The sequence below is a fragment of the Rhizobium sp. X9 genome (assembly GCF_018873185.1).
In the GTDB taxonomy this organism is placed as follows: domain Bacteria; phylum Pseudomonadota; class Alphaproteobacteria; order Rhizobiales; family Rhizobiaceae; genus Agrobacterium; species Agrobacterium oryzihabitans.
Genome location: NZ_CP071311.1, coordinates 962,733 through 1,017,734, shown reverse-complemented (window position 1 = coordinate 1,017,734; position 55,002 = coordinate 962,733). Strand labels below are relative to the sequence as shown.

The window sequence follows — 55,002 nt, the reverse complement described above, 5'->3', positions numbered from 1 at the left end:
TCAAGGGTTTTTTCAACCTCTTCGAGCGTGCGGCCGGTGTGCTTCACGTAGACTTCATTAAGGCGACGTTTCATCTTGATTATGTCACGGGCGTGACGCTCGATGTCCGAAGCCTGGCCCTGGAAACCGCCGGAAGGCTGGTGAACCATGATGCGGGCGTTCGGGGTTGCAAAGCGCATTCCCTTCTCGCCAGCGGCCAGAAGCAGCGAACCCATGGATGCGGCCTGGCCCACGCAGAGCGTGGAAACCGCAGGGCGGATGAACTGCATCGTATCGTAGATCGCCATGCCGGCGGTCACGACGCCACCCGGCGAATTGATGTAGAGCGCGATTTCCTTCTTGGGGTTTTCAGCCTCGAGGAAAAGCAGCTGCGCGCAAACGAGCGAAGCCATCTGGTCTTCCACCGGACCGGTGAGGAAAATGATGCGTTCCTTGAGAAGACGGGAAAATATGTCGTAGGAGCGTTCGCCGCGATTGGTCTGCTCTACGACCATCGGCACCAGAGCCATGGCGGTATCAACTGGATTTTTCATGTCCGTCCTTTGTCAAACTCTGCCCTTCGCGAAAAACCGCTCCGGAATCACTTCTAACCTTCATTCTCCCTACATAGAGTGTCCCTGCCCCGTACTTCAAGACACGAAGCCGCATATCCTTAACGGCTCAACAGCGATTGCAGGCCTTTGCCGCCGGTGCGGGCAGCGACTTCGAACTGCCCGGCGCCCGCAGGACCACTCTCCCTTAACGGCATTATTTTTCACGGGGACGGAGCGCAGACAGAAAAACCGGTGGTCATGCACAGATATAACTTCTTACCGGCAAGAACTCGTTAGGTATTTGCGGCTGATACTGCGGCCGCGAATTTCCGGTTTCCAACAGGGGACAGGAGCCTCCCTGAGGCGAAATGGCAGCTCAACAATTCCAGCGGGCATAACGCACCTCGTGCGAAAGAGCCCGCTTTTACCGCATGATGGCGCAGATAGGATTTTGCAATGCTGGATGCAAAGACGAGCACGCTACTGTGGGCGGCGGAAACGTTCACCCTTGCTGTGCTTTTGGGAACGCTGTGGCTGCACCGCCCTTCCCGCCGGCATAATCTCTACTTCGCCGCCGGCTTCCTCGCCACAGGCTTCGGCACGGTGATGGTGGCGTTTCGCGGGGATATTTCCAGTTTTCTATCCATTCAGGTCGGCAATACGCTGGCGCTGTCCGCCTTCGGTTTCTGGCTTGCGGGCCTGTTATGCCTGGAGCAGCGGAAACTCGGCGGCTGGATTGCAATTCCGGCCCTGCTGTGGATCGCCGGAATGCTCGTGCCGCCCGTGCGCGAAGACATGGTCGCCCGCATCCTGCTCTATCATGCCAGCGCGGCCACGGGCTATTTCATGCTCGCCGGCGTCCTTCTGGCCAGCAGGGCGCGCGCAACGCGCAGCCGGAAAGTACTGGCCACGATCCTGATACTGCAGGCTTTTGCCGGAGCGCTTGTCGCATCCATCGTCATCCCGGCCAATGCCGCGATTCCAAATGCCATACCCATGACGTCGGCGCTCTCCATTTCCGGCATGCTCGGCTTCACGGCCATCATCATGCTCAGCGCCAAGATCATCATGGAGGACACGGAAATTCGTCTTCACCGGCTCGCCATGACCGATCATCTGACCGGCGTTCTCAACCGGCGCGGTCTTCTGGAGGAATTCGACCGCATCAAAAAGCGGTCGCCGGCCTCCGACCGCTATGTGGCGCTGGTGCTGTTCGACATCGACCACTTCAAGAAGATCAATGACAAATATGGCCACCAGTCCGGAGACGCGGTTCTCGTGCATTTCTGCACTATGGCGCAGCGCGTCATCGGCGATCGCGGCCTCTTCGTCAGGATGGGCGGTGAGGAGTTCGCGCTGGTGGCGGAAGTGGAAAGCCCTTCCAGCACCGTGACGCTGGCGGAAGCCATCCGCAGCAATCTGCGCCAGTCGAAAATCACTGCGCGTGGCGAAAGCATCGAGGTTACGACGAGTGTCGGCATATCCGAAGCCACGATCAGGAATGCCGACCTGAGCGTGATGATGACCGAGGCCGACCGCGCGCTCTATGCGGCAAAGAAAGCCGGCCGCAACAGAACCGTCCTCCACGTCAATTCAGCCAATGTCGTCGTGCCCTCTCCCGACCGGGACGAAAACCCGATGGACAACAATGCCGACCGGCAGGTCGCGGCACTGAACCGGATATCGGCCATCGCCAGCCGGTGACAAGGTAACCACACGGTGACAGTCAGAAAACACGATGAAGGGCTTTTTCATGCCCTTCCAAAAGCATCAAGTGCGGAATAAACCATGGGCATGACAGCGACATTTCCCTTTCTCAAAATCGACCCTGCCACACGCCGCGTTTCGCTCAACGCCCGCGATCCGGCCTTCTACAGCGACCCGAATCCGGTCTATGCCGCCCTGCACGCGGAGTGTCCCACCTTCTACTGGGAAGAACAGCGGCAATGGTTCTTCACCGGATACGACCATGTCAGCGCCCTTCTGCGCGACCGCCGGTTCGGACGGCAGATCCTGCATGTGGCGAGCCGCGAGGAAATAGGCCTTCCCCAACCGCAGGACCATGTGAAGCATTTTGATGCCGCCGAGCAGCATTCGCTGCTGGAACTGGAACCGCCGGAACACACCCGCCTGCGCACGCTCATCAACCGCGCTTTCGTGTCGCGGCATGTCGACAAGATGAAGCCGGAAATCGAGGAACTCGCCAACCGCCTGATCGACGCCTTCGAACGGAACGGCGAGACGGAACTCCTCTCTTCCTATGCCGACATCATTCCGGTGACGATGATCGCGCGGATGATCGGCATTCCCGAGGAGATGGGCCTGCAGCTGCTGAAATGGTCACATGCCTATGTCGGCATGTACATGTTCAAGCGCACCCCCGAGGACGAGCTTCTGGCCGACAAGGCGGCCCATGAATTCTCGGACTATGTGCGCAGCGTGATTGCCGAGCGGCGGGCGGAGCCGAAGGACGATCTCCTGAGCCACATGATCCACACGGAACATAAGGGCCAGTATCTCACCGACGACGAGCTCATCTCCACCACCATCGTTCTATTGAATGCCGGGCACGAGGCAACCGTGCACCAGATCGGCAATTCCGTGCGCATCATTCTGGAAAGCGGCATTTCCCCGGATGCCCTGTTCCACGACGAGACGGCCACGGAACGCACGGTGGAGGAGACGCTGCGCATCTGCGCACCCGTCCATATCTTCCAGCGCTGGGTTCTGGAGCCGGTCGAGATCGACGGCGTGGAATTCAAACGCGGCGACAAGGTCAGCCTCATTCTGGCGGCAGCCAATCTCGATCCGGCCAAGTTCTCCGATCCGCTGGCCTTCAGGCCGGACCGGAATGAGGGCGCCAACGTCTCCTTCGGCGCCGGCATCCATTTCTGCATCGGCGCGCCGCTGGCAAGGCTGGAACTGAACCTTGCCCTGCCCCTGCTTTTCAAGCGCCTGCCGGGCCTGAAGATCGCCAAGCCGCCCAGGGTCAAGGATGTCTATCATTTCCACGGCCTGGAGCGGCTCGATCTCAGCTGGTGACAGCAATTTCGGAAATGGCCTCTCCTAGCTGACGAATTTATCAATCATCCGGCCCCTACAGCCGGATGACATAATCCTTACGCGTCGTTTCCACGACCTCCCAGGTGCCCGCAAAGCCCGGCCGCAGGATCAGCCTGTCGCCCGGCCTCAGGTGGCGCGGCTCGCCACCATCCTCGGTCAGGATCGAGTGGCCCTCCAGAATGCTGAAATATTCCCATTCGTCATAAACCACACGCCATTTTCCGGGGGTGGACTGCCAGATGCCGGCATAGATGCCGCCGGGCGCCTCCTCCAGATTCCATGTCGTGAATTTCGGATCGCCGGAAATCAACCTTTCCGGCGCGGGCGCGCCGTCCTCCGCATCAACGGAAACATCTTCGAATGTCAGAAAATTCGTCATGATGACCCCGGCCCTCAAATCTTCGAAAGCGATTGTTCGAGATCGGCGATGATGTCCTTGACGTCCTCGATACCGATCGACAGGCGCACGACATCCGGTCCGGCACCTGCCGCCGTCTGCTGTTCCGGTGTCAGCTGCGCATGTGTCGTGGAAGCCGGATGGATGACCAGCGAGCGTGTATCGCCGATATTGGCGAGATGGGAGAAAAGCTGCAGACCTTCCACCAGCGCCTTGCCGGCGGCATAACCGCCCTTGATGCCGAAGGTGAAGACGGAGCCTGCCCCCTTTGGCGAATAATGCTGCTGGATGGCATAGTTGTCGCTGTCTTCCAGCCCGGCATATTGCACCCAGCCGACCTTCGGATGCGCCTTCAGCCATTTGGCGACGGCCAGCGCATTGTCGGAGTGGCGCTGAACGCGCAGCGGCAGGGTTTCTATGCCGGTGAGGATGAGGAAGGCATTGAACGGCGAGATCGCCGGGCCAAGATCGCGCAAGCCAAGCACGCGGCAGGCGATGGCGAAAGCGAAATTGCCGAAGGTCTGGTGCAGCACGACGCCTGAATATTCCGGACGGGGCTGGGAGAGCGCCGGATATCTGTCCGTCGCCGACCAGTCGAAGGTGCCGCCGTCGACAATGATGCCGCCCATGGAATTGCCATGGCCGCCGAGGAATTTCGTCAGCGAATGCAGCACGATATCCGCACCATGCTCCAGCGGCCGCAGCAGATAGGGGCTGGCCATGGTGTTGTCGACGATGAGCGGAAGGCCATGCCGGTGGGCGACATCGGCGATTGCGGCGATATCCACGAAAGTGCCGCCGGGATTGGCGAGGCTTTCAATGAAGATGGCACGCGTGCGCTCATCGATCTGCCGTTCGAAACTGGCCGGATCGGTCGCATCGGCCCAGCGCACCTGCCAGTCGAAGCCCTTGAAGGCATGGCCGAACTGATTGATGGAGCCGCCATAAAGCTGGCGGGCAGAAATGAAGTTGTCCCCATGTTGCAGCAGCGTGTGGAAGACGAGCAATTGAGCGGCGTGACCGGATGCGACAGCGAGTGCCGCCGTGCCGCCCTCGAGGGCTGCGACACGTTCTTCCAGAACCGCCTGGGTGGGGTTCATGATGCGCGTGTAGATATTGCCAAACTCTTTCAATCCGAACAGCGCGGCAGCGTGATCGGCATCACGGAAGGCATAGGCCGTCGTCTGATAGATAGGCGTCGCGCGCGCGCCGGTGGTCGGATCAGGCTGCGCGCCTGCGTGCACGGCCAGCGTTGAAAAACCGGGATTGCTGCTCGACATAATCTTTCCTCCAATGAAATTTTGGAGGGATCATAATGCCTTGCCGCCAAATGATAAGTCCAATGTGTACCAACTATCGCACAATATTGAGACGCGGATACTCAATTGCGGGGCAACGGTCCATCACCACGTCTATGCCGTAGGCTTCGGCCTTGGACGCGGCATTGTCGTCTCGCACGGAAAGCTGGCCCCAGATCACCTTCGGGCGCTGCGGCAGCAATATCGCCTCCTCGACGATTGCAGACAGATATTCCGGTGCGCGGAAAACATCGACCATATCCACCGGCTCGGGAATATCGGCAAGCCGGGCATGGACCTTCTGCCCCAATATCTCCTTGCCCGCCTGACCGGGATTGACCGGGAAAACGCGGTAACCCTTGGAGAGGAGAAAGCGCATCACGCCATGGCTCGGGCGGTCCGGGTTTGGCGAAGCGCCAAGCAGAGCGATGGTGCTGACATCCGTCAGGATTTTTCTGATGTAATCCGGCTCGTAAGTATCATGCTGCATGTCAACTTATCCCTCTGGCACATCGGGTGATTTCAGGCCCCCAGCCCGCACTTCAGGTTCGAGAGCCACAGGAAGCATCGCGTTTCCCGCATGAGCAATACTGGCGGTGTTCCCTGCGGCGGTCATTCACATCTAGGAAGCACTTTCGCTCTCTTGAACCCCTGCCCGCCCGAAAATCATGACCACGCCGATGTTCCCTGCCTGAAACGGCAGATTTTTTCACGCAAAATGATTTCACAAAAATGCGCCAACCGCAGTTGTATTGAGTATTTCAATCCAGTTTTCAAAATGGCGCGTATCGGAAGGAATGCTTGCGATAACAACATTTGCGTGCATTTAATGCGCACTTCGTGTCCTATTTGTTTTCATTCCGTTCACCGATGAATTAGGCAAATCTAATTTTCAGAAAGTTATTCTGCAAATCTATCGATATCCAAATCTGAAACGTTGCAGTCAACCATTCAGTAAGTTCATGAAATTCCTTTTCAGTTTTGGCATCAATCCCGGCATTCAATTGATACACTCTTGGGCCGGAAACCAATGCGAATTTCAGCCTGAAGAGGCGGCAAAAAAAAGATCATCTTTTGAGTAAAAAACGCTCCGCTATAGAGCGGCGAGCCGTGCATCCGACGCCGGTGCGGCTGTTTCGGGGATGAATTCATGAGCAGGGCCAGACGCCGCGTGGCGCAAAAGCTATCCGCCCTGCCTCGCAACATGCACAAATCCGAAACTTGACGCGTGTCGCAATCCGCAAAATCGCCGCAGCCTGCAAAGAGCAATCCGGCGGCTCCCTGCGCCCACTTTCAGACGATCAGCGTTGCGCATCACCTTCATCGAAAATGGATTCCGGTTTTCAAGCTGATGCTGTAGATTGCCCAGAATAGCCCGCGAGCGAGTCTCTATTGTGACAATTGACATTCTTTTTCTGGTGCTCCTGGGCGCGATACTGCATGCCGGTTGGAATGCACTGGTCAAATCCGGTTCCGACAAATCGCTCGACGCCTCGCTGATTGCCGCGGGGGCTGCAGCCTGCTCTTTGCCGTTCCTGCCTTTTCTGCCGTTTCCCGCGCCAGTGGCCATTCCCTTTCTGATCGCCTCGGCCTTTTTACAGTTTGCCTATTTCCGGCTTGTCGCGGCTGCCTATACGATCGGCGATATCGGCCTCGTTTATCCCGTCATGCGCGGGGTGGCGCCGCTCATCGTTGCGGCGACAAGCAGTCTTTTCCTGAGCGAGGTTCTGAGCCCGCTTGCGCTTGCCGGCATCGCCATCATATCCGGCGGCATATTGACGCTCGCCTTCGAGGCGCGGCGCGGCGGCGGCAAGGCGATCATCCTTGCGCTCATCAATGCCTTCGTGATCGCCTCCTACACCTTCGTCGATGGTGTCGGTGCACGGCTTTCCGGCAATGCGATTTCCTATACGCTGTGGATGTCGCTTCTACCGCCCGTGCTGCTGTTCGGTTTTGCTTTTTACCAGCGTGGAGCAAGTGCCGTCGCGGCGCATGTCCGGCGCAACTGGTGGCGCGGTCTTATCGGCGGTGGCGGCTCCATTCTCTCCTATGGGCTGGCGCTCTACGCCATGACCAAGGCCCCCGTCGCCGTCGTTGCGGCCCTTCGCGAAACCTCCATTCTGTTTGCGCTGGTTATCTCCGTCGTGATCCTGAAAGAACGCGCCAGCATCTGGCGTTATCTTGCCGGCGGCATCATCGCGGCAGGTGTTCTGGTCATGCGGCTGGGATAAAATCGACCATGCAGGTGGGGTAAAATAATACCACACAAATAACCGATTGTTTTTATTGGTTTATTTTTACCGTCGTCCAAGTCCGCGATATTGACGCTTCATCCAGCACACCGTATAAGCGCGCCAGATCGGATTCCAGAAGGAATATGGTCATTTGCGGTCGCCTTCGGGTGACCAAACCAAGCAACAAGAAACGCCCGTATGCTCTTACTTAAAAGAGGATGACGGGTCCACGTTAGAAAGTGAAATCCATGTCTACTTTCGTTCAGAAGCCTGCTGAGGTGGAGAAGAAGTGGGTCATCATCGACGCCGAAGGCCTCGTTGTTGGTCGCCTCGCCACCATCGTTGCAACCCGCCTGCGCGGCAAGCACAAGGCCACCTACACCCCCCACGTCGATGATGGCGACAACGTCATCGTCATCAACGCGGAAAAGATTGCCTTCACCGGCAACAAGTACTCCGACAAGAAGTACTACTGGCACACCGGTCACCCGGGTGGCATCAAGGAGCGTACGGCTCGCCAGATCATCGAAGGCCGCTTCCCGGAGCGCGTCGTTGAAAAGGCCATCGAGCGCATGATCCCGCGCGGCCCGCTCGGCCGTCGCCAGATGAAGAACCTGCGCGTTTACGCCGGCTCGAACCATCCGCACGAAGCACAGCAGCCCACCGTTCTCGACGTGGCCGCGCTTAACAAGAAGAACGTAAGGAGCGCCTGATAATGGCCGATCTTTCCTCTCTGAAAGACCTCGCCCCGGCATCGGAAGCTTCGGCTCCCGTGCACGTCCGCAAGGTTGATACCCTCGGCCGCTCCTACGCGACCGGCAAGCGCAAGAACGCCGTAGCCCGCGTATGGGTGAAGGCCGGTTCTGGCAAGATCATCATCAACGGCCGCGATTTCACCACGTATTTCGCACGTCCGGTTCTGCAGATGATCCTCCAGCAGCCGCTGGTCGCAGCTGCCCGCTCCGGTCAGTTCGACATCATTGCGACGGTTGCAGGCGGCGGTCTTTCCGGCCAGGCCGGTGCAGTTCGTCACGGTGTTTCCAAGGCTCTCACCTACTTCGAACCGGGCCTGCGCTCCGTTCTGAAGAAGGGCGGCTTCCTGACCCGCGACAGCCGCGTTGTCGAGCGTAAGAAGTACGGTAAGGCCAAGGCCCGCCGTTCGTTCCAGTTCTCCAAGCGTTAATCGCTTATCCGAACTGTTCGTTCAGAACTTCGAAAGGCGGGGCTTCGGCTCCGCCTTTTTTCATTGTCTCCTCCCTTGTTTTTTCAGCAAGAAGACAGCAACCTCGGCGCAAATCGCAATGGGGTGATCAATGCCGTCCAAAACCATCGACCATGCCTTTACCGCCGCAGCGCTGACATCGGCTGCCACCGACCCGACCCATGCGGGCGTCCTTTCCTTCATGCGGCGCAAATATACCAAGAACCTCAAGGGCGTATCGACGGCCGTCTGGGGCATTCCTTTCGATGCGGCGACCTCCAACCGGCCGGGTGCGCGCTTCGGGCCACAGGCGATCCGCCGGGCTTCGGCAATTTTCGACAATGATCCGCAATATCCCTTCGCGCGCGATCTCTTCGCCCATATGCCGACCATTGATTACGGCGATTGCCTGCTCGACTACGGCAATCACTGGAAAACGCCCGACACGATCGAAAAGGAAGCGCGCCGGATCATCTCCAAGACGGATTATCTGCTGACGCTCGGCGGCGACCATTTCATCACCTGGCCGCTTCTGAAAGCGCATGTGGCAAAGCATGGCCCAATGGCGCTGGTGCAGTTCGATGCCCATCAGGACACCTGGTTTGACGATGGCAAGCGCATCGACCACGGTTCCTTCGTGGCACGCGCCGTGCGCGACGGCCTGATCGATGCCGACCGCTCGATCCAGATCGGCATCCGCACCCATGCGCCGGAGGATTTCGGCATCCGCATTCTCCACGGTTACGAGGTGGAGGAGATGCGGGCAAGCGACATCGCCTCGCTGATCGTCAAGCATACGGCGGGCATGCCGGCCTATCTCACCTTCGATATCGATTGCCTCGATCCAGCCTTCGCACCGGGAACCGGCACGCCTGTCGCGGGCGGACCGACCAGCGCCAAGATATTGTCCGTTCTTCGCGGGCTCGGTCAGCTCGATATTCGCGGTTCCGATGTGGTGGAAGTCGCGCCCGCTTACGACCATGCGGATATTACCGCCATTGCCGGAGCCACCGTTGCGATGTATATGCTTGGCCTGCGTGCCGAGCGGCTGGCGAAGGCTGGCTGACACAGAAAACGGCACTTACAGAACTGATTCCGATTACCCTCGCAACCCTTTGAAAAGTCAGGACAAGGACATGACAGCGAAGATCTTCATCGATGGCGAACACGGCACAACGGGTCTGCAGATCCGCACGCGCCTTGCTGATCGCCGCGATATCGAGCTGCTGTCCATTCCCGAAGCTGAGCGCCGCAATGCGGCGATGCGCGAGGATATGCTCAACAACGCCGACATTTCGATCCTCTGCCTGCCGGACGATGCCTCACGGGAAGCCGTCTCGATGGTGGCCGGAAACAACAATGTCCGCATCATCGACACCTCGACCGCCTATCGGGTTCACAAGGACTGGGCTTACGGTTTCGCCGAAATGGACAAGGAACAGGGCGAGAAGGTCCGTTCCGCCCGTTTCGTCGCCAATCCGGGCTGCTATCCGACCGGCGCCATCGGCCTCCTGCGTCCGCTGCGCGCTGGCGGCATCCTGCCGGACGGTTATCCCGTCAGCGTCAATGCGGTCTCCGGTTACACCGGCGGCGGCAAGCAGATGATTGCGCAGATGGAAGACCAGAGCCGGGACGACGCGATCAGCGCCAATAATTTCCTCTATGGCCTGACGCTCACCCACAAGCACGTGCCGGAAATGACCATTCACGGCCAGCTCGACCGTGCCCCGCTGTTTGCACCCTCCGTCGGGCGTTTCCCGCAGGGCATGATCGTGCAGGTTCCGCTGTTTGCCGCCGACCTCAAGGAAGGCACGACCATCGAGACCGTTCATGCCGCACTCAGCGAGCACTATGCCGGGCAGGACATCGTCAGCGTCGTTCCGCTTGCGGAGAGCAAGGGTCTTTCCCGCATCGATGCCGAGGAATTGGCCGGTAAGGACACGATGAAACTCTTCGTCTTCGGCACGCCGGGCGGGGAACACATCAACCTCGTGGCGCTGCTCGACAATCTCGGCAAGGGTGCATCCGGTGCGGCCGTCCAGAACATGGAATTGATGCTGTCTGCATGAACCAGCGACTCCCCTCTTTTCCGGCCTCGTGGAATATCGAGGCCGCAAAACAGATTGCCGACACGCCGGCCGGGATGGTTTACGAGGTGACGCTTGGCGATGGTTCCCTCGCGGTTGCCAAGGCGCTGAAAGACAAGGTTCTGACAGACAGCCTGCGCGGCGCGGATTTCATCGAATGGCGGGCGGGTGTCGGCTGCGTGAAGCTGCTCGACCGCTCCGACGACATCATTCTCATGGAACATGCCGGATCGGAGACGCTGCGCGACGTATTGTTCCGCGACGGCAACGACGATGCCACAACGGAAATCGCCGCCGATGTTCTCCTGCACTATCACCAGCCTTCAACACAGCCGCCACCGTCAAGCCTGCTGACGCTGCCGCAATATTTCGAAAGCCTGTTCCGCAAAGCCGAACAGGACCGCACCGACGGTATCGAGAGCCCCTATATGGAGGCCGCTTCGCTTGCCGAGGAGCTTATCGGCCACCAAAGCGACATCAGGCCTCTGCATGGCGATCTGCATCACGAGAACATCATGCGCAGTGCGCGGGGCTGGATCATCATCGACCCGGCGGGCCTGATCGGCGATGCCGCGCTCGACGTCGCCAACATGTTCTCCAATCCGCTTGATCGCTTCGATCTGACACGCAGCGAAGCGCGCATCGCCTCCATGGCGTCGATTTTTGCGAAGGCGCTCAAGCGGGACGAGCGGGTTCTTCTGCAATATGCCTTTGCCTATGGCTGCCTTTCGGCAGCCTGGCATGACGAAGACGGCAATGTGGAAGAGCGCGACAATGAACTGGCCGTTGTCGCAACCACCAAGAGTGTGCTCAGGCAGCTTTAAACGTCGTCAGTCCCTGACCTCGACGGCGACCGGTGCCGGGTATTCCCCGATGAAACCGCGCCAGTGTGCCACCGCAAAACCAAGCACGATCAGCGCCATGCCCTGATGGGCGAGCGCGACATGGATATCCACATGCATCAGCAGCGTGGTGATGCCGAGTGCTGCCTGAATGGAGACGAGCACGAAGAACAGCACGGAGCGGCGGGCATGCGGCGTGCCGGGCAAGGCGCGGGCGATGGACACCATATGCCATAGCGTGGCGGCAAACAGCGTATAGGCGCCGAGACGGTGGACGAACTGCACCGTCTTCGGGTTTTCGAAGAGGTTGATCCACCAGGGTTGCTGCAGGAAGAGGTCACCCGGCACCAGCGATCCATCCATCAGCGGCCAGGTATTGTAGGAAAGGCCGGCATTCAGCCCCGCCACCAGCGCGCCAAGATAAATCTGGAACAGACAGAGAAAGGTCAACAGTGCGGCAAAGCCCCTGCCCGTCCTTTCATCGGCCGCCTCCGGCGAATGATGCGACAGACCGCGCAATATCCACATGCAGCCCGCAAAGATGAGGCAGGCGATGGTCAGGTGCGTGGCGAGGCGATATTGCGAGACATCCGTGCGGTTGACGAGGCCGGAAGACACCATCCACCAGCCGATGAAGCCCTGAAAACCGCCAAGCGCCAGAAGGCCGACCAGCGGCAGGCGCAGGCGCTTTTCGATACGGCCGGTCAGCCAGAAGAAGGCGAGCGGCAAAGCGAAGATGAGGCCGATTGCGCGGGCAAGCAGACGATGCGCCCATTCCCACCAGAAAATCGTCTTGAACTCGTCAAGCGACATGCCCCTGTTGATTTCCTGATATTGGGGAATGCGCTTGTAGAGCTGGAATTCCTCTTCCCATTCGGCAACGGAAAGCGGTGGAATGGCGCCGTGGATCGGCTTCCATTCGGTAATAGACAGGCCGGATTCGGTGAGCCGCGTGGCGCCGCCGACGAGGACCAGACAGAAAAGCGTGAAGAGCACGACGCGCAGCCAGATGCGCAGCAGGCGGCGATCCTTCTCCTGCTTCTGCAGGGCAGCCTCCACCACCAATTCCGCAGAACCATTTGTCATCGTCATGCCGCTCGAACGCATCTTTCGGGTCTCCATCATACAGTCATGTTGATTAGCCCCAACCGGCACCACAAAACAAGGGCTGAGGGTTTGCGGCATCCGGTCGCGGCGGTATAGTCCGGCGCAGATACTCAATGACGGAAGACTTCATGCACCCTCGCCTCAGATCGCTTATCGGCACCATCGTCATCATCTGCCTCGTCGTCGTTTACGCCGTGGCGGCGACGGCCATCGCATCGGCAACGCTGGCGCAATCGCCCTGGTGGGTGCATCTCATCTATTTCGTGCTGAGCGGTCTTTTGTGGATATTGCCCGCCATGCTCGTCATCAAATGGATGGCCGGATCAAAAAAACAGGGGTAGCCGCCCTCTTTCCATGGAACATCCAGAGGTCGCAATTTTATAAACCGATTGTTTGCCGCTCAACGCTATAGTGCGATCGAAACAACCGGAGAGAGTGGATGGCGGCTGTGGGGCCGGTCATAATGAGCGAGGACAAGAAACCTGCGGCCATGCAAGGCGAGCGGCGCGGCGCCGACCGTCTGACCATCGATCTTGTCGACGATGCCTCGGTAATCCGCTCCGACTGGGAGGGGCTGGAGCGTGATCCACTTAATTCCCTGCACCAGGGTTTCGGCTGGTGCTCCATCTGGGCGCAAACGCAGGACAGCCCCCTTCTCATCATTCGCGGCAGGCAGGGTGGAAAGACGGTGTTCCTGCTGCCGCTCGAAATTGTTCAGGAAGGCGGCATCCGCAAGGCGCACTTCCCCGGTGGACGTTTCAACAATATCAATACCGGGCTTTTCGACCCGACCTTCGCCGAAGAGGCCGGGCATAAGACGGCGGCGGCCATTGCCCGCGAGGCTCGAAAACTGCTGCATGGCCGCGCGGATATTCTCGCCCTGCAGAACATACCGCTGATCTGGCGCGGCAGGGCCAACCCGCTCTCGCATCTGGCTTCGGTTGAAAACCAGAACCCCGCCTTTCAGCTTCCCCTGCTCGACAGTTTCGAAAACACCCTGCGGCAGGTCAATGCCAAGAGGCGGCGAAAGAAATTCCGTATTCAGAGCCGACGGGCCGAGGAAATGGGCGGTTATAGCCATGTGATCGCCCGTTCGCCCCAGGAAAAATGCGAATTGCTGCAGGCGTTCTTCCGCCAGAAGGCCGCTCGTTTCGCCTCTCAGGGCATTCCGGATGCCTTTCGCGATCAGACGGTGAAGAATTTTTTCAACGACCTGGCCAATTTTCCGGAAACGGGCACGGACAGCCTTCTGGAACTGCACGCCATTCGTCTGCATGGTGACAACGAAGGCGTGATCGCCGCCATAGCGGGCCTTTCGCGCAAGCAGGATCACATCATCTGCCAGTTCGGCTCGATCGATGAGGCGGTTTCAGACATCAGCCCCGGCGAATTACTGTTCTGGCTGATGATCGAAAAGGCGTGCAGGGAAAAAGCCGCGCTGTTCGATTTCGGGGTCGGCGACCAGCCTTACAAACGCAGCTGGTGTCCGCTTGCAACCGTGCAGCACGACATATTCCTGCCGGTGACACTAAAGGGCCGTGCGGCCGCCTCCGCTTATGTGGCGATTGCGAGAACGAAGACCCTGATCAAATCCAATCCGTCGCTTTATGCGTTCATCCAGCGTTTCCGCGCCGGGCGGCCACGGATGGACACGCCACCCGCCGCCGATTGAGTATCTTCTGCTGCCTGCCTCAGGCGGCGCTGAGGCGGTCGGTCCTGTGCAGGCCAGTCATCGGCAATGCCTGTTCGTAGCCGTGGGTCACCAGTTCGCTCAAAGTCTTTTCCAGCATTTCGCTATCCTTGCCGGGAACGGAAACGATGATTTCCGCCGGCAGATTGCGCAGCATCTTTTCAAGGCTCGATATCTGCACCGCACCGCATTCGACAAGAACGGTATCATAGGCATCGGACAGGGCGCTGAGGATCATTGTCAGACGGTCGATCGCGCGCATGGCTTCGCGTGGCTGCGCATTGCCGCGCGGCACGATATGGGCGTCGGAAAGCCGGTCACCGTGAATGGTTTCACCAAAGGCGGCAGCACCCGCCAGAAGGTCCATGACACCAGGCAAACCGGCATCAGGCGCCATCAGACGCGTCGGACAGGCCGATGCCGTCATGTCGACGAGGACGACCGACCGGCCCGTTTCAGACAAAGCGCGCGCCAGCATGACGGTCGTGGTGGAACCGCTATCACCGGCCGGCGACACGACGGCGGCGACGGGTTTGGCAAGCCGCGTGGCAAGGAAAGCCGCGACGGCATCGATCGAGAAGTCACCTTCGGTATCGGTCTCCTCTTCCACCGTATCTTCTGTCACGGAGGCCAGTTCCTGTGCGGCCAGTTCCCGTGCAGCCAAGGCCGGTGGGGCAGCTACAGCTGCGACCGGTATCGGCCGCTCCTCTTCTACGACGGGCTGGAAAGCCGCGGCGGGCATGGCCCGGACAGCGGGCGGCGCATCCTCGTGATGTGTTGGTGTTGGCAGAGGCTGTTCCGGCACATCCTTAGCCTCATCCTTTGCGGCAGGCGCGCGCGTGGGCGAAGGTGGATCGGACAATGGCGGCACATGGTTTTTGCCGACCGGCTTCAAGGCCCGCCCGGTGAACAGTTCCACCAGCATGACGACGATGCAGGAGAGAAGGAATGCCGCCAGCGTGACGACAATGGTGATGGCGCCGGTCTTCGGGAAATAGGGTTCGCGCGGTTCTACCGCCGCCGAGATCACACGTGCATCGGCGGGCGTGGAATCCACGGAACCGGCACGCGACGTCGCTTCGCGGTAACGGGCAAGATAGGTTTCCAGAAGCTGACGCTGGGCCGAGGCCTCACGTTCCAGATCGTTGAGACCAACCTGCTGTTCGCCGGCGCGCACGCTCTCCGTCTTCAGCACGTTCAATTGCTGAACCAATTGCCGTTCCCGCAGGCGCGACACATTGGCCTCGTTTTCGAGGCTCGCGAGCACCTTGCGTGTCTCTTCCTGAATTTGCGCCTGTATGCCGTCAAGCTGGTTGCGCAGCGCCCTGAGGCGCGGATGGCCTTCCAGCAGCGAGGACGAAAGATCGGAAATCTGGCTGCGGATACCCGTCTCGTTTTCCTTCAATCGCTGGATCGTCGGCGAGCCGACGACATCGGGAAAGGTATCGAGCGGGCGGCCGCTGGAAAGTGCGTTGCGCACGCTCTCCGCCCGCGCCTCCGCATTTGCCCTTTCACCCCGGATACGGCCAAGTTCGGTCGAGATATCGCTGAGCTGCCGGGTGGCGAGCGTTTCGCCCTGCCCGGCGGAAAGAATATCGGATGAGGCGCGATAATCCGCGACCTTTCTGTCCGCAGCCCGTACCTTTTCACGCAGATTGGCGATCTCCGGCTCCAGCCAGCGCGCCGCCTCGGTGCTCGTGTCTAGCTTCGCGCCGCTTTGCAGCGCAATGTAAGCCTTCATCATCTCGTTGGGGATGGTGGCTGCGAGCTTCGGATCCTGCGAGGAAAATTCGACGGTAATGACGCGCGAGCTTTCGACCTGATAGACCTGCAGCTTCTCGCGGAAGGCCGTGAGAATGCGCTCCTCGGGCGGCACCTGCAGCGGGTCCTTCTTGATGCCGATCGCGACCAGCAGCCCTGAGATGAGGGAGGGGCGTGCTTCGGGATCGAACTCCTCCAGCTCATAAAGCTTCATGTCCTTCGCGACCTGCTTGATGAGATCGACGGATTGCAGGATCTGCACCTGGCTGGAAACGGTCAACTCATCGAGCACGGGTTCAGCCGGCGCGTTCGACTGCTGCGAGGCGCCGAAGGAGGCGGTGCGGGATTCGATGAGGACGCGCGCCTCGCCCTTGTAAGCGGGCGACATCATGCTGGCGACAACGAAGGCTGCGCCCCCGGCCAGCAGGGTGATGGCCGCGATCCGGCCCTTGCGTTGCCATATGGCTGCGACGAGGCGCGCAAGATCGATATCCACATCCCTGTCGTCAATGCGATCGCCGTTCATGCGAACTCCGTAACCGAGGCAAGCCTCTAGCGTCCAAAATATAAATGGCCAATTTTCGCGAAGTTTAAGTGTTTCCGGTAACACAACGGTTAATCCCGACGAATCCGACGAAATAAAGCCGATATTACTATCCCTGGGGCCGGGTGTTTACCGCGCATTAACCCTAACAGAACGATAAGAATGATCAAAGATCGACTCGGAGCCAGATGAGATGCCGCTCGCCGGATCACGACATGTCACCGCACTGACGCTTGCCGTTCTGACGGCCCTTTCCGGGTGCGCGGCATATCAACCCGCGCCCAAGGCGTTTCACGAGGTCGCGTTGCAGCCCTATCACGTCGATAGCGGCGACAGGCTGCGCATCAACGTGTTCGAGCAGACGGGGCTGACGAATACCTACACGGTCGATCAGGCCGGTTACGTCGCCTTCCCCCTCGTCGGCCAGGTTCCTGCAAGGGGCAAGACGCTGCCGCAGCTCGAAGCCGCCATCGCCGCCAAATTGCGCCAGGGTTATCTGCGCGATCCTGACGTGACGATCGAAATCGACCGCTATCGTCCCGTCTTCGTGATGGGGGAAGTCGGCCGTCCCGGCCAATATTCCTACGTGCCGGGCATGACGGTGCAAAACGCCATCGCCATCGCCGGCGGCTTCACTCCGCGCGCCAATCAGGCCGATGTCGACATCACACGCAAGATCAACGCCGAGGTATTGACCGGTCGGATCGGGATCACCGCCCCGATGCTGGCGGGCGATACGGTCTATGTGCGTGAACGCTTCTTCTGAAAAACGGAGTGGCACCCATGTCGGATGACGGCCCTCCCCTGCGCATCATTCACTGTTTCCGCTCCCCGGTCGGCGGTGTCTTCCGCCATGTGCGCGATCTGATCGAAGAACATGTCAAACAGGGCCACAAGGTCGGCATCGTCTGCGACAGCTCCACCGGCGGCGCCCATGAGGAACGGCTTTTCGCGCAGATCGCCCCGATGCTGGAGCTGGGTCTCACCCGCATGCCCATCCGGCGGTCCATCAGCCCGGGCGACCTCATGGCGCTCTATAAGTCCTATAACCATATCAAAAGTTTGCGGCCGGACATTCTGCACGGGCACAGCGCCAAGGGTGGCGCATTGGCCCGGCTGATCGGCTCATTGCTGCGGGCGAACAGGTATCGCGTAGCCCGCCTCTATTCGCCGCATGGCGGCAGCCTGCATTATGACCGCAAGAGCCTGAAGGGACAGTTGTTCCTGCGGATCGAGCGGTTTCAGGAGCGTTTTACCGACGCGCTCTGTTTCGTCTGCAATTTCGAGCAGGCGACCTACGAAGCCAAGGTGGGCAAGCCGCGCACCCGCACGGCGATGATCTATAACGGCGTGCAGGAAAGCGAATTCGAAACCGTACCCGCCCGCCAGGGTGCCGCGCGCTTCCTCTATATCGGCATGCTGCGTGATCTCAAGGGGCCGGACGTGTTCATCAAGGCATTCGCCAGGATGGAGCGCAGCATCGGCCAGCCCATGTCCGGCGTGATCGTCGGCGACGGGCCGGACAGGGACAAATATGCGGCGATGATCGAAAAGGCCGGGCTTTCGCAACGCATTTCCATGCATGCCGCCATGCCCGCCAGACAGGCTTTCGCGCTGGCGCCGACAGTGGTGGTTCCTTCGCGCGCCGAGGCCATGCCCTATATCGTGCTGGAAGCGCTCGCAGCGGGCAAAACCGTCATCGCTTCGCATGTCGGCGGCATCGCCGAGGTTCTGGGAGAAGACAGCGAGGCGCTCGTTCCGGCCGGAGATGCCGATGCGCTGGCGCAGATCATGGTCAAGGACGTCGAAAACGACGACTGGGCAAAACGGGTGATGCCGCACCCCGACAGCTTCAAGGCGAAATTTTCAACCCCGGTGATGGCCAGTGACATGATGAAACTCTATCGCGACCTGCTTTCGCTCTAGAAACGTTTTAAAAACACGATTTTTAATTGTATATTCCGCTTTCCTGTAGAAAGTCATCATAAACGTTTCTTAGCATGTTTGGGCTAGTTTCCTGCTCGTAGAGTGCGTGCATCCTTCCGGATGTCACACGAGGACGCTCTACCACTTTGAAGTTGCGCATCGTTCCTGTCGAAGACCGATTCCGGTTTTCGGGCCGATGCGCTAGAGGGTGCGGACCAAAGCAATGACCAAGGCTGACAAGGACAGACTGCAATTCGATCTGGCGTCTTTGCGCAAGCAAATCTCCGAGCGCGAGGCCGGGGAGCCGTCAGCGCCGGAAACTGTCGTTCTCAATCCGCTGGCGCGGCAGATTGCCAACCAGCTGCGCGCCGGCAACCATTCGCCGAACATGGTGATCGGCCAGTTGCGGCTTTTGGAATTTTCGATGCTTGTGGTCATCGCCGCCATCGTCAACGGTATCGCGGCCGATCGGGGTCTCGAAACCTTTCTGGCGGTTTTCGGCGGCGGCGTTTTGGGGGCAGCGCTCTGCGTGTTCCTTCTGCAGGCGGGAGATTGCTACCAGCTTCCAACGCTGCGCACGCCGCTTAAAATGTTCGCCCGCATTCAGGGCGCCGTCTGCCTGTCCTTCGTCGGTGTCGCCTGTTTCCTTCTCGTCCTTTTCCCGGATGCGCTGCATTCGTGGCAGGCCTTCGGCATCTGGTACGCCACGAGCGCGATTGCGATTTTCACCGGACGGCTGATCCTCGGCTTTGCCATTCGCCACTGGGGGCGCAACGGTGTCATGGAGCGCCGCGCCGTCATCGTTGGCGGCGGCGATACGGCGAAAGACCTCATCCGCTCCCTGGAACAGCAATCGGACAATGATATCCGCATCTGCGGCATTTTCGACGACCGAAAAAGCGAGCGTTCCCCCGAAGTCGTTGCAGGTTATCCCAAACTCGGCACCTTCGCGGAGCTGGTCGAATTTGCACGCCTGACGAAGCTTGACATGCTGATCATAGCCCTGCCGCTCAGCGCCGAGGCGCGCATTCTCCAGCTGCTGCGCAAGCTCTGGGTGCTGCCGGTCGATATCCGCATCGCGGCGCACGCCAATAAATTGCGCTTCCGCCCGCGCGCCTATTCGCATGTCGGCAATGTTCCGATGCTCGATGTGTTCGACAAGCCCATACGCGACTGGGATTCGGTGGCAAAACGGGTGTTCGACATCATTTTCAGCCTTATCGGCATTGCCCTGCTCTGGCCGGTGATGCTGGGCGCGGGGATCGCCGTCAAGGCGACGTCCAAGGGCCCCGTCCTCTTCAAGCAGAAACGTCACGGCTTCAACAATGAGACAATCAATGTCTGGAAGTTCCGCTCCATGTATACGGAACTCAGCGATCCGACGGCGAAGAAGGCCGTCACGAAGAACGATCCACGCGTCACGCCTGTCGGCCGGTTCCTGCGCAAATCCTCGATTGACGAGTTGCCGCAGCTTTTCAACGTGCTTTACGGCGACCTTTCTCTGGTCGGACCACGCCCCCACGCGGTCCATGCCCAGACGGGCGATCTGAAATATACCGAAGTAGTGGAGCATTATTTCGCACGCCACAAGGTCAAGCCCGGCGTTACCGGCTGGGCGCAGATCAATGGTTGGCGCGGTGAAATCGACCATGGCGACAAGATCAAGTTCCGCACGGAATACGATCTTTATTACATCGAGAACTGGTCGCTGTTCTTCGATCTCAAGATCCTGTTCCTGACGCCGATACGCCTGCTCAAATCGGAAAACGCCTATTGACCCACACCGGTTACCAGCACGCACCGGACTTCGACGCGCCGCTTGCCGCCATGCGGCTGGTTGGCGCGTTCTTCATTGCTTTCGGCGTGTTTCTTTCCGGTTTCGTGATCTCGGAGCCCGCGCCATACGAGCTGATGATGGTGGGACAGGTGGCGATCTGGTTCCTGCTCGGCCTGCGGCTTTCGCGCACCGTCGTGCTGCTTCTGTGCATGTTGCTCGCTTTCAACGTCGGCGGTTATCTTTCGCTCACCACCATGGCCGATCTGGACGAGGGGCCGCTTTATCTGGCCGTATCAACCTTTCTGGCGCTGACTTCGGTTTTTTATGCGGCGATCATCGAGGACAAGCATCAGCGGCTGCTCCTGATTTTCCGGGCCTGGCTCGCAGCCGCGCTGATTACCTCCCTGCTCGGCATTATCGGATATTTCCACGCCATTCCCGGTTTCGAGGTCTTCACCCTTTACGATCGCGCCAAGGGCGCTTTTCAGGACCCCAACGTCTTCGGTCCCTTTCTGGTGACACCGTCGCTTTACCTGATCTACGGCCTGCTGACCGGCAAGGCGATGCATGCGCCGTGGCGGATCATCGGCCTGCTCATCCTGTCGCTCGGCGTCTTCCTGTCGTTTTCGCGCGCGGCCTGGGGCCTATTCCTGTTTTCGGCGGTCCTTCTGGTTTTCGTCATGCTGCTGAAGGAGCGCACCGCCGCGTTCCGTCTGAAAATCCTCGTGCTGTTTCTTGTCGCCGTCGCCTTGATGGTTGCGGCCGTCATCATCGCGCTGCAGTTCAAGCAGGTGGCGGATCTGTTCTCCAGTCGCGCCTCGGCGGTGCAATCCTATGATGGCGGCCATCTCGGGCGTTTTGCCCGCCATTATCTCGGCTTCCTGATGGCGATGGAGCATCCGCTCGGCATCGGGCCGCTGGTCTTCGACAATATCTTTCCCGCTGCCGAACATAATATCTGGCTGAAAAGCCTGACGACGCATGGCTGGTTCGGTTTCGTGATCTATCTCACGCTGATCTGCTGGACCATCGCCGCCGGCTTCCGGCACCTCTTGCGCCAGCGGCCGTGGCAGCCATTCCTGATCATTGCCTGGGTGACCTTCGTCGGTCATGTGATGATCGGCGCCGTCATCGATACTGACCACTGGCGGCATTTCTTCCTGCTGCTCGGCATATTGTGGGGATGCATGGCGCTCGAAAAACGCGAAAGCCTGCGCCGTCGCAGAAGCAATTCCTAAAATACTTACCGTTACGGAACCCTGCGCTATTTCATGCGTTTAGCCCCCGATTATGTTGTCAAACGGGGAGACATCTTATGACGCAGACCAATAATCTCTATCTCATCATCGGCGCACTTCTGGTGGTCCTTGTCGGCCTTGGAGCCTATGTCTGGCACGAGGAGAGCAAGCCGAAGGGGATTGAGATGAATATCGGGCCGAACGGCGTTTCCGTTCAGGAAAATTAAGACGCAAGCGTCGCGCAAAGTCCGGCCATTAGACCGGGTGCAATCCAAGCCAGAAACGGCGCGGAATGCACCCGGTCTTCTTATGAGAGAGGACGAAAAGGCGGGATCGAGGATCCATGCCGAGCCGGTTCGGTACGAATGATGCGTATCGGGGCCGATCATGGAACAGTTAGAAAAATGGTCTCCTCCATCGACCTTTCCACACGCCTCACCGCCACCAAACTGGCCCTCAAGGCCATCAGGGAGCAGGAAGACAATTCCGCGGCGACCTCTTCTTCCTCGTCGCCAAGGACGGCACTGCTGGCCTCCTACGGGGTCGACACATCATCCTCTTCCACCAATACCAGGCTGACGCAGCTTCTGGCGCAATATGGGCAGGCCTCCGGCGACGATACGAAAACCGACGATACGGACACACAGGTGTCTTCCGGTGACATTACCCAGGCCGATTTCATGAAGAACCTGAAAGAGACCCTGGAAGAACTGTCCAAGGACGCGGACAAGGCTGCGCAGGCCAAGGCGATGCTCGAAGCGCTTAAAGAGGGAACGCTGACCGTCTCCGATCCGGCGGAAGGAGTACAGATCAAAGCCTGGGATGTCGAGACCGACAAAAAAACCACCTCGAAACCGGCAACCGAAATCGCCACCACGGGCTGGAGCGACTTTCTGAAAGATCATCTCAAACGCGACGGCTCGGCCTATGCCAAGAGTTCTGGTGGCGCCTATGTTGATCGCATTTCCGGGGATAGTGCATTTTTTGGCAGCGTCGGCAGCCGTTATTATTATCTGACCTGGCCTCAGGCGAAAAATGGCACGCTGACGCTATAAGCAGCCGCTTCCAGATTACCTCAAGAAATGGCTGCGGCATCGATCATGCCGCAGCGTTTTTCTCTTTCTGCCCGCTCAGGCAGCGGGTGCGGCGGCGGGCTGTTCGGTTCCGCCAGACAGCGCCTTTTGCAGCTGCGCTTCCTGCTCTGGTGAAAGCGACGTCTTGATGACGCGTCCGCGCAGCCCTTCCAGTTCCGCCAGCACCTTTTCCGGCTGCACCTTGCGGATCAGCACGAACAGCGCAGACGAACCGTTGGGAATGGTCTCGCCAAGCGATTTGATGAAATCGTCATCGATGCCGAAATCCGTCAGCGAACCCGCAAGCGCGCCCGTACCCGCGCCAATGGCGCCGCCGATCGCAAATCCCGCCAGCGGATTGAGGAACAGCAGGCCAACAAGGCCGCCCCAGAGGCCGCCGGAAAGGAAGCCGGAGCTCGCGCCAAGCGCCGTCAGATTGACGCTCTGTTTCAGATGCACCTTGCCGTTTTCATCTCGAACCACGACCACGGCGTCTTCCAGATCGACCAGATACTCCTTTTTCAGGCTGGCAAGCTTCAGAAGGACGCGGTCGGCCTCTTCCGTTCCATCAAAACCAACAACGACGAGTTCAGACATATTTATCTCCCTGAGTTTCAGTTCCGCTGGGTTTGAACGCCGAAGACTACGGCAGGTTCCGGTCATGATGGAAAGATGATGTGTCAGGCATTTGACGCGGCACGCAATAATAGGCGGCGCCGTGCAGTCCCCTTCCCCGCCGGCCCACATCCTTTGTTCCTTTTTTTGAGAAAAGGCGATTTTCCGCTTGCGCCCTAACAGGCTTATATATAAACGGCTTTCAGGTTCGGAGCGTAGCGCAGCCCGGTAGCGCACTTGACTGGGGGTCAAGGGGTCGTGGGTTCGAATCCCGCCGCTCCGACCATTAATTCAAAGACTTGAGGCTTCCCCCACCCTCAAGCAGTTTACACGAAAAGAACCGGTTTACAGTTGCTGTTCACCAAGGGTTCTTTTCCGCGCTGGGCGGCGCGCTCCATGTCATGCGGCAAAACGAAACTCTGTCACCGGAGGGAAAGCCCGTGCGCGATGAAACGAAATACCAACGCAGACATGAGTGGCTACGGACGTGGCCGGGAGAGCGAGCCTTGAACGGCGAACTGCTCAACGACTTCGTATGCATTGTCGAGGGGGAGATTGTCGGCCGTATCTCTGATCAAGAGACCGGACCGATGCGCGGCACCTACAAATGGGATGGAGGGCACTCAAGGCGCATCAAGGTCAAGGTGCTTCCACAGGGCGGCTATGCGCCAGACGTGCACGAGGCGGCACGGAAGGTGGAAGAGCACTATGACCGTGTGAGAGAAGCGGCTGGGCTGCCGCCTGTCGTTGGTGTAAGGGTGAAGGCATGAGTGACCAGACGAAAGCCGGAGACGGCATACACGAGAACCACTGGTGCGAGCATCCGAACTGCACGCGCTGGGGCGGTTTTGGCTTCAGCCGGTCGAAGGGTGAGAAATCATCCTGGCATTGCCTTGAGCATTACCCGGAGCGGGGCATGTTTAAATCCGCATCAGCTTCCCGGTGAAGGCTTTTCGCGCTCCATGCGGTCTACCCGCTGGCGAAGGTCAAGGATCACGTCACGGGCGCCGTACACGCTACTCTGGGCCTGCTTAAGCTCATCGATCTGGCGCTGCTGGTCAGAATCAGTATTCGTCTGGCTCGTCCACACCCGCTCAAGCTCGGCGCGAGGCACTTGGGCATCGCGGACTTCTTTGACCGAGTTTTCCATTCTGGCCCGATCCTCAGCGCCTCGAGCGGTGCGCCATTCCATTTCCTTCTGCGTCACCATCTTGTCGACCACAGCGGTGATTGCCAGCTGCGATGTCTCAGCATTCTTCGCCACGATCAGGTCAAGCCGATCCTGCCCCTTGCTGAGGCTGTTGTAGAAGAACGCCCCGCCGGTCGCGAGAACCGTGAAACAGACGCCGGCAGCCGCCCAGATAACCGGCCACTGCGTTTTGCTCGAGTTGCGAAGCTCGTTCGACAGCTGGGAAATGCTGGTGTTGATCGTCTGGAACCCGGTGTTCATGTTCGACCGGAGATCGACTATGTCTTTGCCCTGGTTCTCGACCCGCTCGGATAATCGGGCATATTGGGCCATCGGATCGAAGCCGTTGCTGCTCATCTCTTGGTTTCCTGCCATTATCCCAGCCTGCATGCGAGTAAAAGAAAGCCCCGGCCATAGGTCGAGGGTGATGTGTCAGGCGCCTATGAGCGCACGCCATTTGGTATTGAAATAGTAGCCAAGCCCGACATGCCCGTGCGTGGCATCACCCCGATATGGATGAGTGTTGTCGGTCGAAATCCAATCGGTATAGGTGGTGTCCTTGATCAGCGCCGTGGCATAGTTCGGGCTGACGGGGATGAAGTAGGCCTTCTTCTCGCCAGCCGCGACCCACGAATCAAACTCGGCCTTGATATCAGCCTCTGCAACAATGGTATTGCTGCTGTCATTCGTGACGCCACTGCCGCCGCAGCACCCATGAATTAGAATGACGGCGTTGGGTTGATACTGTCGAGCCTTTTGCCACGCAGCGCGTGCGTTAGCTCTCATCGTAGGCCGATCTAGCCCTTTGTCGTTGTAAGGGCCGCCAAATGCGACGAGATCATAGGTATCGTCAGCGATCCAGTAATCCATCTGGCCAACGATATTCTGTGCGCCTGCTGAAGCTGTGTAGCCCGTACCGCCAAGGGCAGAGTTGCGGAAGTCGTAGCCGTTGAGCTTGCAGAATACCTGGAAATGCCCATCCCATGCCGCGAACCGATCCACACCAGCCGCGTCCTTCGTCCATGTGCCTGCGGTGTATTTGCCCATCAGCAAGCTTTCTTCAAAGCTGGTGCCGACAACGACAGCCTTGGGGCGGCGCGTTGGCTCCACGAGAACCGCACCGGTGTTCATCCGAATGCCGTCAACCGGCTGACCGGAGCCTATCTCTATTTCGATTTCGTGAGTGCCAGGCGATCCCCACGCAAGCTGTATATATCCGTTACTGGTGCCATTTATCGCGAAGCCATCGCGTGCGATAAATTGACCGTCAACGATGAACCGGCACGGCTGATTAGCAGAGGTGTTCGGAGTGCGTATTTCAAATGTCTGTAGACCGGTCGCCTTCATCCGGATGTTGATGTTGTTCATCCTGTCATTACCGTCAGCCGGAACGACGGGAGTGGTGGTCAGGCCTCCAACTGAGGTTTTAAGGTTCCCATCCCCGCGCGGCGAGACGCTGAGATGCGATTCCCATGTCCGCTTAGAGGTCGTGTGCTTGAACAGCTTGCCACTGGTCTTGTAGATCAGCGCGCTTTCGGTGATGCCGATAGCTGCCTGTAACGCCGCATTGGTAGTTGCGTTGAACGTCACCGTCGGCGGCGATGCGAGATCGGGCAACTCCATGGGATTGTTGCCCTTTGCCGCAATAGAGGCCGCGAGCAACGCTGGCATCGTGCTTATGTTGGCAGACGGCGGCACCAGCGGCCAGTTATTCAAGATCGCGCGAGATACCATTGGTCTATCCTATGAAGGGCGGCGGGCGAAGCAGTTGACGTAGACGCCAGCGGGAGCGAAGCCGAACAGCGTCAAGACGAGACCGAGCAGCGCCGTGGCGAGAAGTGGGAGCGTGATGGACTTGGCGACCTGTTGGACAACGATGGTTGCGCTGTTGACGGAGACGCTGCCCTCAAGAACTGTGGCCACATTTATGTAGGAAGAACCGGCCGGGGTCTCGGCTGTCGCGTCAATGACAGGCGCGACATCGAAAGGCGTTGCAAATGTCCATGTTGCCTGCCCGCTTGAGCCGACAATCTGGATACGCTTGGCCTGCACGTTGCTCATGTGGGTGTGGCCCTCAAGCGCATACTTGGTGCCGGTTCCCTTGGAGTTTGCATCTCCGATCATGGGCGGTGCGGCAGTTGCTGGCTGAGGAATGGCAGATGCATCCGCCTTGCTGCTGATCGCGCTCTCCGCTGAGCTGAGACGAGCCGACAGAGCATCAAGCGCTGCTTGGCCCACCGCAGTTGCATACCCGACCGCGCTCATGTCAGAGGCCTCCCAGAACCGAGTTCATGGGTGCAGGCGTTCCGCCGCTGATCGCAACGCGCAGGACAGAGCCTTGGGCAACGCCGATCGCAACCGATCCCGTGGCAGTGAGCGTCACGTCAGCGGTGTTGGCCGCATTGCGGACCGGGTACCAAGTCGCGCCATCAAGCCCGAGATACTGCAGCGTGGCCGTGGCACCGTTCCAGTTGGCCGATTCCGCGCGCCAGATATAATCGCCGCCGGAGATCGGTCCGACCTGCGAGCCTGTCGCAGTGGCCCCGGCAAGCAGCGTGTATTGGCGTTTTTCAGAGAACGAGGAAGCCTGCCCAGTCGCCGGGTCTATTGGCACAATGCCGACAAGATCAGCCGTCCTGCTGAAATTGCCCTGCTTGTAGTTGAAGGTGTCGCCGTTGGGTTCAAGCATGTCAGTGTCCTTTCTTGATTACCAGCAGCCCTGTTTGGCGCCGTGTGCGTTGTGTGCTGCGACCTGATTGGCGAAGGGCCTATCGTCCACTGTGATTTTGACCGCTGTTTCGAGCGTTGGCTGAAGCTTCTGCCAGCCTGCGCATGCATTCCCGCTTGTCGTCTGGTTGCAGCCCGAAACGCCCACACAAAGCAGAAGCATCGGCAGCGTTGATTTCCGCATTGGTCTTCTCCCGTGATTGAAAGATTTCGACGGTCTTGGCTAACGCCTCTGTAGCCGCCTGTGAGCGACCTTCGCGCTTGCCGAGCCGGTAGGAGCCAGAGGCCAGCAGAACAGCGCAGAGAAGGCCAGCAGCGGCGATTTTCAGCCAGTTGGGGATGAGAGCCCAGATCATGCCTGTTCCACCGTCTGCTTGCTCTTCCACCAGCCATAGACGCCCCAGATTGTGAGACCGAGACCAATGGCGCCGGAGACGGCCAGCATCCCGTTCGCAATGGTGTTCGCCAGATCCGAGTTGATGCCGGTGACATAGGTTGCGAGTTCTGCAATCTGGTCGCGTGCGGCAGTCACCAGCGCCAGCGGGCCGAAGTTGCGCGCTGCGTTCTTCACTTCCGGCACCTGCGCGATGCCGAGATTGCCAGGCTTCTCATCCGCGGACACCTGAAACTCTTTCAGCTTGCGCATGGTCTGCGGACCGGCAACGCCGTCGATCGTCAGAGAGTTTTCATCCTGAAAGCTGCGAAGTGCCCGATCCGTGGCAGGACCGAAGTCCCCATCCGCCGAAACGGAATGGCCGGCACGCGTGAGAAGCACCTGAATTTCGCGGACGCCAGCACCCTTGGAGCCGAGACGAAGCATCCCCGTCGCACCAGATGCGGCCGGTTCTTTTCTCGCATAGCGCTCATAGGCGGCGGCCATCTTCGTGTCGTAGGCGTTCTTCTTGTATGCGGGGCCGTTATAGCCTCGAGCAAACCCCGCCCAGTCCTTACGGCTCAAAGCGCCAAGGAGATTGTTCGTCTTGATGAACCTAACCATCAAATCAACCTGGCCCTCTACGCCGCTGCGGGCCGCTTCGAACAGATCGATGACCGTTGGATAGCCGAGTGCTTTCCAGTGGCTCCCCATGACCTGCCCAACGCCGAAGGACGCGCTTTCAAGTGCTGCCTGCTTGTCGATCATCATTGCCCGTCCAAGAAGCTGCCAGCGGTCTTTCTGTGATGCCGGGTTCTTCACTCCACCGACGTGCGGGGAAGCGAGACCTTGGCGACGGGCCTCCTCACGACGCGATGCCGTCACCAGCCGGTCGAAGTAATGTCCCTCGAACCGAATGATCGGCATTTCCTTGCCATCGATATCCGCAAAGACAACGCCGTTGCTCTCGACCTCGACAACAGCCTTCAGCGCCGCCGGGTCAATACCGTGCATGCTCGCGACTCGCTCGATCGAGCGCGCGACATCAGCCTTCAACATGAGGCTTCTCCTGATTGTGGTTGTGGGTGCCGGGTTACGGCATAAAAAAAGGCCCGCCGAAGCGAGCCTTTCGTGAGGTCGAAATAGTATAAATGGAGTGGTTATTGTCCGTATAACTGTTTTGGAATGTAAGCCTCCAATTCAGGAGAGCCCGCAATGTTTGCCTTGATTTCAGCAATCCGCTCTGCCGTTGCATGCGCTAACGTGAAATCAAAAATATGTTGAATTTCCTGATGCTTGTTTAATGACCAAAGCGTCTTTAGGAGGGGAACAAGACTATCAGCCCGATCGGGAGTTCTATCGTAATAGTCCCTTGCATACGGCTCAGCCTCAATTGGATTTCCCGTATTGAGATGAAAAAACGCCATCACCTGTGAGAAGATTCGCTGGCCTCTAAAGAACACGTTTGCTCTCTGCATCAAGGCGGATATCCCTGATGCGTCATTGTATCGTGTATATAGTGACAGCCCACACAACCAACTATGCAGCTGGCCTGGGGAAAGATCCAAAAGCCGAAGCAGACACAGCGAGGCATTTAACTTCGTCCCGATTGCAGCATGCGCCTGCGTTAAAGCCAACCAGCACCAGGTGTCATGATGGTACTTATCGACAAATAGGACTTCATTTTCTAATAAAGCATTCCAATTTCCAGTCGCCCTGTACTCATGCAGCTTTCGATATATTTCGTAATCTTCACCCCAATCGAAGCCCAGAATTTCAAGGATATCTTTCGAAACTGGATGAAAGGTCGCGGAGTTAATACCTTCACCTTGCCGAAGAGTTTCTTCAACGCACGATATCACGCGCCTATCAACGCCCGGCATCTGTTCTGCGAAGGCCCTGAGCATCATTCCCATAATCTCACCATTGGGATGAAGCGCGGTGTGGAACAGGGGGCGACTTACTGTGACGGTACGTATGAACTCTGCAAAGTCTATTGAACTGCCCCCCATTTCGACCGGACAGTCGGCATAAGCAGAAAGGCTCAAGCACAGGCTTGAGGATAGGCTTATGTCTAACGAGTATCGACACGTTGAACTGCTGACGGGTGATGTTCGCCGCAGGCGATGGACAACCGAGCAAAAGCTGACGATCATTGAGCAGAGTTTCGAACCAGGCGAGACGGTATCTTCGACCGCTCGCCGTCACGGCGTTGCCCCCAATCTGCTTTATCGGTGGCGTAGGCTCTTGAGCGAGGGAGGTGCTGCAGCCGTGGATTCTGACGAGCCGGTAGTCGGCAATTCGGAAGTGAAGAAACTGGAAGATCGCGTCCGCGAGTTGGAGCGCATGCTCGGCCGCAAGACGATGGAGGTCGAAATCCTCCGCGAAGCCCTTTCCAAAGCGGACTCAAAAAAACGGATATCGCGGCCGATCTTGTTGCCGAAGGACGGTTCCCGATGAAGACCGTCGCAGACACGCTGGGCGTCTCCCGTTCCAACGTCATCGAGCGGCTGAAAGGTAGATCGAAGCCGCGTGGAGCATACCATAAGGTCGGGGATGCAGAGCTTCTGCCCGCCATCCGCAGGCTGGTGGATCAAAGGCCAACCTATGGCTATCGGCGGATCGCCGCGCTCCTCAATCGCGAAAGGCGAGCCGCCGATAAGCCTGTCGTCAACGCCAAACGGGTCCATCGCATCATGGGCAACCACGCCATGCTGCTGGAGAAGCATACGGCCGTTCGCAAGGGCCGCCTCCACGACGGCAAGGTCATGGTCATGCGCTCCAACCTGCGCTGGTGCTCCGATGGTCTGGAGTTCACCTGCTGGGATGGGGAGGTCGTTCGCCTCGCTTTCATCATTGACGCCTTCGACCGCGAGATCATCGCCTGGACAGCGGTCGCCAATGCCGGAATATCCGGCTCGGATGTCCGCGACATGATGCTGGAGGCGGTCGAGAAACGCTTCCATGCAACCCGAGCCCCGCATGCTATCGAGCATCTCTCGGACAACGGTTCGGCTTATACAGCACGGGACACGAGGCTGTTTGCCCAGGCGCTCAATCTGACGCCCTGCTTCACGCCGGTGGCCAGCCCGCAGTCGAACGGAATGTCCGAGGCATTCGTCAAAACCCTGAAGCGGGATTACATCCGCATCTCTGCACTACCGGACGCCGAAACGGCGCTCCGGCTCATCGACGGATGGATCGAAGACTACAACGAAATCCATCCACATTCAGCGCTCAAGATGGCTTCCCCTCGGCAGTTCATCAGGGCAAAATCAATCTAGCCGACCTGTCCGGTGAAACGGGGAGCACTCCATCTATCGAGCTCCCCGCTCTCGTTTGACACGCCTTTATGATGCCGATGTCCATGTCAAACACACGTTTCGGCGTGGCCTTTGGACCGAACTTATCAGCTATCTCGGACGGCGAAACTGCATAGAACTGCAAATGCGGATAGCGAATTATTTGATCAACCAGACCTGAGTAACTCATTTCGGTCTGGTCAGAGAGTGGCGTCGATTGCGTTGCCTGGATAATCCACTGTCCCTTTTTGCGGGCCTCTTCAATAAGAAGATGAGCTTCACTTTCATCAACGTATTGGCACCCCACCCCCAGATGGCTAGGAAGGAACCCCAGATCCTGACCGATCGCATAACTCTCCGCTAAGTTTGAAGCGGATAAAATTGCGGAGAGATGTTGCCCTTGGCAGTTTCCGTCGAAGATGACGAGCGGGATACTCTTTTTCAAGAAATTTGCTTTCGAACCATATCAATCAAATCGCCCACATTGCTGCATGTAAGTGCTTGCTGGGGATCGATATTCAAACCGTATCTATCTTCAAGCTCGAACATCAATTGCACATGGCCAAACGAATCCCACCCAGGGACGTCAGCCGCCGTCGTGTCCCTAGTCAACTCTCCATCAAACATTGGGAAAGCTTCTTTAATCGCAGCTCTAAATTTATCATCGATCATCAATTTTCCCCACGAGTTGGTCCGACATGCTGATTTTTATCGTTCTATCTAAATAAGCTTTTTGATTAGCCGACCGAGATATTTTGCCGCTAGTTGTTTTAACTAAGGAATTTTCTTCCACTATAATGGTATCAGATGGGACGATCCCAAAGCTGGCGTGAATGCTGTCGTTTATTCCTGCCTTCAATAGTTTGGACGACACATCGCCAGTTGTTTCAACCGCCAATACCAACTGCTGTGTCCCGCTCGTATCTTCGACACCGAAAGCGGTAACCCTGCCTGGCTTCACCCCCTTGACCATTGACGCAAGCTGTTCGACGTCATGAGCGTAGATGTTCTTGCCACGCACAATGACAAGATCGTCAATACGTCCAGTCACATAGAACCTGCCATCGTAACGGAACCCTAAGTCTCCCGTATGGTACCAACCATTTTTGAATTTTTCTTTGGTGGTCTCTTCGTTTTTGAAATACCCGTTACAGAGTGATGGGCCGCGTATTATTATCTCATCGACTATTCCGTCAGCCGCATGGTCACCAATTCGAATTTCAGCACCGGCTATAGGTGTACCTACCTCAACAATAATCTTTGAGCGGATGTCCTCGCCGTCCGTTAGAGCGATGCGGTTTTCCGTTTCCAGCGCATTGGCGTCAACCGACAGAGCGGTAAGCGGTGCGGCAAGCGATGTCTGCGTCATTCCAAATACATACTCGGCGGCGGCATAGCAGACTTGAACAGCGTTGGGTGGCAAGCCGTGTGGTTCAAAACGCGCTTTGAAAGCCTCCATGTCGTTTTGCTTGCACGGCTCAGAGCAATTGATCGCCGCACGGACATTACTCAAAGATGAGTCTGTTAATTCGACGCGAGACCTTTTTGCCAAATAGTTGAAAGCAAAATTTGGAAGCCAGCAATACGATTGTGGGCACCTCGCCAACAGCGAGATCATAATCCCTGGGTTTGAAAGCCATGCAAAAGTGTCAATAATCCTCACCGATGCACCGGCCCACATTGGCAATAGGGTCGCCGCAATCAGGCCCATATCGTGATAGATTGGAAGCCACGACACGACATTCGCTGTATCGTCAAAGCCGATCGTCGCCCCATAAGACTCAAGTTGAGAAAGGAGTTGGCGATAGGTGACGGTAACGCCTTTTTTTAGACCCGTAGTACCCGAAGAATGCTGAAGAAACGCAATTTGATCAAGGTTGGCATCCACTTGCGGCCGATCTTCTCTGGCTGGCCACTTTTCGATGGTATCTGTCGATATCAATTGACCCGCGCAGAGCGCACTCACATGCCCAGCGCACGATGGTTCGCTGATGACTAGTTTTGGGTTGATCCTTTCAACAATCTTCTGATGGGCGGACGCCCAACTTGCCAAATCTTGTTTTACCGTCGGCGGTGGCATAAAAGAGGGAATGGCGCCAAGCCATTGGGCTCCAAAAAAAGCCAACAGCATGCCTTCGCTATGTTGAGCAAATATTAATACTACGTCGCCTTCTTGCACCCCGAGTTCCGAGAAGTTTTGCGCCGTGTCAGATATCCTTTTGCGCATATGAGAAAACGACAAGCTTTTCTCTTGCCCCGTCATCCCGTGAAGCTCAAAGCATATGCCATGTGGATTTGCCACAGCCTTCGCAGAAAGTTGCGCAAAGAAAGAATTGCTCATATGGGACCCCGGCTGATATCCCAAACCGTATAAAAGCCGCCGAACGGTTTAGTCAATCGGAGTTATTGAGAGAGATGGATACAAGTTCGAAAAAGTTGATCGTAGAGGCGCCGATGCTAAACATGGAACTTGAACGAGCCAGACGAGAAGTTCGCCCGACAACGTTCGGAGGTCAGCGTTGGTTTGTTGTGTCTGCGGAAAAAGGAAATGGCACAAAAATTTCCTATTTTGGCATTGAATGTTACGACGACCTCTTAGACGACTGGGCTTAGATGGGAACGGGATAACTTATTGATTTACGGGCCGATAAGTCCGTGTGTCAGCAAGTCGTCCTTCATGGCTTTTATTGTCTGAGAAAGGTCCCGAACTTTATCCATAAGCGCTTGAATTGTTGCTTGGGTGTATGCAGGCTCAGCAGTTGCAGAGTAGGTTGCGTTCGCGGTTCTCTTAGGGGTTCCAGTGTCTGCCGCCCAACCTGTACGCCGCGAAGTTACAACCTGCGTACCTTGAATGCTAATCGTGCCGAATTGATCGGTTGCCCCGCCGTCTGTTACTAACCAGTGGTCAACAGAGTTGTTGTTATAGCGTATTGCTCCCGCGTCATATCGTATAGTTCTGTCTAGCCCGGTAGACAGAGAGAATTTTTGTCCGTTAGCCATCCTAAACGCAGCACCGCCAGGAGCGATTAACGCTTTGGAACTATCAAACACAACATCGAAACCAGTTGAGGCCCCGACAGTAACCCCCTCATACCCGACTTTCCATCTGTTTGTTGCTATCGCGTCCGCAATTTGGTTAGTCGCGCGGAACGCCGCGCCACCTTGTGCAGAAGCACCGGAATAGGCACCGCTTACTTGTGGACGCGAGATAACAGCATCAAACCCCACTCGGTTGTTGTTTGCGTCAGTGCCGTTAGCCGCAATCACTTGCTCAATACCGAGAAGCGCAGAAGTCGGATTTGCTGTCCCGGTAAAATCTATCGCTTCGTTAGCAATTGACCAAGTTGACCCCGTTGACTGTTTTCTCCCCACAAATCTGCCTGCACAATTCTGTGAAGGGCCGGGGGAAAAATTGTCCAGAATAAACAGCCCAGCGTCTTCGTAAGATTGTGTTGACGTGGCAGAAACGGTGTTTCTAGCGAGAATAGCTGCGTTCTCGAAACCGTTAGTGCCCCCTGTGTAATCGGCGCGTCTGTCAACTCGCAAGGCGTGAACGTCTTCACCTGTCGTTTTGCCCTCGCCTTGGAACAAGAAAAACCCACTCGACTGCAAATCAAGCGTAGGATGCGAAAAGAAATTTTTAGTTTTAAGGCCCTTCAACTGCGAAACATCAGAAGACAGATCAACGGCCTGTAGTGCGGTGTCTGCTTTGCCCCCTTGCGTAGCAGTTGCAAAATCCGTCGCGTCAGCAGTTGAAGCCGTGCCTAGTTCAAGTACGTCGCGTTGCGCCGCTGCGCCAGCAGCGCCCACTAAATCGCGCCCCGCTTCGCTTATCCCCGTAACAGCCGCCGCGTCTGTTCCGGTAAAGTAAATGAATTGGTTAGCGCCAGGGGTGGTCGCTTCCATAGCCGCAGTCGTCGGCCCGATAATGACATCCTGAATATTGCTGACGAGATCCTGAAACGATATGCGCGAATACATATCGATCGACTGGTCCCATCCCCAGAAGTATGTCGTTTCCGGCGTGGAGACAGACGGAATCTGCACCAAAGCGCCGAAGTCTGGTTTGACCACCATATCCGTGCCGTCTCGATCGGCATCGAGGCCATTTGCGCCGATAATACGGGCCGGGAAGCGCGGCAGGACGCGCAAGCGTAGGGAGGTGCGATTGCTCATTGGCGGACGACTCCGTCGATAATGCCGATGGTGGCGACAAGTTCTTGATCTGTGACGTCATCAAGCTTGATGGTAATGCCAATCTCATATGTGCCGGCGCAGATGCACGAGAGGTCATTCGGCGTGAAATGCCATTGGATGATCCCCTCTGCGATGACGGAGACCTTCCCGTCACCTGTCTTCGCGGTCAGAACAGGAGAGCAACCGTTCTTGCGAATCGCAATGCTGATGACGGCATCCTCTAGGTTCGCCACAGGTTCGTCGGTATCATCGTTGATGATCTCGACAGTTCCAAACCAGTCGGCACGGTTAGATATTGGCTCTAGTATTCCAGTGTACATGCTAGAGCCTCATATAAATTGTGGTGGCGATCGATGGCTGCACGTTGTTGTGCGGTTCTCCCCCGCCAGCGCCACGAATTACAATATTTGAACCGCTAAACGCAGTAACTTGCGTGTTTGTGAATTGGTCGATAGCGAATATACTAGAAAACCCGCCACGATCCCCCCATCCAGGGCGATATATAGGTTGGGGGTAGTTTTGCACATGTTGGTGCCCGTAGTCGTCAACGCCGTGTGCGTGCGAAGGCATTTGAGCAACAGTTAGTGTGTGAACTTGATTACCCCCAGCCCAACCGACATAAGTTGCGCCCGTCATTACCCCTGCGGCGGCGTTACCCATATTATCGTAGCCCACAACTGTGCGCCCTCGCCAGTCAGGCAAAACCATAGTCTTATTCGCGCTGAAGTCGGCGGCAGCAGACGCCCCGCGCCCGCCAGCAATAGGCGCTGTAGGCCAAATATTCCAAAGGTAGCTATACAGCGGCTGTGTATCGCTGTTTGCCCTTTCCTCCGCACCGGATGTAGCTGATCCGATAGTGCGACCATTCAAGCGCACAAAACCGACGCGCGTCTCGTTACCAAAACGGAGCATCATGTCACCGGTAGACATCACGGAGTCAGGGTCAACCGGTGTTGGCGGAGCACCACCACCACTACCGCTAGGACCAATAATGGGGACTGCGGGCGTATCGAACAGAACCACGCCGCCTTTCGTCGTCACGCGCACACGATAAAACTGGTCAGCCTCATCAAAGAAAACGGCCGGGAACACGCCATTGCCATCCGTCACCAAGGGGTTCGGATGCGGCGTTGAGAGATCGTTGTCGCGATAGGTCGTGATAGGCGTAGTGGTGCCCCCGCTGTAGAAATACGCTCTGGCGCCGATATGCGGTGCGCCCTTCGCATTGTTGATCTGCGAATACGACCCAGTCCAAAAACCCGCCATAGGGTGATCTCCATAAAAAAAGGCCCCCGAAGGAGCCTTGATGGTGGTGTTTGATGGTGGCCGGCTTCTCAGTCGGCTTTTTCTATCTGACCTAGGGCTTTAGCCTTGAGTATTGCAAGTTCCTCAAAGCTTTCATCGCCTGTCACAGAATATGGCGAGAGATCAGCGATAAGAAACGCAACGCCTTTGTTCCGGTCTGGGTCAATCACAGGCTCCCCGGAGTGCAATTTTAGCCACTCCTTACCTTCCTTTAGAGACGCCTTCCAAAAGCTTTTCGACTTGCGTTTGCCAGTGGACATCATGTCTGGCACGCCAGTGTAGATGCCAAAAAGATCAATTCCGCCTTGAGACTTCATGCCCTTTGTCTTCTTGCGACCCACCTCCGTAGCTAGACGCATCAGTGCAAAATCCACAAGCCTTTCATTCAGGACCTTGATCGCCGCTTTCTCTTTTACCTTTAATTCCTTGATAGCCTCGCCATGATCAACATCATTCGATGATTTAGCCATGCTTATCATGACACCCGATAGGCTTTGCTTCAGGTCACTTAATGTTGTTTTCTTCTGCATGTTTGCGCCACTCCTTGGCAAAGCGGTTGAACCAATCTACGGCATTCTCGAAGTGTTCAATCATTCTTGGCAGTTCATACTCGTTGATGAGGTGGAGCAACTGCTTCGGATCATCATGATTCTGCCCAAGGTAACACACGGAAATGTAAGCATGATATGCTTGCTTTCGAAGATTACTTTCTTCTTTTCTCGCGTTTCTATTTTCCCGATCAGCCTCTTTTTGGGACTTGCTTTTAGGCGGCTGCATCGTGCCATCGTCGGCTTTAACCTGACCGCCCAACAGTCTTCCAATGTCGGCGGCGGTATCGCGATCCGGCCTTTTCTTATGTTTTTCAAGGTAGTCAGTGTAGGCGTTGCCAGGGTTCTGTAGCTTGTAGTGCGCCACTTCTTGCAGCAGTGCTTTTTCGGCGTCTTCGCGGGCGTCACGGTCAGCCTTTTCTCCCGCTAGGGAAACAATCTGTTCTGGCTTGGTAAGGTTAGCAATATCAGCGGCTTTCGTTATAGCCACATCGCCTTTGTCAACGGCCTCAATAAGTGTCGGATCGCCGTCCTTGACGATCTTCTCCGTTCGACGACGTTGCTTCTCTGAAGTGAAGCCCGCCGCTTTTGCTGCAAAGTCTCTCGTTTTTTCCCCATCATTAACTTGTGGGCGTTCGCCCACAAGTTCCTTCTTCCTCTCCGAGAAACTGATGATGTCGTTTCTGCTCCCCTGCCGTCTACCAACCTCACGTTCAACCGCTTCCGCTATCGCCAAACGTTCAGATGGTGTGAAGGCTTTCTGTTGCTGTGCTATCTGGGTGATCTCTTTCGCCTGATCGAGATTATCGCCATAGCTCCCACCGTTGATGAGCGTGGAGATGCCAGCGGCTGCTTTCTGCGCGCCGGACAGCGCGTAGGGGCCAACTATGGGAGCGCCTTCCACCGTGCTCGTGAGGAATGCACCCAACTCGCCATTGCGGCCCTGCAAGTCTTCCTGCTCAAGAAGCTTCTGGCCTTCCTCGAAAGAAAGGTGCTGCCCTGTTTTCGCGACAGCCACCGGCTCGCCTTTAAAACGAGGTGCGGCCGGTGCATCACCTTGAACTGGAATGCCGTTAAAACGTGCCATTTACGGTTTCCTGTAAGTTTGACCGTCATCGGGATCTATGTACAAGTCGCCAGACTTAAGCGCGTCAAAGTCCGCCTTGGTTTGCGGTCTTGCGGTGCCACCACCCTGACTATTCTGAAGCATCGAGCGTGACCGCTCATCAAGTAGAGGCTGCTTGTCAATTTCAGAGATGCGACGGTCAGCTTCTTCCGGCGAAATCTCACCACGAAGGGCCTGAGAAGCGATCGCTCCGCGGTCTGCGTTGAGCTGGGCTTTTCGTTCGAACACGTTGAGAATAAGCTGGTTCGCGGCCGGGTCACTTCGCAGTCGTGGCAGTGCCGACATCAAAACATCAAGGTCTTTATCCGACATCGCTCCCGAGCCAGGGACACGCAGTGTCGGCGCGATCTGGTTAATCTGGGAAATAAACGCATCCCCGGCGGTGCTGAAACCTGGGAACGCCTCAGCGAGGCGACCAGAGACAGGACCTTGAGGAGCTTGGGTAAGAAGCTCTCTCAGTACCGGCATCGATTGGGCTATGCTGGCTGCATTAGTCCCAGCGTCAGCAAGGTTGCCGAAACGTTCAACATTACGGGCTGCAGCCTTCTTCGAGAACTCTCCCTGATCTTGATTGTTGACCGTGACGGAGGTTCCTGGCGTCTTCACTTTTTCCCAGTCGGCGTAGCTTCCCTTGAACCCATCTTGCTGAGCGAGCTTGAATTCCTGATAACTGGCCGGCGTCTTGGGCTGCCCCTGATAGACGACCTCTCCAGTGCTTCGGCGAACAAGATTATCACCCACGACGATAGCATCTTCGTTAGGCTTGGCGAAGTTGCCCAGCCGTTCAACGGCGCCAGTCTGCTGGTTTGCTCGAGCAAGTGTTCCATCGGGCAGATTGACGAACTGCCACGGTTCGCTTGCTTTCTGGCCTTCGACATTAGCCGCCCAGAGCTTCAGGCCCATATCGCGAAGATTACGGTCGCGAAGCATGTACTGGATCAGGCCGGGCTCGACGCTACCACGCTGTACAGGAGTGATGCCTTGCGCGATCAACCCTGTGCTACCAGAAGCGTCAGCGACCTGCATTGGCGCGCGAGACTGCGGCGCCGTAGGGGACGCCATCGTATATGGCGCTGATGCAGCTTCTTGCGTCGGGATCGATGTTTCCTGTCGTGGTTCGACCTTCACATAAGGATCGACATAAGCAGATTCCGTTCCGCTCGTATCACCCTGTTCAAGCGGCGCAACCGCTTCGATCGCAGCAGCGCCTGCATTGGCAGGCGCGTTGCCAAACTCATTGGCATAGTAGCTCTTCGCCATTGCCAAACGACGCGCGGATTCACCGCCGGGGCGATCATAACCCGCGAATTTCCATGCCCCGTTCATAAGTTGCTGAGCTTCCTCTACGCTTTTGGCGTTGTTCAGCGACTGAATGAGCTGCGGATTTTCCTGGAGGAAGAACTTTGCCTGTCCTTCGGGGGAAAGATCACCAGTCGCGGCAAGTGCTTGATAACGAGGGCCGCGCCACGACAGGATGCCTCCAGCCGTTCCGGGTTGACCGCTTTCGCTCGGGTCACTCCATGTGCGATTCGCATTTTTACCAGACCACCCACTTTCCGCTCGGCCTGTCGATGCCACTGCAGCCAACCCGTAGGGGTTCGTAAGGCCGCCTGAACGAACAGTATCGATGAAGGGTCGGTATGTGTCGCCCTGCGCCACTCCACGCTCCACCGGGCCTACAGCAGCAGTCTGCGGCGCACTTGGTGAGACAGGATGTGATTAGGCATGGAATAAGGACCCCGCACATGGGGTGATCGGCGTCCAAACGGGACCCCCATCTGCAATGGGGTTACAACAGCCTCCGGTTTCATCGGAGGCTTTTTGTTCGGATGCTTATTGTGGAAACAATTCTGAAGATACGGCGGCTAGCCCATGTTCAGGGCAAGTCGATCAAGGCGATCTGCCGGGAGTTGGGCATATCGCGGAAAGTGGTGCGGAAGGTTTTGCGCACCGATGAGACGGAGTTCAAATACGAACGGACCCGTCAACCTCAGCCGAAGCTCGGCCCCTGGCGCGGTCAGCTCGATGGAATGCTCCTCGCCAATGAGGCCAAATCTTCTCGCGAACGGCTGACACTGATCCGGATATTCGAGGACTTGCGCGACCTCGGCTACGAGGGCGGTTACGACACAGTCCGGCGTTACGCCCGAACATGGGCGAAGGAGCGCGGGTCCGTGACGGCGCAAGCCTATGTGCCGCTCTATTACGCGCCGGGCGAGGCCTACCAGTTCGACTGGAGCCACGAGATTGTCGTGCTGAACGGCGTGACGACGACGGTGAAGGTTGCGCATATCCGGCTCTGCCACAGCCGGATGATGTATGTGAGAGCCTATCCGCGCGAGACGCAAGAGATGGTCTTCGACGCCCATGACAGGGCGTTCGCTTTCTTCGGCGGGGCCTGCACGCGCGGCATCTATGATAATATGAAGACCGCGGTGGAGACGGTCTTCGTCGGCAAGGAACGGCAATACAATCGCCGCTTCCTACAGATGTGCAGCCATTACCTGATCGAACCGGTGGCCTGCACGCCGGCGTCGGGGTGGGAGAAAGGCCAGGTCGAGAACCAGGTCAATCTGGTGCGCGAACGCTTCTTCACGCCGCGACTGCGCTTCAAATCCTACGATGAACTGAATGGCTGGTTGCTGGACAAGTGCATCAGTTACGCCCGCGCTCATAAGCACGTCGATCAGACGGAGCGCACGATCTGGGAGGTGTTCGATGCGGAGCGGCCGCACCTGGTCGGCTATCCCGGCAAATTCGACGGCTTCCACGCTGTGCAGGCCTCGATCGGCAAGACCTGCCTCGTGCGTTTCGACAACAACAAATACTCGGTACTGTCTACGGCAGTCGGCCGCCCTGCCGAGATACATGCCTATGCAGATCGCATCGTCATCCGGCAGGATGGCGTGGAAATCGGCCAACACGATCGCTGCTTCGGCCGTGGCGAGACGATCTATAATCCCTGGCATTACGTGCCGGTCCTGACCCGCAAACCGGGAGCACTGCGCAACGGTGCGCCGTTCCACGACTGGGTTTTGCCCGCCGCCATGGAGAAGGTGCGCCGCCGGCTGAAGGCAATGCATGACGGCGACCGGCAGATGGTGTCGATCCTCGAATGCGTGGGCCTGGACGGGCTCCCCGCCGTCGAAGCGGCCTGCCAGGAGGCGATCGATCAGGGCGTGTTCTCGGCCGCCGTCATCATCAACATTCTGGCCCGCAAGCGTGATCCGCAGCCGGCCGCCATCCTTTCCATCCCCGATGCGCTTCGCCTGACCCATGAGCCTCTGGCCGACTGCGCCCGTTACGACAGCCTGAGGAGGGCAAGCTGATATGGAACGATCCCAAATCCTCGACATGATGGGCACGCTGAAGCTGTTCGGCATGCGTAGCGCCTATGACGAGATCATGGCCTCCGGCATCAAGCGACAGCACGAACCGCCGCGCATCGTCGGTGACCTGCTTCAGTCGGAGATCGCCGAGAAGCAAGCGCGCTCCATCAAATACCAAATCACCGTCGCCAAACTGCCGCTGGCCAAGGACATCGACGACTTCGACTTCACCGACACGCCGGTCAACGAAGGCCTGGTGCGCCAACTCGCAACCGGGGCCTTCCTCGCCGAGCAGCACAATATCGTTCTGGTCGGCGGAACCGGCACGGGAAAGTCTCACCTGTCCATCGCCCTTGCTCGTGCTCTGATCCGCAATGGCGCACGCGGCCGCTTCTTCAACGTCGTCGACCTCGTCAATCGGCTCGAGACGGAGGCACGTAGCGGCAAACAGGGACGGCTGGCCGACTTCATCACCAGGCTCGACTTCGTCATCATGGACGAACTGGGCTATCTCCCATTTGCCCAGGCGGGCGGCCAGCTCCTCTTCCACCTCATCAGCAGGCTCTACGAGCGGACGTCCATCATCGTCACGACGAACCTGGCCTTCGGCGAGTGGCCGGCCGTATTCGGCGACGCCAAGATGACCGCCGCTCTGCTCGACAGGCTCACCCACCATTGCGAGATCGTGGAAACCGGGAACGAATCCTGGCGCTTTAAAAACCGCTCTCAAAGCTCACATGAGGATTTCGTCGTCAAGATCAATCATCGTTTCATAGCGTGCCCCTTCGATTTCGTATCGAACCCATGGTCTGAGCCACCTTGCTTGACGCGGCACGTTTCCTTCACCGGTTCAAACTCACATACGGTCGCCGTTTTGTCCGGCAGCACCATTATCCCGCTTGCGTAGCGGCAAGGCTCAGGAGAACGGGACCAATCTAAAGCGCGGCATTTGAAGCCCGACTTCGAGGCGGTTCGCTCACCTGGATCCGCCAGGAGTGATCAGTCCTGGAAGATTGTGTGTTCGGCAATTTTTTGGTTGTCAGGCGGTCTTCATGACAGCCCCCTCGATGAGAACACCCGCAGTGACAAATTTCCACAGTGCGATAAGGAGTTTGCGCGCCAAGGCAACTATCGCGGCTTTCTTTAAGCGTCCACCATTCGACTGAACCCGATCCACAAACCAACGGCTGAGCGCTGATGCTGGCTGATTGCGTAGCCACAGCCACGATAGTTGGATCATCGTAGTGCGCAGCCGAGGGTTCCCTGCCTTTGAGACACCCTGCTCGTGGTCGATGGTCCCGCTCATCCATGGGGTTGGTGTCAAACCGGCATAGGCGGCAATCTGCCGCCTATTATCAAAATGCCGGGACAGGGCTTCGGTCCAAAGAACGGCGGCAAATTCAGCGCCAACACCCTTCAAGGACAGCAGCATCGCTGCGGGCGAGGTTGCCTCAACCGCTGGCTGGTCCTCCATCGATAGAAGAGAATTACGCTCGCTCTCCACTGCAGCGATCTGCTCTAGCAGCAACTCGAGACGGTCGAGTTCCCGATTGATTTGAGCCTTCAAGTGTTTCGGTAACTCACGCCCATCTCCAGTCTGAAGCTCCTCCAGCCGCTGACGGCGATCTTTACGGAGCGGCTGATAGCCGCTGACGCCTTGAGTAAAGAGTAGCCCCTTCACGCGATTGACATGCCTGACCCGCTCAGCAATCAAAACTTTGCGTTCCCGGCAAATCCGACGCCGATCTTCGTCACTCGGATCTGGCGCTCTGACCATCGCACATACGCGTGGCTCGCCGCGCTTGAACGCGAGCAATGTGCGCGTCAGAGCCTCTCCATCGATCTTGTCGGTCTTAGCACGCCGACGTCGACGGGAAGTCGCGATCGAAGCTGCGTCGACGACGTAACTCTCGATGCCGTGAGCCTCCAGCACGCGGTGTATCCAGAAGCCGTCCAATCCTGCCTCCTGGATCGTTACGATGGGAAATAATTTCCCTGTTCTCAATCGCGCCTTCTGCTGTAGCTGCTCAAATCGTTCCAGCAACTCGGCTACATTGCCACCGGCCACTACATGCTTCGACATCTTCTCGCCGCTGCCTGGCGACAACGAAGTGATCAACCAGGTCGATCGGCTCAGTTCCAATGACACAAAAATTGCGCCAAGATCGATGCGGACAGCGGTCGGTTGAATGGATGCAGGTTCCATAAACTGCTCCTCCTGAGCGAGTGTTTAGATGCAACCTCACTCTGCCAGAGCGGCGGCCGCTGTTCACTCCTCATGGGATCTAAAGCCGAAAAGACAAACAACCCGCGCCCGCAGGCCCTTGCGCTAAATGGAGAGCCCCGGGCCTACGCGCGCTGACCCGATGCAACTAGAGGCAGGGGTCCCTTTTGGGAGCCGATAAGGGGTCCCGTTACGACGCCGATTGACATTCTGACAAAAGGCTACCCAAGCCGAGACGACCAATCCCGACGCCTAGAACTGCCTTGGAATGGCTTTATCCGAAAAACGATCACGCACCCACATTTCGGCCCCGATCCTGTCGAGGTCTTTGCCGTTGATGTGTCGCACCGAGCGGCGCTTGGAAGGAGCGAGGGATGACGGCACCTGCACTCGTCAAATCCGCGGACCTGAAGCGCATGGCGGATATTGCCTTGGAGAAGGGCGTCCGAGTTGAAGTAGAGGTCGATGGCAAAATAATCCGAGTTGCCCCCGATATTCCCACTATTCACAGCAGCGAAGGGGTTGAACCATCGCTGCCAACTGGAAGCAATGCTCTCTCCGAATGGAGAAAGCTCAATGAAAGTCGATTTGGTGGGCGTTCACTGCGTCAAGAAAAAGCTCGCTAAGGGCGGGGTCGCCACATACTACTATGCGTGGCGTGGCGGCCCGCGCATGACTTCAGAGTTCAATTCTGTTGAGTTCGTCGCTGAATATGTGCGACTGACGCGTGAGCGGCCTGACGCGCCTTTCCAAGGCTGCATGGCGCAAATCATCCGGGACTATCTTAAATCACCAGCATACACAGGCCTGAAAGCAAGCACCCGCGAGGGATATGACTTCGCCATCAAGGCTATCGAAACATCGTTCTTTGCGATGACGGCAAAAGAGATAAGCGCGACCGGCTCTCGGACCCTGTTCATGCAGTGGAGAGACGAGATTGCTCAAAAACATCCCCGCAAAGCCGACCTCTACATGAGCGTGCTGAAACGCATCCTGTGGTTTGGCCTTGATCGTGAGATGATCGAACGTCACCCGCTTGAGCGCGTCGAGAAGGTCAGCGACAGCAGCCGCCGCGATGTGATCTGGACGGATGAGGATATCCAGACCTTCCGGTACGGGAAAAAAGACAAAGATGGGAAGTGGGAGATTAAGCCGGCGGCCGAGCCTTTGGTGCGTGCGCTTATGCTGGCGATCTGGACGGGGCAAAGACAGGGGGATTTGCTCAAGCTCACATGGAAGGCATACGACGGCCATTCCATCTACCTGCGCCAGTCGAAGACCGGAGCGCATGTCAGGATGAAAGTCTCTGAGGAGCTAAAGAGCTATCTCGACGGAGTGCCACGGGGCAACTCGGTCACGATCTTGACCAATGGTCAGGGCCAGCCTTGGGCGACTGGCTTCAAATCGTCTTGGCGCAAGGCCGTAGAGAAAGCGAAGATCGAAGGAAAGACCTTCCACGACCTGCGGGGAACGTTCGTCACCCTCGCCTATCGCAATGGAGCATCGATCAAGGAAATTGCCGAGGTGTCCGGCCACTCAGAAAAGGACGCCGAGGGAATCATTCGCAAGCACTATCTGGTGTCGAGCGCGGCAGTTGAGAGCATCGAGAATCGCCAAAAACGGTTTACAGGCGAAACCGGATGACCTTGTTTTCCACAGGGCGGTAAATGGGTGGTCTGTAAACTGAAATCGCTAGACACCCTGCAAAATAAGGGCTACAGCGTTTTCCTACGCGACTGGGGGTCAAGGGGTCGTGGGTTCGAATCCCGCCGCTCCGACCAGTAAAAACAGATAGATAGCCAGTTCCCCCAGAGCTGGCTATATTTGTTTTAGCGACCTTACAGCCAGCGCTATGCGCGAATTTAAAAAACCCGGTTCGGGTGTGCGTTTATTCAAAGCCTGAGAACGAGGTGTGCCGAGATGCCCAAAAAAACGAAAATTGAACACTCGGAATTCTCAGGCGAGTTTGAAGACGACGGTATCACGGTCCTTGTTGATATCCACCGGCCGGCTGGCACACAGCAAGACTGGACGCTCGAGGTTATCAGCGAGCACGACGATGTCACCACCTGGGATGAGCCCTTCGCGACCGACAAAGACGCCTGGGAAGAATTTTTAGCCACCTGTGAGAAAGACGGGATTCGCAGCTTCCTGGACGGTGAAGATCCGTCAGTTCATTGACGCTTGCCTCTTCGGCGCTGCGCCGCAGGGGTCTCGGGTCCGAATCCATCCCTCGACCACTCTCCCTCTCCATTTGCGATCGAGAGCCCTCGCCGGGTAAATTCCTGAAACCTTAATTTCCAAGCCGCTCGCCGTCGGAAGACGGGGAACATTGCCTTGTTGACTCTTCGCTAAAATTAGAACATTTAGTGAACAAAAGAGAGGTCATCCAATATGTCCAACGCTGAAAAGTCCACTCCCATACAGCCTGATGACATAGCGGGATATGTCATCCAGTGTCATGACGGCGATGCGAAGGCGGCTGTCGAGGCCCTTCTCGGCGAAATCGAGCATTTGCAGGAACAGCTTTCCCTTGCTGTCGCCATCATGGGAAAGGGATATACGCGCGGGTGGACGCCGGATATAGGCCGGGATTGAGCAGATCGCGGTTGTTGCTTCAAGGGGCAGGCAGGCGGGCGACAATTGTCGATGTAGTAAAGCCGCATGATCTGAACACATGGTCCAGACTGCGCGAATCCACGCGGCGATATCGGCATGTTCACGCCCATGCCGATCGCTGGCGCAGTCGAGACAGCCACAAATGGCTGTCAGACAGTCAATCGCGATACTGCGGGAAATTTGTCCGAACGGCCTTCAAAACTAATTGGATGCAACCGTGAAGTCGTCGGTGATCGGCATGTCTTCCGCATTCTCCCAGGTCCGGTCCATGGCATAGGTTGCCGACAGATAGGGGATGCCGACGTGACCGTAGCGGATGGAGAGCTGGCTTTCAGCCTCCTTTTCGCTAAGAAGCGCGACGCGGCTGAGATAGAGCGCGGTTGCGAGGCCCGTCCTGTCAGCACCGGCCTTGCAATGGATGAGGATGGGTTTGGGTGCGTCGCGCATGATTGCGACCAGCTGGTTCACCTGGTTCATGTCGAGCTCCTGGCTTGCCGACATGCCAAAATCGATGTGATTCAGCCCAAGCTCGCGCGATGTCTTGATCTCGTCCTGATACCAGGCTTGCGATTCATTGGTACCGCGCAGGTTGATGACCGTCCTGATGCCATTTTCCTTGGTATAGCGCACAAGCTCTTCAACGCTCGGCTGGTTGGAGCGATAAAGCTGCCCGGCCAACACCTCGTGAAAGTTACCGAGAAGCTGGATGGCGTAGAGATAACCGCCTGTGGCAAGCACAGCAATACCCATGCCCCCAAACGAGCACTTCCAGAATCTTCGCATAATAGAACGGTTCCCTAATTCGACGAGAGAACCGATACAGGCGGATTCTGACAGTAAGCTGAAAGTTATGCGACAGTATTGTAAGAGTAGAAGATTATCGCCCGATCACCGCACGAAAACGTAAACCGCATAGATCCCGATGAGGGCGGCGGCCGCCGCGGCGGTGATGACGCCCAGACGTTTCTCGATGAAATGGCGCACCGATTCACCGTATCTCTGCAGCAGCCCGGCGAGGATGAAAAAGCGCGCACCGCGCGTGACGACAGCTGAGAGAACGAACAGGCCGAGGCTGATATTGGCCGCGCCGGAAAGAATGGTGACGACCTTGATCGGCGGCAGGTGCGCAAGCCCCGATGTCACCAGCAGGAGGACAATGGTCTCATAGTCGACCGAGTTCTTGAGATGCTCGAAACTGTCCAGCTTGCCGTAAAATTCCAGAATGGGCCGCGCGATGCTTTCGAAAGCATAATGACCGAGGAACCAGCCGGCGATGCCGCCAAGTACGGAGGCGACCGTGGCAACGAAGGCATAAAACATCGCCTTCTTCGGTTTCGCCAGCACCATGGGCAGGAAGAGTACGTCCGCCGGAACGACGAAGACGGAGCTTTCCACGAAAGCGACGATTGCCAGCCACCATACGGCGGTCTTGCGAGCGGCAAGCGCCATCGTCCAGGCATAGATGTTTTTCAGCATTTCATATCCCCTGGAAGATCATCGTAGACGGAAGGCAAGGCGGGAGCCAAGGCCTCTCAGGCGGCGGTTTCTCGGCGGGGAACAGAAGACATCCGGCCCGCCGCCACATCACGATTTAGAGACAACGCAGGACAATGGCAAATGTTGGGACAAAAGTCGGTAGATTTATTTTTGCGCTGCGGAAAACGGGAAAGACAAACAATTCCAGACCACAGCGGCACAAGGTTGCTGCGATGCGAAATTTCATCCTCTGGTAGATAAATCCCTGTTTTTACGATAGAATAAGGCGTGGGACAGAGGAGGAAGTTATCATGGACTATGTAGGCTTCATTACGTCGATCAACCCGGTCATACTCGTCATCCTGCTGGTGGTTCTTCTTGCCGGCGCTTACAGCAGCTGGGTTTCGCACTAATAAAAGGCGAACGACACGAGAGACGGCGGCGATGCTGATTTTCTATCGGTGATAGGCATCGAGCCTGATGAATGTTATCAAACCCGGAGTTAAAACAACTTCCGGGAAGCGGCATGTCGAACGAATTCGCATTCACTGATACGTCTGAAAAACTCAGCACCACGCTCGAGAAACTGATAGGAAAACTGCAAGGTCAGACGATCACATTGCGCGAGTTGATGGAAGCGATTGGCGAACAGGGCCTCTTGCTCATCTGTGCGATCGCGTCCCTGCCCTTCCTCATTCCGGTGTCCATTCCCGGCGTCAGCACCGTGTTCGGTGCGGCGATCATTCTCGTGAGCCTCGCGATCACACTCAATCGCCTGCCATGGTTGCCGGCAAAGATTCTCGACCGGCAGATGGAGACGGCAAAACTCGTGCCCGCGCTTCGCAAGGGCGTCTCGATCGTCTCGAGGCTCGATCGCTTCATCCGCCCGCGCATTCCCGTACTGACCACAGGCATCGTCGCCAACAGGATAAACGGCCTGGCCCTGATGACCGCCGGCGTCCTGCTGATGATGCCGCTCGGCTTCATTCCCTTTTCCAACACCCTGCCGGGCGTCGCCATCCTGCTTCTGTCGGCCGGCATGATCCAGAGGGATGGCGTCACGGTGCTTGGCGGTTACCTGTTCCTTGGCCTGACGGCGATCTACTTCGCAGCGCTTGCCTATGCCGCCTTCTGGGCCGGACAGGGCATCAGCAGCTCCATCGGCGGCTGAGGTCTACTGCCGGTCTCTGTTGCGGGCCTCACGGCGGTTCTGTCGCGATGCCCACCACACCGCCAGCCGTCGCCGCCTGCGGCGCACGGCCGGCAGATCGTGGGAGAGCACGATCAAACCAAGCGGAATCATCCAGAAACCGAGGATGGGCAAAAATCCAAGCGTTCCGCCCACCACCAGCGCCGAACCCGTAGCGATCCTGCCGACGCGCGAACGCGGCATGGCAAGGCTCCATTTTCCGAGATTGAGGCGACCCGTTCTGTGGTCCATACCGAATTTCATTCCATCCTGCCCTTTTGCATCTGTCCTGTGGATAATTTTTTCACCGGCGATAAGCCCGGAAAATCGGGGCTCCGGGGATATAAAACAAGAGCAATGCGTTTTTTTTGAAAAAACCGCTTGGCAAATCGGAAAAGCATTTGTATTACCCCGCTCACACCGCGCCAAGCAGCGCACGTTCCCTGGTAGCTCAGCGGTAGAGCATTCGACTGTTAATCGACAGGTCGCCGGTTCGAATCCGGCCCGGGGAGCCATTTCTCTCAAAAACATGTTTTGAAGAGCGAAGTGCAGCTGCATTCGCCCGATCCGGATCGTGGCATTTTATCCTTGCCCTATCAGCGGGCTATATGGATCTCAGGTCTTCTTGACCGTTCGCTTCGTTGCCTTCGTGGCGTTGGTAAGCGCCGGCGGATCACTTGCCGGAAAACTTTCTTCCAGGCTTTCGGTCAGATCATCGTCCACCTTCTCGTGGCTAGCAGCTTTCTGCTCCTTCTGAAGCGATTTTACCGCCGGCGATTTTGGCTTTTTTGCCGGAGCCTTATCCCCTGGTGCTTTCTTCGCCGTGGCCTTTGCAGCGGCAGCTGGTTTCTTCGCACCGTTCTTGCCATTGGCTTTTACGGTTTCGGCACTCGCGGAGATTTCCCGCTCCGCCTCTATCCAGTGTCGTTCGTGGTGCCCTTCCGGCCGTCCTTCCCTCTCCCATATTGCGCGCGCTTTTTCGCGGATTGCGGCTTCGCGATCATGGTTCATAACGGGCCTCCCTTTTTCGTTGCGCCGGTTTTGATTGTGCCGAGAGAAAAACAGAAAAGGCAAGAAATTGTTCCGCGACGCTCCATCGCGAACAAGTGTTTCCTCTAAAAAGGGAACCGTCCCTGCGGCTGATCGTTTGCCCGACAGGAAACCCTCAGGAGGACCATCATGGACGCGCCAAAACACAAAGAGAACAAGCCACTCGACATACGTGACGAGGACGTGCCGCATTTCGAAACCGACAGTGAGCTCAAATCCAAGGACGGCGAGATTTATCCGGATGAATCCATCAACCTGCGTGCACGCCGGCAGGCGGCGCGGCAACATGAGGACGCCTTCATCGTCGCCACGGACCTTGAGGATGACGACCAGCGCGACGCAGCGCCCGGCGTCAGGGAGCAGCCATAGGCGCCTTAAAACAGATAGGGCGGGCCATGGCCCGCCTTTATAACAATATAACAATGCACTATTGTCTGTTTGCTCTTCAGCGGCGAACGGAGACGATGGCCTTGCGATTGAAATTGGAAACCTGCACCCGGCCCGACTGATTGCCGCCGAGGATTTGCGCGGTCTTGCCGCTCATTCCCTTCAGGATGCCGGCATGATAGCCGCGCCCATTGCGGATGACGACGACGTCGCCGGGTTTTGCCTGGCTCACCGGAACGGCGTAACCGAAAGAGGTCCAGGATTTCGCAAATCCATAGGACTTCGGCGATTGCCTCCCGGCCTTGCTGGCAACGGCATGCAGGAAAAGACCGCACCACGGGGTGCTGCGGGGATTGGCCCCGAGAATATTCTTCAGGCTCTTGTTGTTTTTGGATTCATGCAGTCCGGTGTATTTTTCAGCCTGGTTCAGCATGCCAGCCGAAGCTGGTGCCACGACTGTAAAAGCCAAGGCAGCGGATAGAATTAACGCGGATACTCTCAAACGTCTTGCCCTTATGTTAGAGGGCGTCCGTGTATTGTGACAATTTAGCGACAATTTGACGAGATAAGGGCAGAAATCAGACGGCTATTCATGCGTGCTGATCTGTCATTGCTTCAAAACAGGCTGCCCTGCGCATCGTCAGCGTTGCTGCGGCCGGCATTTTCGAGATCCAGCATGCGCAATTTGGTGTTGGTTCCGCCCGGGGCGGAAAAGCCGCCAAGCCTGCCGCCAGCGGCCAGAACGCGGTGGCAGGGAATGATGAGCGGCACCGGATTTTTCGCCATCGCCTGTCCGACATCACGGGCCTTTTCCATGCCAAGGCCAAGCGTTTTCACAATGCCGCCATAAGTCGTCGTGCGGCCCCAGCCGATCTGCCGCGCAACGGCGTAAACATCGAGAAAGAAACGATCCTGCCCGGCGAGATCGAGTTCGACGGTGGCAAAATCGATTGCTTCGCCGCTGAAATAGCGGGTGATCATCGCGATCACCTCACGCGTCCGTGTCTCGGGAACAGCGATCGTGGAGGATGGGAGGCGTTTCAGCAGCAGCTTTTCGGTCTCGCCAGCGTCAGCGCCGGGCAATTGCAGACGGGCAATGCCACGCCCTGCCCATGCGAGGCCGCAATGGCCGAGTGCCGTTGGAAAAACAATATAACCGTAGTGGTTGCTCATTGCCGTCTTGATCCGTCATTTCGCCTGCACGATGCCATATCCTGCGTTCGAAACAACCCGTTTCCTGCCCCTGAATGACGAAGGCCACCCGGTTCTGGCGGGTGGCCTCTCTGGTTTCGGTCCTGAAAATGCGGATCAGGATGCGATCTTATTCTGTTCCTCCGCCTTGTCCTCCATCAGGCACTGCGCCTGGCGGCTTGCGGCAACGAAGGCGGTGCGGGCGATTTCTCCTGCCACATCGCCCATCAGAGACGAACGGCACAGGCGCAGCGCCTGTTCATGCGCCTTGTCGCCACGTTCCGGCCATTCGTGCTGTAAAAAATCGAAGGCTTCGTAAACGCCGTTGAAAATCCGGGGAGCACCGTTTTCAAGGGAGATGGTAACGGGCTTTTCCCACTTAACGTCATTCAGCAACATTGATTGCACTTCCATGCTCTATTAACCCGCGACAAACGCCGGCTCCTCCAGTTGGTTCCCTTCACCTGCGGTTTCAAGGTCGAAAAAATAACCCTCGAGAAACCATGTGCCCCATCTTCCCATTCTAGCCGATTTGCGGAACAAAGCGTTTCAACACTCGTTCAAGCGGAAGTGAACCGGGTCTTTTCATGCCGACAGAAGCCTCTCCCGTCATCGTCTGGTTCCGCAAGGACCTGCGCCTTTCGGACAATCTCGCCCTGCTTGCGGCGCTCGAACACGGCGGCCCCGTGATCCCGCTCTATATAAGGGAGAAATCCTCCGGGCCGCTGGGCGGTGCGCAGGAATGGTGGCTTCACCATTCGCTGGCCGCCCTAACCTCCGCGCTGGAAAAAACCGGTAGCCGTCTGCTGCTCGCAAGCGGCGACGCCGAAGAGACGTTACGCCATGTGATAACCGAAACCGGCGCCGACACAGTCTTCTGGAACCGCCGCTACGATCCGGCGGGCATGGCGACGGACAAGGCACTGAAACAGACGCTGAGAGACGACGGCCTGACGGTTCAAAGCTTTGCCGGCCATCTGCTGCATGAACCATCCCGGGTACAGACAAAATCCGGCGGGCCCTACCGGGTCTATACCCCCTTCTGGCGGGCGCTGGAGGGCGGTGAGGAGCCACATGCGCCGGCGGATGCGCCGAAGAGCCTGAAAGCACCGGACACATGGCCTCAATCAGAGAAACTCGACGATTGGAAATTCCTGCCATCCAAACCGGACTGGGCCAAGGATTTCAGCGAAATATGGACACCGGGCGAAAATAACGCCCGGGAGAAACTCGACGATTTCATTGATGGCGCCTTGAAGGGCTATGAAGAAGGCCGTGATTTTCCGGCAAAGGATGCCACTTCGCTGCTTGCACCACATTTGGCTCTCGGCGAAATATCGCCCGCCGCCGTCTGGCACGCGACGAAAGGCCTCTCACGCCATATCGCCTCCAACGATATCAGCCGTTTCCGCAAGGAACTCGTCTGGCGGGAATTCTGCTATCACCTGCTGTTTCACTTTCCCGAACTGGACGAAAAAAACTGGAACGACAGTTTCGACGCCTTCGGCTGGCGGGATGATGAAGAAGCCTTCAAGGCCTGGACGCGCGGCATGACGGGATACCCCATCGTCGATGCCGGCATGCGGCAATTGTGGAAACACGGCACCATGCACAACCGGGTGCGCATGATCGTGGCCTCCTTCCTCATCAAACATCTGCTGATCGACTGGCGGAAGGGCGAGAAATGGTTCCGCGACACACTTGTGGATGCCGATCCGGCTTCCAACGCCGCCAACTGGCAATGGGTGGCGGGTTCGGGCGCGGACGCCTCGCCGTTTTTCCGCATCTTCAACCCCATCCTGCAGGGCGAAAAATTCGATGGCGATGGCGATTATGTGCGCCGCTTCGTGCCCGAACTCGAAAAGCTCGAGCGGAAATTCATCCACAAGCCATTCGAAGCACCGAAGGAAGTGTTGAAAAAGGCGGGCATCGAGCTTGGCAAGACCTATCCGTTGCCGATTGTCGACCACGGAAAAGCGCGGGAAAGAGCGCTTGCGGCCTATGCCGACGTCAGGAAGAACGCATAAAATTGGGTATCGGCAAAATTTTGCGTGGCTAAGCCAAAGCCGGGAAGATAATTTCTTGCCTTGAGGCGGTTGTAACGGGACATAACGGCACCTAATTTCCGCTCAGACAAGAAGGCTCAATCATGACCATTCATCCCTCTGCGCTCAGTGCTATCGGCAACACGCCGCTCATCCGTCTGAAAGCCGCCTCGGAAGCGACGGGGTGTGAAATCCTCGGCAAGGCGGAATTCCTCAATCCCGGTCAATCGGTGAAGGATCGCGCGGCGCTCTATATCATCCGCGACGCCGAGCGGCGCGGTCAGTTGCGACCGGGCGGCACCATTGTGGAGGGTACTGCGGGCAATACCGGCATTGGTCTTTCGCTGGTCGCCAATGCGCTGGGCTACAAGACGGTCATCGTCATTCCCGAGACGCAGAGCCAGGAAAAGAAGGACGCGCTGAAGCTTCTCGGCGCCAAGCTGGTCGAGGTTCCGGCCGCTCCCTATTCCAATCCGAACAATTACGTGAAGGTTTCCGGCCGGCTGGCAAAACAGCTTGCCGCGACCGATGAAAACGGTGCGATCTGGGCCAACCAGTTCGACAATATCGCCAACCGGCAGGCCCATATCGAAACGACGGCGCCTGAGATCTGGGACCAGACGGATGGCAAGGTCGATGGCTTCATATGCTCGGTCGGTTCCGGCGGGACGCTTGCGGGCGTGGCCGATGGCCTTCGCGATTTCAACCCCGACATCAAGATCGGCCTTGCCGATCCCGAGGGTGCGGCTCTCTATGAATTTTACAAGCACGGCGTGCTGAAATCGGAAGGATCGTCCATCACCGAGGGCATCGGACAGGGGCGCATCACCGCCAATCTGGAAGGTTTTACGCCAGACTTCTCCTATCGCATTTCGGATGCGGAAGCGCTGCCGGTGCTGTTCGACCTGGTGACGAAAGAGGGCCTTTGCCTTGGCGGCTCCTCCGGCATCAACATTGCCGGCGCAATCCGTCTTGCCCGCGAGCTTGGTCCGGGGCATACAATCGTGACGATACTGTGCGACTACGGCAATCGTTATCAGTCGAAGCTGTTCAACCCGGATTTCCTGCGCTCCAAGGGGCTTCCCATTCCGCAGTGGCTGGCGACGAAAAGCGAGATTGCGGTTCCGTACGAAACCGTTTGAGGACATGCCGAAATGCCTGTGAATGCCCTGTTCCGTGACGATTTTTATCTTTCCACCGCAGAAGCGATCGTCACGGCGGTGCATGAGGATGGCGGCATAGAGCTAGACCAGACCTGCTTTTACGCCACCTCCGGCGGCCAGCCGGGCGATAGCGGTTTTCTCGAGCGGGCCGATGGTTCGCGCATCGACCTTGGCAT

59 protein-coding genes, 2 tRNA genes and 1 pseudogene (2 of these 62 running past the window's edge) are annotated in these 55,002 nt (G+C 57.4%); 31 read left to right on the top strand and 31 right to left on the bottom strand.

Features of this window, described 5'->3' with window-relative positions; translation table 11 throughout:
- On the bottom strand, nucleotides 1-533 hold the 5' portion of the coding sequence (gene clpP, locus JZY08_RS04975; RefSeq protein WP_003496491.1) for an ATP-dependent Clp endopeptidase proteolytic subunit ClpP. 100 nt of this gene lie to the left of the window's left edge; the window shows 533 of its 633 coding nt (coding positions 1-533); it begins with the start codon at nucleotides 531-533; its stop codon lies off the left edge, out of view.
- A gap of 456 nt (nucleotides 534-989) precedes the next feature.
- Between clpP and JZY08_RS04970 the strand changes: the two genes are divergently transcribed.
- Both JZY08_RS04970 and JZY08_RS04965 read left to right on the top strand, forming a co-directional pair.
- Nucleotides 990-2,237, top strand: a complete 1,248-nt coding sequence (locus JZY08_RS04970; protein ID WP_216331201.1) for a diguanylate cyclase — start codon at nucleotides 990-992, stop codon at nucleotides 2,235-2,237.
- A gap of 84 nt (nucleotides 2,238-2,321) precedes the next feature.
- Nucleotides 2,322-3,575, top strand: coding sequence for a cytochrome P450 (locus tag JZY08_RS04965; RefSeq protein WP_216331199.1), 1,254 nt, complete (start codon nucleotides 2,322-2,324; stop codon nucleotides 3,573-3,575).
- A gap of 55 nt (nucleotides 3,576-3,630) precedes the next feature.
- Here the strand turns inward: JZY08_RS04965 and JZY08_RS04960 are convergent, their stop codons facing one another.
- The 3 genes from JZY08_RS04960 to JZY08_RS04950 all read right to left on the bottom strand — a co-directional run bounded on the left by JZY08_RS04960 (nucleotide 3,631) and on the right by JZY08_RS04950 (nucleotide 5,781).
- On the bottom strand, nucleotides 3,631-3,975 hold the full coding sequence (locus tag JZY08_RS04960) for a cupin domain-containing protein (RefSeq protein WP_216331197.1): 345 nt from the start codon (nucleotides 3,973-3,975) through the stop codon (nucleotides 3,631-3,633).
- A 14-nt stretch (nucleotides 3,976-3,989) separates the two neighbouring features.
- On the bottom strand, nucleotides 3,990-5,273 hold the full coding sequence (locus JZY08_RS04955; RefSeq protein WP_216331195.1) for an O-acetylhomoserine aminocarboxypropyltransferase: 1,284 nt from the start codon (nucleotides 5,271-5,273) through the stop codon (nucleotides 3,990-3,992).
- 73 nt (nucleotides 5,274-5,346) lie between these two features.
- A complete protein-coding gene (locus JZY08_RS04950; protein ID WP_137037466.1) occupies nucleotides 5,347-5,781 on the bottom strand; it encodes a CoA-binding protein in 435 nt (144 codons plus the stop codon).
- A 904-nt stretch (nucleotides 5,782-6,685) separates the two neighbouring features.
- On the opposite strand from JZY08_RS04950, the gene JZY08_RS04945 reads away from it, so the two are divergent.
- The 6 genes from JZY08_RS04945 (at nucleotide 6,686) to JZY08_RS04920 (ending at nucleotide 11,637) form a co-directional block, all read left to right on the top strand.
- Nucleotides 6,686-7,522 carry an EamA family transporter gene (locus JZY08_RS04945; RefSeq protein ID WP_216331194.1) on the top strand — a complete coding sequence of 279 codons (837 nt, stop codon included), beginning with the start codon at nucleotides 6,686-6,688 and terminating at the stop codon, nucleotides 7,520-7,522.
- A gap of 251 nt (nucleotides 7,523-7,773) precedes the next feature.
- The gene (rplM, locus tag JZY08_RS04940; RefSeq protein ID WP_035242586.1) at nucleotides 7,774-8,238 is read left to right on the top strand and encodes a 50S ribosomal protein L13; all 465 of its coding nucleotides are present in this window, start codon (nucleotides 7,774-7,776) and stop codon (nucleotides 8,236-8,238) included.
- Between the two features lie 2 nt (nucleotides 8,239-8,240).
- On the top strand, nucleotides 8,241-8,708 hold the full coding sequence (gene rpsI / locus JZY08_RS04935; RefSeq protein WP_003496509.1) for a 30S ribosomal protein S9: 468 nt from the start codon (nucleotides 8,241-8,243) through the stop codon (nucleotides 8,706-8,708).
- A gap of 130 nt (nucleotides 8,709-8,838) precedes the next feature.
- Nucleotides 8,839-9,792 carry an agmatinase gene (gene speB / locus JZY08_RS04930; RefSeq protein ID WP_216331192.1) on the top strand — a complete coding sequence of 318 codons (954 nt, stop codon included), beginning with the start codon at nucleotides 8,839-8,841 and terminating at the stop codon, nucleotides 9,790-9,792.
- Between the two features lie 70 nt (nucleotides 9,793-9,862).
- Nucleotides 9,863-10,795, top strand: coding sequence for an N-acetyl-gamma-glutamyl-phosphate reductase (gene argC, locus JZY08_RS04925; protein ID WP_035242589.1), 933 nt, complete (start codon nucleotides 9,863-9,865; stop codon nucleotides 10,793-10,795).
- Complete coding sequence (locus JZY08_RS04920; RefSeq protein WP_216331190.1) at nucleotides 10,792-11,637, top strand: aminoglycoside phosphotransferase family protein; 846 nt, start codon at nucleotides 10,792-10,794, stop codon at nucleotides 11,635-11,637. The genes argC and JZY08_RS04920 overlap by 4 nt, the downstream gene beginning before the upstream one ends.
- A gap of 6 nt (nucleotides 11,638-11,643) precedes the next feature.
- On the opposite strand, the gene JZY08_RS04915 is transcribed toward JZY08_RS04920, so the two are convergent.
- Nucleotides 11,644-12,747 carry a COX15/CtaA family protein gene (locus JZY08_RS04915; RefSeq protein ID WP_035242817.1) on the bottom strand — a complete coding sequence of 368 codons (1,104 nt, stop codon included), beginning with the start codon at nucleotides 12,745-12,747 and terminating at the stop codon, nucleotides 11,644-11,646.
- Between the two features lie 143 nt (nucleotides 12,748-12,890).
- Here JZY08_RS04915 and JZY08_RS04910 point away from each other — a divergent pair, with 143 nt between their 5' ends.
- Complete coding sequence (locus JZY08_RS04910; RefSeq protein WP_216331507.1) at nucleotides 12,891-13,103, top strand: DUF2842 domain-containing protein; 213 nt, start codon at nucleotides 12,891-12,893, stop codon at nucleotides 13,101-13,103.
- A 98-nt stretch (nucleotides 13,104-13,201) separates the two neighbouring features.
- Nucleotides 13,202-14,434: a polysaccharide biosynthesis GNAT family N-acetyltransferase UppA gene (gene uppA / locus JZY08_RS04905; protein ID WP_216331188.1), complete on the top strand. Its 1,233-nt coding sequence runs from the start codon at nucleotides 13,202-13,204 to the stop codon at nucleotides 14,432-14,434.
- Between the two features lie 19 nt (nucleotides 14,435-14,453).
- Here the strand turns inward: uppA and uppB are convergent, their stop codons facing one another.
- Nucleotides 14,454-16,739: a polysaccharide biosynthesis protein UppB gene (uppB, locus tag JZY08_RS04900; protein WP_216331186.1), complete on the bottom strand. Its 2,286-nt coding sequence runs from the start codon at nucleotides 16,737-16,739 to the stop codon at nucleotides 14,454-14,456.
- A gap of 211 nt (nucleotides 16,740-16,950) precedes the next feature.
- On the opposite strand from uppB, the gene uppC reads away from it, so the two are divergent.
- The 6 genes from uppC (at nucleotide 16,951) to JZY08_RS04870 (ending at nucleotide 22,753) form a co-directional block, all read left to right on the top strand.
- Nucleotides 16,951-17,523 (top strand): polysaccharide export protein UppC, encoded by a 573-nt coding sequence (gene uppC / locus JZY08_RS04895; RefSeq protein ID WP_082184130.1) that lies wholly within the window; start codon nucleotides 16,951-16,953, stop codon nucleotides 17,521-17,523.
- 17 nt (nucleotides 17,524-17,540) lie between these two features.
- Nucleotides 17,541-18,683 (top strand): polysaccharide biosynthesis type 4 glycosyltransferase UppD, encoded by a 1,143-nt coding sequence (uppD, locus tag JZY08_RS04890; RefSeq protein ID WP_216331184.1) that lies wholly within the window; start codon nucleotides 17,541-17,543, stop codon nucleotides 18,681-18,683.
- 223 nt (nucleotides 18,684-18,906) lie between these two features.
- Nucleotides 18,907-20,460 carry a polysaccharide biosynthesis glycosyltransferase UppE gene (gene uppE / locus JZY08_RS04885; protein WP_003496528.1) on the top strand — a complete coding sequence of 518 codons (1,554 nt, stop codon included), beginning with the start codon at nucleotides 18,907-18,909 and terminating at the stop codon, nucleotides 20,458-20,460.
- The gene (gene uppF / locus JZY08_RS04880; protein ID WP_216331182.1) at nucleotides 20,457-21,698 is read left to right on the top strand and encodes a polysaccharide biosynthesis O-antigen ligase family protein UppF; all 1,242 of its coding nucleotides are present in this window, start codon (nucleotides 20,457-20,459) and stop codon (nucleotides 21,696-21,698) included. The genes uppE and uppF overlap by 4 nt, the downstream gene beginning before the upstream one ends.
- 77 nt (nucleotides 21,699-21,775) lie before the next feature.
- Nucleotides 21,776-21,925, top strand: coding sequence for a hypothetical protein (locus JZY08_RS04875; RefSeq protein WP_003496532.1), 150 nt, complete (start codon nucleotides 21,776-21,778; stop codon nucleotides 21,923-21,925).
- A gap of 177 nt (nucleotides 21,926-22,102) precedes the next feature.
- Nucleotides 22,103-22,753, top strand: coding sequence for a hypothetical protein (locus JZY08_RS04870; RefSeq protein ID WP_003496534.1), 651 nt, complete (start codon nucleotides 22,103-22,105; stop codon nucleotides 22,751-22,753).
- 75 nt (nucleotides 22,754-22,828) lie between these two features.
- Here the strand turns inward: JZY08_RS04870 and JZY08_RS04865 are convergent, their stop codons facing one another.
- Entirely contained in the window at nucleotides 22,829-23,368 is a 540-nt protein-coding gene (locus tag JZY08_RS04865) for a DUF1269 domain-containing protein (protein ID WP_216331180.1), read from the bottom strand.
- A 227-nt stretch (nucleotides 23,369-23,595) separates the two neighbouring features.
- Between JZY08_RS04865 and JZY08_RS04860 the strand changes: the two genes are divergently transcribed.
- A tRNA-Pro gene (locus tag JZY08_RS04860) sits at nucleotides 23,596-23,672 on the top strand.
- Between the two features lie 220 nt (nucleotides 23,673-23,892).
- Nucleotides 23,893-24,156, top strand: coding sequence for a hypothetical protein (locus tag JZY08_RS04855; RefSeq protein ID WP_112496923.1), 264 nt, complete (start codon nucleotides 23,893-23,895; stop codon nucleotides 24,154-24,156).
- A 161-nt stretch (nucleotides 24,157-24,317) separates the two neighbouring features.
- On the opposite strand, the gene JZY08_RS04850 is transcribed toward JZY08_RS04855, so the two are convergent.
- The 7 genes from JZY08_RS04850 to JZY08_RS04820 all read right to left on the bottom strand — a co-directional run bounded on the left by JZY08_RS04850 (nucleotide 24,318) and on the right by JZY08_RS04820 (nucleotide 29,723).
- Nucleotides 24,318-24,932 (bottom strand): hypothetical protein, encoded by a 615-nt coding sequence (locus tag JZY08_RS04850; RefSeq protein WP_112521922.1) that lies wholly within the window; start codon nucleotides 24,930-24,932, stop codon nucleotides 24,318-24,320.
- 75 nt (nucleotides 24,933-25,007) lie between these two features.
- Nucleotides 25,008-26,309, bottom strand: a complete 1,302-nt coding sequence (locus JZY08_RS04845) for an SGNH/GDSL hydrolase family protein (protein WP_216331178.1) — start codon at nucleotides 26,307-26,309, stop codon at nucleotides 25,008-25,010.
- 9 nt (nucleotides 26,310-26,318) lie between these two features.
- Nucleotides 26,319-26,840 carry a hypothetical protein gene (locus tag JZY08_RS04840; protein ID WP_216331176.1) on the bottom strand — a complete coding sequence of 174 codons (522 nt, stop codon included), beginning with the start codon at nucleotides 26,838-26,840 and terminating at the stop codon, nucleotides 26,319-26,321.
- Nucleotide 26,841: 1 nt separating this feature from the next.
- Entirely contained in the window at nucleotides 26,842-27,264 is a 423-nt protein-coding gene (locus tag JZY08_RS04835) for a DUF5110 domain-containing protein (RefSeq protein ID WP_216331175.1), read from the bottom strand.
- Nucleotides 27,265-27,343: 79 nt separating this feature from the next.
- Nucleotides 27,344-27,658 (bottom strand): hypothetical protein, encoded by a 315-nt coding sequence (locus JZY08_RS04830; RefSeq protein WP_216331573.1) that lies wholly within the window; start codon nucleotides 27,656-27,658, stop codon nucleotides 27,344-27,346.
- Nucleotides 27,655-28,734, bottom strand: coding sequence for an N-acetylmuramidase domain-containing protein (locus JZY08_RS04825; protein ID WP_216331173.1), 1,080 nt, complete (start codon nucleotides 28,732-28,734; stop codon nucleotides 27,655-27,657). The genes JZY08_RS04830 and JZY08_RS04825 overlap by 4 nt, the downstream gene beginning before the upstream one ends.
- Before the next feature lie 101 nt (nucleotides 28,735-28,835).
- Nucleotides 28,836-29,723, bottom strand: a complete 888-nt coding sequence (locus tag JZY08_RS04820; RefSeq protein ID WP_216331171.1) for a hypothetical protein — start codon at nucleotides 29,721-29,723, stop codon at nucleotides 28,836-28,838.
- Between the two features lie 22 nt (nucleotides 29,724-29,745).
- Here JZY08_RS04820 and JZY08_RS04815 point away from each other — a divergent pair.
- Nucleotides 29,746-30,959, top strand: a protein-coding gene (locus JZY08_RS04815; RefSeq protein ID WP_149149104.1) for an IS3 family transposase whose coding sequence is annotated in 2 segments (ribosomal slippage) — nucleotides 29,746-30,082 and nucleotides 30,082-30,959 — 1,215 coding nt in all. Because the reading frame shifts where the segments join, the coding sequence is not laid out codon by codon here.
- Here JZY08_RS04815 and JZY08_RS04810 read toward each other — a convergent pair.
- The 9 genes from JZY08_RS04810 to JZY08_RS04770 form a co-directional block, all read right to left on the bottom strand.
- A complete protein-coding gene (locus JZY08_RS04810; protein ID WP_216331170.1) occupies nucleotides 30,940-31,422 on the bottom strand; it encodes a hypothetical protein in 483 nt (160 codons plus the stop codon). The genes JZY08_RS04815 and JZY08_RS04810 overlap by 20 nt on opposite strands.
- On the bottom strand, nucleotides 31,419-31,649 hold the full coding sequence (locus JZY08_RS04805; RefSeq protein ID WP_209159417.1) for an acyl carrier protein: 231 nt from the start codon (nucleotides 31,647-31,649) through the stop codon (nucleotides 31,419-31,421). Before JZY08_RS04805 ends, JZY08_RS04810 begins: the two co-directional genes overlap by 4 nt.
- Nucleotides 31,639-33,318 (bottom strand): AMP-binding protein, encoded by a 1,680-nt coding sequence (locus JZY08_RS04800; RefSeq protein WP_216331168.1) that lies wholly within the window; start codon nucleotides 33,316-33,318, stop codon nucleotides 31,639-31,641. The genes JZY08_RS04805 and JZY08_RS04800 overlap by 11 nt, the downstream gene beginning before the upstream one ends.
- 296 nt (nucleotides 33,319-33,614) lie before the next feature.
- On the bottom strand, nucleotides 33,615-35,153 hold the full coding sequence (locus JZY08_RS04795; protein ID WP_209159419.1) for a hypothetical protein: 1,539 nt from the start codon (nucleotides 35,151-35,153) through the stop codon (nucleotides 33,615-33,617).
- On the bottom strand, nucleotides 35,150-35,494 hold the full coding sequence (locus tag JZY08_RS04790; protein ID WP_216331166.1) for a hypothetical protein: 345 nt from the start codon (nucleotides 35,492-35,494) through the stop codon (nucleotides 35,150-35,152). Before JZY08_RS04790 ends, JZY08_RS04795 begins: the two co-directional genes overlap by 4 nt.
- A 1-nt stretch (nucleotide 35,495) precedes the next feature.
- Entirely contained in the window at nucleotides 35,496-36,440 is a 945-nt protein-coding gene (locus JZY08_RS04785; protein WP_216331164.1) for a hypothetical protein, read from the bottom strand.
- Between the two features lie 68 nt (nucleotides 36,441-36,508).
- Nucleotides 36,509-37,009 (bottom strand): hypothetical protein, encoded by a 501-nt coding sequence (locus JZY08_RS04780; RefSeq protein ID WP_216331163.1) that lies wholly within the window; start codon nucleotides 37,007-37,009, stop codon nucleotides 36,509-36,511.
- Entirely contained in the window at nucleotides 36,984-38,114 is a 1,131-nt protein-coding gene (locus tag JZY08_RS04775) for a hypothetical protein (RefSeq protein ID WP_216331162.1), read from the bottom strand. The genes JZY08_RS04780 and JZY08_RS04775 overlap by 26 nt, the downstream gene beginning before the upstream one ends.
- Nucleotides 38,115-39,812 carry a hypothetical protein gene (locus JZY08_RS04770; RefSeq protein WP_216331161.1) on the bottom strand — a complete coding sequence of 566 codons (1,698 nt, stop codon included), beginning with the start codon at nucleotides 39,810-39,812 and terminating at the stop codon, nucleotides 38,115-38,117.
- Nucleotides 39,813-39,982: 170 nt separating this feature from the next.
- Here JZY08_RS04770 and istA point away from each other — a divergent pair.
- Together istA and istB are read left to right on the top strand one after the other, a co-directional pair.
- A pseudogene (gene istA, locus JZY08_RS04765) lies at nucleotides 39,983-41,542 on the top strand (IS21 family transposase).
- Nucleotides 41,484-42,389, top strand: a complete 906-nt coding sequence (gene istB, locus JZY08_RS04760; RefSeq protein ID WP_246669768.1) for an IS21-like element helper ATPase IstB — start codon at nucleotides 41,484-41,486, stop codon at nucleotides 42,387-42,389. Before istA ends, istB begins: the two are co-directional and overlap by 59 nt.
- A 132-nt stretch (nucleotides 42,390-42,521) precedes the next feature.
- Here the strand turns inward: istB and JZY08_RS04755 are convergent, their stop codons facing one another.
- A complete protein-coding gene (locus JZY08_RS04755; RefSeq protein WP_072495381.1) occupies nucleotides 42,522-43,688 on the bottom strand; it encodes an IS110 family transposase in 1,167 nt (388 codons plus the stop codon).
- A gap of 392 nt (nucleotides 43,689-44,080) precedes the next feature.
- Between JZY08_RS04755 and JZY08_RS04750 the strand changes: the two genes are divergently transcribed.
- From JZY08_RS04750 to JZY08_RS04735, 4 genes are all read left to right on the top strand, one after another.
- The gene (locus tag JZY08_RS04750) at nucleotides 44,081-44,332 is read left to right on the top strand and encodes a hypothetical protein (protein ID WP_162248997.1); all 252 of its coding nucleotides are present in this window, start codon (nucleotides 44,081-44,083) and stop codon (nucleotides 44,330-44,332) included.
- Entirely contained in the window at nucleotides 44,283-45,350 is a 1,068-nt protein-coding gene (locus JZY08_RS04745; RefSeq protein ID WP_216331160.1) for a tyrosine-type recombinase/integrase, read from the top strand. Before JZY08_RS04750 ends, JZY08_RS04745 begins: the two co-directional genes overlap by 50 nt.
- A gap of 276 nt (nucleotides 45,351-45,626) precedes the next feature.
- Nucleotides 45,627-45,887, top strand: a complete 261-nt coding sequence (locus JZY08_RS04740; RefSeq protein ID WP_003496538.1) for a hypothetical protein — start codon at nucleotides 45,627-45,629, stop codon at nucleotides 45,885-45,887.
- Between the two features lie 213 nt (nucleotides 45,888-46,100).
- Nucleotides 46,101-46,304 (top strand): hypothetical protein, encoded by a 204-nt coding sequence (locus tag JZY08_RS04735; RefSeq protein ID WP_216331159.1) that lies wholly within the window; start codon nucleotides 46,101-46,103, stop codon nucleotides 46,302-46,304.
- A 222-nt stretch (nucleotides 46,305-46,526) separates the two neighbouring features.
- Here JZY08_RS04735 and JZY08_RS04730 read toward each other — a convergent pair whose 3' ends face one another.
- Complete coding sequence (locus tag JZY08_RS04730) at nucleotides 46,527-47,075, bottom strand: dual specificity protein phosphatase family protein (RefSeq protein ID WP_003496541.1); 549 nt, start codon at nucleotides 47,073-47,075, stop codon at nucleotides 46,527-46,529.
- A 138-nt stretch (nucleotides 47,076-47,213) separates the two neighbouring features.
- Complete coding sequence (locus tag JZY08_RS04725) at nucleotides 47,214-47,801, bottom strand: YqaA family protein (protein WP_216331158.1); 588 nt, start codon at nucleotides 47,799-47,801, stop codon at nucleotides 47,214-47,216.
- A 526-nt stretch (nucleotides 47,802-48,327) separates the two neighbouring features.
- On the opposite strand from JZY08_RS04725, the gene JZY08_RS04720 reads away from it, so the two are divergent.
- Nucleotides 48,328-48,972, top strand: coding sequence for an exopolysaccharide biosynthesis protein (locus JZY08_RS04720; RefSeq protein ID WP_003496545.1), 645 nt, complete (start codon nucleotides 48,328-48,330; stop codon nucleotides 48,970-48,972).
- Nucleotides 48,973-48,975: 3 nt separating this feature from the next.
- Here JZY08_RS04720 and JZY08_RS04715 read toward each other — a convergent pair whose 3' ends face one another.
- A complete protein-coding gene (locus JZY08_RS04715; protein ID WP_003496547.1) occupies nucleotides 48,976-49,254 on the bottom strand; it encodes a hypothetical protein in 279 nt (92 codons plus the stop codon).
- Between the two features lie 176 nt (nucleotides 49,255-49,430).
- Here JZY08_RS04715 and JZY08_RS04710 point away from each other — a divergent pair.
- Nucleotides 49,431-49,505: transfer RNA gene (locus JZY08_RS04710), tRNA-Asn, on the top strand.
- A gap of 100 nt (nucleotides 49,506-49,605) precedes the next feature.
- Here JZY08_RS04710 and JZY08_RS04705 read toward each other — a convergent pair.
- The gene (locus tag JZY08_RS04705; RefSeq protein WP_003496600.1) at nucleotides 49,606-50,001 is read right to left on the bottom strand and encodes a DUF2934 domain-containing protein; all 396 of its coding nucleotides are present in this window, start codon (nucleotides 49,999-50,001) and stop codon (nucleotides 49,606-49,608) included.
- Nucleotides 50,002-50,169: 168 nt separating this feature from the next.
- On the opposite strand from JZY08_RS04705, the gene JZY08_RS04700 reads away from it, so the two are divergent.
- Entirely contained in the window at nucleotides 50,170-50,409 is a 240-nt protein-coding gene (locus tag JZY08_RS04700; protein ID WP_003496601.1) for a hypothetical protein, read from the top strand.
- Between the two features lie 76 nt (nucleotides 50,410-50,485).
- On the opposite strand, the gene JZY08_RS04695 is transcribed toward JZY08_RS04700, so the two are convergent.
- The 3 genes from JZY08_RS04695 to JZY08_RS04685 all read right to left on the bottom strand — a co-directional run bounded on the left by JZY08_RS04695 (nucleotide 50,486) and on the right by JZY08_RS04685 (nucleotide 52,017).
- The gene (locus JZY08_RS04695; protein WP_035242620.1) at nucleotides 50,486-50,929 is read right to left on the bottom strand and encodes a TIGR02594 family protein; all 444 of its coding nucleotides are present in this window, start codon (nucleotides 50,927-50,929) and stop codon (nucleotides 50,486-50,488) included.
- Between the two features lie 113 nt (nucleotides 50,930-51,042).
- Complete coding sequence (locus tag JZY08_RS04690; protein ID WP_080834142.1) at nucleotides 51,043-51,600, bottom strand: methylated-DNA--[protein]-cysteine S-methyltransferase; 558 nt, start codon at nucleotides 51,598-51,600, stop codon at nucleotides 51,043-51,045.
- 135 nt (nucleotides 51,601-51,735) lie between these two features.
- Complete coding sequence (locus tag JZY08_RS04685; protein ID WP_035217754.1) at nucleotides 51,736-52,017, bottom strand: DUF982 domain-containing protein; 282 nt, start codon at nucleotides 52,015-52,017, stop codon at nucleotides 51,736-51,738.
- Between the two features lie 188 nt (nucleotides 52,018-52,205).
- Between JZY08_RS04685 and JZY08_RS04680 the strand changes: the two genes are divergently transcribed.
- The 3 genes from JZY08_RS04680 to JZY08_RS04670 form a co-directional block, all read left to right on the top strand.
- A complete protein-coding gene (locus JZY08_RS04680) occupies nucleotides 52,206-53,645 on the top strand; it encodes a deoxyribodipyrimidine photo-lyase (RefSeq protein WP_035217755.1) in 1,440 nt (479 codons plus the stop codon).
- A 122-nt stretch (nucleotides 53,646-53,767) separates the two neighbouring features.
- The gene (locus JZY08_RS04675) at nucleotides 53,768-54,805 is read left to right on the top strand and encodes a cysteine synthase A (protein ID WP_035217756.1); all 1,038 of its coding nucleotides are present in this window, start codon (nucleotides 53,768-53,770) and stop codon (nucleotides 54,803-54,805) included.
- A 12-nt stretch (nucleotides 54,806-54,817) separates the two neighbouring features.
- A protein-coding gene (locus JZY08_RS04670; protein ID WP_216331157.1) for an alanyl-tRNA editing protein crosses the window boundary here: on the top strand, nucleotides 54,818-55,002 show its beginning. Its footprint extends 553 nt past the window's final position; the window shows 185 of its 738 coding nt (coding positions 1-185); the start codon lies at nucleotides 54,818-54,820; the stop codon falls past the right edge of the window.

Bases quoted from the DNA above. Each gene is read 5' to 3' on its own strand.
- JZY08_RS04970 (WP_216331201.1), top strand. From the start codon at position 990: ATGCTGGATGCAAAGACGAGCACGCTACTGTGGGCGGCGGAAACGTTC.
- JZY08_RS04965 (WP_216331199.1), top strand. From the start codon at position 2,322: ATGGGCATGACAGCGACATTTCCCTTTCTCAAAATCGACCCTGCCACA.
- JZY08_RS04960 (WP_216331197.1), bottom strand. From the start codon at position 3,975: ATGACGAATTTTCTGACATTCGAAGATGTTTCCGTTGATGCGGAGGAC.
- JZY08_RS04955 (WP_216331195.1), bottom strand. From the start codon at position 5,273: ATGTCGAGCAGCAATCCCGGTTTTTCAACGCTGGCCGTGCACGCAGGC.
- JZY08_RS04950 (WP_137037466.1), bottom strand. From the start codon at position 5,781: ATGCAGCATGATACTTACGAGCCGGATTACATCAGAAAAATCCTGACG.
- rplM (WP_035242586.1), top strand. From the start codon at position 7,774: ATGTCTACTTTCGTTCAGAAGCCTGCTGAGGTGGAGAAGAAGTGGGTC.
- rpsI (WP_003496509.1), top strand. From the start codon at position 8,241: ATGGCCGATCTTTCCTCTCTGAAAGACCTCGCCCCGGCATCGGAAGCT.
- speB (WP_216331192.1), top strand. From the start codon at position 8,839: ATGCCGTCCAAAACCATCGACCATGCCTTTACCGCCGCAGCGCTGACA.
- argC (WP_035242589.1), top strand. From the start codon at position 9,863: ATGACAGCGAAGATCTTCATCGATGGCGAACACGGCACAACGGGTCTG.
- JZY08_RS04920 (WP_216331190.1), top strand. From the start codon at position 10,792: ATGAACCAGCGACTCCCCTCTTTTCCGGCCTCGTGGAATATCGAGGCC.
- JZY08_RS04915 (WP_035242817.1), bottom strand. From the start codon at position 12,747: ATGACGATGACAAATGGTTCTGCGGAATTGGTGGTGGAGGCTGCCCTG.
- JZY08_RS04910 (WP_216331507.1), top strand. From the start codon at position 12,891: ATGCACCCTCGCCTCAGATCGCTTATCGGCACCATCGTCATCATCTGC.
- uppA (WP_216331188.1), top strand. From the start codon at position 13,202: ATGGCGGCTGTGGGGCCGGTCATAATGAGCGAGGACAAGAAACCTGCG.
- uppB (WP_216331186.1), bottom strand. From the start codon at position 16,739: ATGAACGGCGATCGCATTGACGACAGGGATGTGGATATCGATCTTGCG.
- uppC (WP_082184130.1), top strand. From the start codon at position 16,951: ATGCCGCTCGCCGGATCACGACATGTCACCGCACTGACGCTTGCCGTT.
- uppD (WP_216331184.1), top strand. From the start codon at position 17,541: ATGTCGGATGACGGCCCTCCCCTGCGCATCATTCACTGTTTCCGCTCC.
- uppE (WP_003496528.1), top strand. From the start codon at position 18,907: ATGACCAAGGCTGACAAGGACAGACTGCAATTCGATCTGGCGTCTTTG.
- JZY08_RS04875 (WP_003496532.1), top strand. From the start codon at position 21,776: ATGACGCAGACCAATAATCTCTATCTCATCATCGGCGCACTTCTGGTG.
- JZY08_RS04870 (WP_003496534.1), top strand. From the start codon at position 22,103: ATGGTCTCCTCCATCGACCTTTCCACACGCCTCACCGCCACCAAACTG.
- JZY08_RS04865 (WP_216331180.1), bottom strand. From the start codon at position 23,368: ATGTCTGAACTCGTCGTTGTTGGTTTTGATGGAACGGAAGAGGCCGAC.
- JZY08_RS04850 (WP_112521922.1), bottom strand. From the start codon at position 24,932: ATGAGCAGCAACGGCTTCGATCCGATGGCCCAATATGCCCGATTATCC.
- JZY08_RS04845 (WP_216331178.1), bottom strand. From the start codon at position 26,309: ATGGTATCTCGCGCGATCTTGAATAACTGGCCGCTGGTGCCGCCGTCT.
- JZY08_RS04840 (WP_216331176.1), bottom strand. From the start codon at position 26,840: ATGAGCGCGGTCGGGTATGCAACTGCGGTGGGCCAAGCAGCGCTTGAT.
- JZY08_RS04835 (WP_216331175.1), bottom strand. From the start codon at position 27,264: ATGCTTGAACCCAACGGCGACACCTTCAACTACAAGCAGGGCAATTTC.
- JZY08_RS04830 (WP_216331573.1), bottom strand. From the start codon at position 27,658: ATGATCTGGGCTCTCATCCCCAACTGGCTGAAAATCGCCGCTGCTGGC.
- JZY08_RS04825 (WP_216331173.1), bottom strand. From the start codon at position 28,734: ATGTTGAAGGCTGATGTCGCGCGCTCGATCGAGCGAGTCGCGAGCATG.
- JZY08_RS04805 (WP_209159417.1), bottom strand. From the start codon at position 31,649: ATGATCGATGATAAATTTAGAGCTGCGATTAAAGAAGCTTTCCCAATG.
- JZY08_RS04800 (WP_216331168.1), bottom strand. From the start codon at position 33,318: ATGAGCAATTCTTTCTTTGCGCAACTTTCTGCGAAGGCTGTGGCAAAT.
- JZY08_RS04795 (WP_209159419.1), bottom strand. From the start codon at position 35,153: ATGAGCAATCGCACCTCCCTACGCTTGCGCGTCCTGCCGCGCTTCCCG.
- JZY08_RS04790 (WP_216331166.1), bottom strand. From the start codon at position 35,494: ATGTACACTGGAATACTAGAGCCAATATCTAACCGTGCCGACTGGTTT.
- JZY08_RS04785 (WP_216331164.1), bottom strand. From the start codon at position 36,440: ATGGCGGGTTTTTGGACTGGGTCGTATTCGCAGATCAACAATGCGAAG.
- JZY08_RS04780 (WP_216331163.1), bottom strand. From the start codon at position 37,009: ATGCAGAAGAAAACAACATTAAGTGACCTGAAGCAAAGCCTATCGGGT.
- JZY08_RS04775 (WP_216331162.1), bottom strand. From the start codon at position 38,114: ATGGCACGTTTTAACGGCATTCCAGTTCAAGGTGATGCACCGGCCGCA.
- istB (WP_246669768.1), top strand. From the start codon at position 41,484: ATGGAACGATCCCAAATCCTCGACATGATGGGCACGCTGAAGCTGTTC.
- JZY08_RS04755 (WP_072495381.1), bottom strand. From the start codon at position 43,688: ATGGAACCTGCATCCATTCAACCGACCGCTGTCCGCATCGATCTTGGC.
- JZY08_RS04750 (WP_162248997.1), top strand. From the start codon at position 44,081: ATGACGGCACCTGCACTCGTCAAATCCGCGGACCTGAAGCGCATGGCG.
- JZY08_RS04745 (WP_216331160.1), top strand. From the start codon at position 44,283: ATGAAAGTCGATTTGGTGGGCGTTCACTGCGTCAAGAAAAAGCTCGCT.
- JZY08_RS04740 (WP_003496538.1), top strand. From the start codon at position 45,627: ATGCCCAAAAAAACGAAAATTGAACACTCGGAATTCTCAGGCGAGTTT.
- JZY08_RS04735 (WP_216331159.1), top strand. From the start codon at position 46,101: ATGTCCAACGCTGAAAAGTCCACTCCCATACAGCCTGATGACATAGCG.
- JZY08_RS04730 (WP_003496541.1), bottom strand. From the start codon at position 47,075: ATGGGTATTGCTGTGCTTGCCACAGGCGGTTATCTCTACGCCATCCAG.
- JZY08_RS04725 (WP_216331158.1), bottom strand. From the start codon at position 47,801: ATGCTGAAAAACATCTATGCCTGGACGATGGCGCTTGCCGCTCGCAAG.
- JZY08_RS04720 (WP_003496545.1), top strand. From the start codon at position 48,328: ATGTCGAACGAATTCGCATTCACTGATACGTCTGAAAAACTCAGCACC.
- JZY08_RS04715 (WP_003496547.1), bottom strand. From the start codon at position 49,254: ATGAAATTCGGTATGGACCACAGAACGGGTCGCCTCAATCTCGGAAAA.
- JZY08_RS04705 (WP_003496600.1), bottom strand. From the start codon at position 50,001: ATGAACCATGATCGCGAAGCCGCAATCCGCGAAAAAGCGCGCGCAATA.
- JZY08_RS04700 (WP_003496601.1), top strand. From the start codon at position 50,170: ATGGACGCGCCAAAACACAAAGAGAACAAGCCACTCGACATACGTGAC.
- JZY08_RS04690 (WP_080834142.1), bottom strand. From the start codon at position 51,600: ATGAGCAACCACTACGGTTATATTGTTTTTCCAACGGCACTCGGCCAT.
- JZY08_RS04685 (WP_035217754.1), bottom strand. From the start codon at position 52,017: ATGTTGCTGAATGACGTTAAGTGGGAAAAGCCCGTTACCATCTCCCTT.
- JZY08_RS04680 (WP_035217755.1), top strand. From the start codon at position 52,206: ATGCCGACAGAAGCCTCTCCCGTCATCGTCTGGTTCCGCAAGGACCTG.
- JZY08_RS04675 (WP_035217756.1), top strand. From the start codon at position 53,768: ATGACCATTCATCCCTCTGCGCTCAGTGCTATCGGCAACACGCCGCTC.